Raw genomic sequence first — 55,587 nt, forward strand, 5'->3', positions numbered from 1 at the left:
CCCCAAGCCCCAGGCCTTCCCCCTCGACATGCTGGCCGTCAGCCGCGCGAGCCCCGAGCATCTGTCGCGCCAGCTCTATCACGGCCTCGTCGCCATCATCCGCAGCCGCGCGCTGCCACCGGGCTCGGAGCTGCCCTCCACCCGCGCTTTGGCCGCCGAGCTCGGCCTTGGCCGCAACACCATCGTTGCCGCTTACGACCAGCTTGTCACCGAAGGCTATCTCGCCAACCGCCAGGGCGCGCGCCCGGTGATCGTCGACCTGCCCGGAGGCCCGCGCGAGTCACCGCGCGAGGAGCCGCCCGTGCCGCTGCGTTCGCCCTCGCTGCGCGGCCAGCAACTGCTCAGCCAGCCCTATCACCACGGCAGGCCGGGCCACGTCGCCTTCCACCCCGGCATGCCGGATGCGCAGAGCTTTCCCTTCGGCGTCTGGGGCCGGCTGGTGGCGCGCCGCGCCAGCCATGGCGGCGAGACGCTGTTCGGCACCTACGACGTCACCGGCCACCCGGCGCTGAAGGACGCGATCGCCGGCTATCTCTTCTCCGCGCGCGGCGTGCGCTGCAGGCCCGAGCAGATCGTCGTCACCACCGGCGCGCAGGCCGCCTTCGATCTTCTCGCCCGCCTTTTGCTCGACCCCGACGACACGGTGTGGATGGAGGAGCCCGGCTATTACGGCGCCAAGGCCGCCTTCACCGTGGCCGGCGCAAAAATCCTGCCCATCCCGGTCGACCAGGAGCGCGGCTGGTATCTCGACCCGCCGGACCCGTTGCCCCGCCTCATCTATGTGACGCCGGCCTGCCAGCATCCGCTCGGCATCACCATGCGCATGGAGGAGCGGCTGCGCCTGCTCGACATCGCCGAGACCGCGAATGCCTGGGTGATCGAGGACGATTTCGACGGCGAATACCGCTTTCAAGGCCGCCCCGTGCCGGCGATCCAGAGCATGGACCGCGCCGGCCGCGTCATCTATGTCGGCACCTTCGCCAAGCTCCTGTTCCCCGCGCTGCGCCTCGGCTTCATGGTGCTGCCGCAAGAGCTCGCCGGCCGCATCGTCAACGCGCTCTCCACCACCGGCCAGTTCGCGCCGCTGCTGCTGCAGGCCGCCTTGGCCGACTTCATCACCGAAGGCCACATGAGCCGCCACCTCAAACGCATGCGCCGCATCTACACCCAGCGCCGCCAGCTTTTCCGCGACATCATGGCCGAAAAACTCGGCGACGAGATCACGCTGTCGCCGGCCGAAGCCGGCATCCAGGTGGTGGGCTATCTAAAAGCAGGCATCGACGACATCAAGGTCAGCCAGGCCGCGGCCAAGAGGGCGATCAACGTCTCGCCGCTGTCGAAATATTTCCAGAACACGGCGCCGACCCAAGGGCTGGTGCTGGGCTATGCGGCGTGCGACGCGGCGCAGACGCGGGAGGGGGTGGAGAGGCTGGCGGCGGCGATCAGGGAGACGCTGGGGTGATTGTTTCGCGGCGCTTCGGCATGCCTTTGCGGCCGCCATAGAAATTTTCGATAATCTGGCGAGCTTTGAATCCATTGGACAGCGCAAGGGCCGACTTCGTAGCGTCTTTGAAACCAACTCGAAGTCCGGCTTACCAGATGATCCTCCTCAATGGCCCGAACACACCTTTTGGACGCCTGGCCTGGGCAACGGCGCTGCAACTCGCAACAGAGGTCGAGAACAGGGTCATCGATGTCTATTCCGCCGGATTCCTGGATGCGCTCAATCCGCTACGCCAGATACCGACGCTGGTGCTGGACGGCGACCGTGCCCTTTTCGACAGCCGCGTAATTTGCGCCTACCTCCATTCGTTGCGCCCTGAAGCGGCCTTGATCCCGCCGTCGGACTGGGCGGTCGAGACGCGATGGAGCCTCGCGGTAGGGCTGATGGAGGCAAGTGTCGCCCGCACCATGGAGATGCGGCGGCAACCGCCGGAGCGCAGTATGGCGTCCGTCGCCAAGCACGATCAAAGGATAGCGAGAGCCATCGCCGGATTGGAAGCCCAGGCCGACGAGATATGCAGCAGGAAAGCCAGGATCGACCGCCTCGCGACGGCCGTGGTGCTGGAATATATCGACTTTCGCGCGGTCAGCGATTGGCGCGCAGCAGCGCCCCGCTTGGCACGCTGGCTTGAAATCGAAACGACGCGACCTTCGCTCGTGTCGAGCAGGCCCTACGATCTTCAGCCGACCGGCGGCGATCGCTCGATCCTTCACCCCCAAATAGCAGAAGGCGCGCGTCCATGAGCACGATCTTGGAACTGGAAAACGCAGCGCAAGCGTATTTCGACGTCCTCTACGAATGCAGCCTCGACAAGTTCGACGCGCTTTTTCATCCGTCCTGCAATCTGTTCACGGTGCGGGACGGAAAAGAGACGATGCTGCCGCTCGATCGCTATCGCGAGATCATCGCCGCGCGCCAGTCGCCGGCAAGCGTCGCGCAACCTCGCGAGGAAAGGCTGGAAAACATTCTGACACTTTCCGCCGACGCCGCGCTGATTGCCGTCAGTGTGCGCGTCCATGACAAGCGGTTCAAGGATCATCTGGCGATGCTGCGCGGTCCTGAAGGCTGGCGGATCGTTTCGAAGACTTACGTCCTCGCCTGATCGCCGTGCTGTTCTGTTTTTCAGAAATAACTTCGGTGATAATAGAATTTTCCAAGCCCCTAAGCGCGGGCTAACGTCCAGTCCAGATAGACTAAGGAGGACGGCGCATGGCTATCTCATGTATCGATATAAGCTGCGACATGGGGGAAGGCTTCGGGCAATGGAAACTGAGCGAGACCGATGACGCCCGGCTGATGGCACTGATCAGTTCGGCCAATATCGCGGCGGGCTTCCATGCCGGCGATCCCAACCTCATAGACCAGACCATACAGCTTGCCGTCGCCAACAAGGTCGGTATCGGGGTCCATCCCGGCTATCGCGACCTGCAGGGCTTCGGGCGTCGGCGCATCGCCGGCAGCAATGAGGAACTCATCAACGACATCGTCTACCAAATAGGCGCTGTGCGCGAATTCGCGCGACGGCACGGCGGCGGCCTTCAACATGTCAAGCCACATGGCGCCCTCTACATGGAACTGGCGGACAACGAGCCGCTGTCGCGCGCGTTCGTCGACCTGATGCGCATGATCGCCCCGGACGCCTTTATCTATTGCATGGGTGCATCGGCGACCTATCGGATCGCGAAAGAGATGGGACAGCCGGTGGTGCGGGAGTTCTACGCCGATCGCGACTATCATCGGGACGGCAAGATCGTTTTCGCCAGAAAGGTCGATCGCTTCGACAACAAGGCCGTCGCGCAGAAGGTCGTGCGGGCATGCAAGGAAGGCAAGGTGTTGACGGTCGAGGGTGACGACATCGAGATCGGCTTCGAGTCCATCTGCATTCATTCCGACACGCCCGGCGCGCCTGAACTGCTTCAGGCGGTGAGGCATGCGCTCGAGGAGAACGGCATCCGCATCGCGCCGGTTTCGGAAACGGCGAGGGCCTGAAGGCGCGTCGAAAGACCGCGCCGCCTTCCCGGGCGGGCTTCCGCCTATGCCGGCACATGCTGCCCGATAGAGAAGACGCGCCGGAAGTAATCCCTGAAGGCATCCATTGCCGGGGTGAATTCGACATTGCGACGCCACGCCAGCCCTATGTCCATCGAGGGCACCGGATCCCGCAAGATAATGGTCTCGATACGCTTGCCCTCCAGCGACCAGGGCCGGTGCACCATGTCGGACAGGATCGCCACCCCGTGACCGTTGGCCACCATGGAACGAACCGCTTCTGTCGAGGACGACCTTAGCCTTACCTGCGGACGATAAGGCGTCTGGCTCCAGTATCTGAGGGCCGTGTGCGCGGCTTCGTCTATCGTGAGCATGATGTAAGGCTCTTCGGAGACCTCCTTCAGTCCGACGCTGTCGCGCGACAGCAGCGGATGCCTGGAAGGAAGCCAAAGCCTGCGCCTCGAGCTCAACAGCGTCTCCGTCGACAGGTCGGGATTGACGTTATTGGACGTCAGGATGACCGCCATGTCATAGCGGTTGGACAAAAGGCCTTCCTCGATCGCGTCACGCGTCAGTTCGAAAAGCTGTATCTGCAGCTTGGGATGGCTACGCGACAGCCGATCGATGTGATGGGGCAGGAAATAGCCCAGGACCGTGTAGGTGGCCGCGACATTCAACTGTCCTTCCATATCGAATGACGGCACCTTGACCATCATCGCCTCGGAAAGCTTGTTCAGTATCTCGTACGCGTGGAAGAGGAATTTCCGCCCCGCCGATGTCAATTCCATGCCATGCGCCGTGCGGGTGAACAGGTCCACGCCCGTCGCATTCTCCAGTTCCTTGATCGCCGTGGTGATTGCCGACTGGGAAATCGAAAGATCGATCGCCGCCTGGGAAATCTGGCCATGCTCCGCTGTCGATACGAAGTAGCGGATCTGGCGAATGGTCGGGATCATTTCTGGGTATCCATTTTCCGGATGAAGGTCGCATCCAGAATCTGAAAAGGCAATACGACCAAGTCGCAAGACCATAATGCCGCGGCTTGCCGCTGTACCATATACCGCCAGTTTCCCGGGAATCCGTCGCTTCGGAGACTCGACATCGTATCTAAAAAACAGAATTAGCTTTTCTGCTAATTGAATTATTCAATGTTAGAACGCTGCGTTAGCATGCCTTCAAATGGCTGGCCAACAGCCTGGGAACAAAAGTAGGGGAGCAGCGTGGCGATCTCTATCGTCGATATCAACTGCGATATGGGAGAAGGTTTCGGCCAGTGGCGCCTTGCCGATGCCGACGACCGCCAACTGCTCGAGTTCATCAGCTCGGCCAATATCGCCACCGGCTTCCATGCCGGCGATCCCAACCTCATGGACCTCACGGTGCGCCTCGCCGCCGAGCGCGGTGTCGGCATCGGCGCCCATCCCGGCTATCGCGACCTCCAGGGCTTCGGACGTCGTCGCATCGGGGCCAGTAGCGAGGAGGTCGTCAACGACATCGTCTACCAGGTAGGGGCGCTGCGCGAATTCGCACGGCGCTACGCGGCCCGCATCCAGCACATCAAGCCCCACGGAGCGATGTATATGGACATCGCCGCGAGCGAGCCGCTGTCGCGCTCCCTCGTGCAGGCGATGCGCATGATCGCCCCCGACGCGGTGTTGCTGTGCATGGGCTCTTCCGAAACCTACCGCATCGCCAAGGAGGCCGGCCAGCCTGTGGCGAGAGAGTTCTACGCCGATCGCGATTACGACAACAGCGGCTCCATTGTCTTCACCCGGCGGGCCCAGAAACTCGACCCGCAGGTCGTGGCGGACAAGGTGCTCCGCGCCTGCCTGGAGAACAAGGTGAGCACGGTGGAAGGCGACAGGATCGATATCGAGTTCGAATCGATCTGCTTTCACTCCGACACGCCCGGCGCCGCCGAGATGGTCCACAGGATGCGCGGCGAATTGATTGCGCATGGGATCCGGATCGCGCCACTGTCGGAAATCCAGCTTTAGGCGCGCAGTCAAGGGAGAGGCGAAGAAGATGAGCAAGGCAGAAATCAGGTCACCGCTTCCGGGCACGTTCTACCGCAAGCCCGCGCCCGACAGCCCGGCTTTCAAGCAGGATGGAGACGCGGTGGCCGCTTCCGACGTGATCGGGCTGATCGAGGTGATGAAATCCTTCCACGAGATCCAGGCCGGCGTGGACGGACAGGCCGTCACCTTCCTCGCCGAGGATGGCGATGCCGTGATGGCCGGACAGGTACTGGCGGAGGTCGAACAGTGACCATCCGCTCGCTGCTCATTGCCAATCGCGGCGAGATCGCCGTGCGCATCAATCGCGCCGCGAAGGCTCTGGGGATGCGTACCGTGCAGGTCTACAGCCAGGCGGATGCGAATTCACTCGCGGTCAGGCTGGCCGACGAAGCGATCGACATAGGCCCGCCGGCGGCCCGCAAGTCCTATCTCAATATCGACGCCGTCATGGCGGCGGCAAAAACCGCGAATGTCGACGCCGTCCATCCCGGCTACGGCTTCCTGTCGGAAAACGCCGACTTCGCCGATGCAGTGACAGCGGCAGGCATGGCGTTCGTCGGTCCCTCGGCGGAGGCGATCCGCCTTCTTGGAGACAAGGTCGCGGCGCGTCGGGTGGCCGCCGAGGCCGGCGTTCCAACGGTGCCGGGCAGCGCTGGGCGCGTTGCCGACGTCGAGGAAGCGCGTGGCATCGCCGCCGGCATCGGCTTCCCCTTGATGATCAAGGCTGCGGCGGGCGGCGGCGGCCGCGGGATACGCATCGTCGCCTCGATGGAGGAATTCGAACGCCAGTTCCCGCAGGCATCGGCCGAGGCGGCGGCCGCCTTCGGCGATGGCGGCCTCTATATCGAGAAGGTGATCGAGCGGGCGCGCCATGTCGAAGTACAAATCCTCGGCGACGGCCAGAATGTCGTGCATTGCTTCGAGCGCGAATGTTCGCTTCAGCGGCGCAGGCAGAAGGTCTGGGAAGAGGCGCCTTCGGTCACGCTGAAAGCGCATGTGCGCGAAAAGCTATGCGCCAGCGCCGTCGCCCTGGCCAAGGCCGTGTCATACCGCGGCGCCGGCACGGTCGAATATCTCTACGACGACGCCAGCGAGGAATTCTACTTCATCGAGGTCAACACCCGCATCCAGGTCGAGCATCCGGTCACCGAGATGATCACCGGCATCGATCTCGTCCAGGAGATGCTGCGTATCGCGGGCGGCGAGCCGCTTTCCATCCGGCAGGCGGACGTGCGCGTGTCCGGCCATGCCATCGAATGCCGGATCAACGCGGAGGACCCCTTCCGCGATTTCATGCCTGCGCCAGGTCCCATCCACCAACTGCAGGTGCCGCAAGGCGAGGGTATCCGCTTCGATACGCTGCTTTATGCCGGCTATGAGGTCTCGCCATTCTACGACTCCCTGCTCGGCAAGCTTATCGTCCAAGGCAAGGACAGGGCCGATTGCCTCGAAAGGCTGCGCGGCGCGCTGGCCGGATTGAAGATCGTCGGCATTCCCACGACCGTGCCGCTGCACCAGGCGCTCGCCGCCGATCCTGACGTAGCGGCAAGCCGCTACCACACACGTTTCCTGGAACATTGGCTTCAGACCGCCTTTGCGCCCGCGCAAGGCAGCAAGGAGATGGCGCGATGAACCGCTACACATTCGGTGGCGACGAGCACCTGTTCGTCGAATGCGACGAGAGCATGTCGCTCGAGGCTTTCTTCAAGAGCCTCTCGATGACCACAGCGATCCGCGAAAGCAAGATCGCGGGCGTGACCGAGATCTGCCCGGCCAACGCCTCGTTCCAGGTGAAGTTCGATCCGGACGTCATCTCTCCCGACGACATGCTGCGCGAGGTCAAGGCCATCGAGCGGGATGCGGAGAAGGCCGATCCGGTGATCGGCACACGCGTCGTGGAAATTCCGGTGCTCTACCAGGATCCATGGACGCACGAGACGCTGATGCGCTTCCGCGAGCGGCATCAGGATCCGTCCACCACGGACATCGAATACGCGGCGCGCATCAACGGCCTGGACGGCGTCGATGCCTTCGTCGCCGCGCATAGCGGCTCGCCCTGGTTCGTGTCGATGGTCGGTTTCGTCGCCGGCCTGCCCTTCATGTACCAGATGGTCGATCGTCATCGGCAGATCCAGGTGCCGAAGTACCTGCGCCCCCGCACGGACACGCCCCGCCTCACCGTCGGCCATGGCGGTTGTTTCGGATGCATCTATTCCGTGCGCGGCGCCGGCGGCTACCAGATGTTCGGCATCACCCCGATGCCGATCTACGATCCGACCCAGACGACCAGCTACCTGCGCGATTTCATGGTGTTCTTCCGCCCGGGCGACATCGTCAAGTTCAAGCCCGTGGGGCGCGACGAATACGACGCCACCGTCGCCGATGTCGACGCGGGGCGGTTCGCGCCGCGAATGCGCGACGTGACGTTCGATCTGCGCGAATTTACTAAGGATATGGACGCCTACAACCGCAGCCTGGAGGACAAGCTCAATGACCGCTAGGGTTCTCAATTCGGGGTTGTCCACCACCGTGCAGGATCTCGGCCGGCCGGGCTATTTCCATCTCGGCATCCCGATCGGCGGCGCGATGGACAATCTGGCGCTGCGCGCGGCCAACCTGCTGGTCGGCAACGACGAGGGTGCGGCCGGCCTCGAAGCGGTTTTCATCGGCCCGGAACTGGAGTTCACCGCCGACGCGCTCGTCGCTGTCACCGGCGCCGACATGCCCATCAAGCTCGACGGCCAGGAGCAGCCGTCCTGGACCGCCCTGCGCGTCAAGGCCGGCCAGGTGCTGAGCTTCGGCTTCCTCGAGGCCGGCGCGCGCATCTACATCGCCGTCGCGGGCGGCATCGATGTCCCGCAGGCCTTGGGCAGTCGCTCGACCTATCCAATTGGGGCCCTCGGCGGCTTCAAGGGCCGCCCGATCGCAAAAGGCGATGAACTCCCGGTCGGCAAGACCGCGGCCGCGCGCGAAGGCAAAAGCCTGCCCGATGGCCTGCGCCGTCGCCCCGGCATGCCGGCGGAGCTGCGGGTGTTGCCCGGCCTCTACTGGCACCGCATCGTCGAGGACTCGCACCGCAGCTTCTTTGAAGACATCTGGAAGGTCGCGCCGGAAGCGGACCGCATGGGGTATCGATTCCGCGGCGGCTCGCGGCTTGGCTTCGTCGAACGTGAACAGCCCTTCGGCGCCGGGTCGGACCCGTCCAACATCGTCGATAGTTGTTATCCTTATGGCTCCATCCAGGTTCCAGGCGGCACCGAACCGATCATCCTGCACCGCGACGCTGTTTCCGGCGGCGGCTACTTCATGGTCGGCACGGTGGTGTCTGCGGATATGGACCTGATTGGCCAGTTGCAGCCCAACACACCGACGCGCTTCCTCAAGGTGGATATGGCGGCGGCATTGCAGGCGCGGGCCGACCGCGCCGCATTGCTCAACAGAATTCGTGAGGCGCTCCACTAGCGCCGAAGCGCGGCGCCGGGGTGGCTTTCGATAGCGCATTTCAACTAGAAAATGGGGAATGATCAGATGAAAATAGCAAGATTACTGATTGCAGGGTCCATGGTCGCCTTTGCCGGAACGGCACATGCGAAGGATTGGTTTCCTTATGACGCGGCCAAGATCGAGCCACCTTTCACGGCTGATGGAAAGTCGGTGGACGTGTCTTACGTGCCGCTCGACAAGGCCAGCAAGCCTTGGAAGATCTGTGTCTCCTTTCCGCATATGAAGGACGCCTACTGGCTCGGCGTCGACTACGGCGTGGCAGAAGAAGCCAAGCGCCTCGGCGTGTCGATGAACCTGCTCGACGCCGGCGGCTATACCGAACTCAACACGCAGATATCCCAGATCGAGGACTGCGTGGCCAACGGCGCCCAGGCCGTGGTCATCGGCGCCATCTCCTTCGATGGCCTGAACAATCTGGTGGCCGAAATCCGCAAGAAGAACATTCCGGTGATCGACGTCATCAACGGGATTTCCTCGCCGGAAGTCTCCGCCAAGTCGCTGGTCTCCTTCTACACGATGGGTCATTCGGCGGGCGAATACCTGGCCAAGAAGCATCCCGCGGGCAGCGACGAGGTCAAGGTGGGCTGGTTCCCCGGTCCCGCCGGCGCCGGCTGGGTCGAAGCCGCCAACAAGGGTTTCCTCGACGCGGTAAAGGGCACGGCCCTGAAGGTGCTGGAGCCCAAATATGGAGACACCGGCAAGGAAGTACAGCTCAAGCTGGTCGAGGACGAGCTGCAGGCCAATCCGGACATGCGCTATGTCGTCGGTACCGCCGTGACCGCGGAGGCGGCGCAGGGCCTGATCCGCGAGCGCGACCTGCAGGGCAAGGTCGATCTCTTGGCCTTCTACATGACGCCCGGCGTCTTTGAGGGGATCAAGCGCGGCTTCATCCTCGCCGCGCCGGCCGACTCCATGGTCGTCCAAGGCCGCATCGCCATCGACCAGGCCGTGCGCATCCTGGAAGGCAAGGATTACGTCAAGCACGTAGGCCCGAAGATCTTCGTCGTCGACCCCAGCAACGTGAACTCGGTCGAGCACGACACGATCCTGCCGCCGGATAACTACAAGCCGGTCTTCAAGGTCAACTAGCATCATCGCTGCGCGCCGGCCCCGCAAGGGAACCGGCGCGCCCTTCAAGAGGAGTGGGATCCGGCAAATGGCGCCATTGGTCGAAATGACCGGCATCACCAAGGAATTCGCGGGCGTGAAAGCGCTTTCGGGCGTCGATTTCCGCCTTGAGCCCGGCGAAGTCCATGTGCTGTTCGGCGAGAATGGCGCCGGCAAGTCGACGCTGATCTCGATCCTGTCGGGCGTGTTCAGGCAGACCTCCGGAACCTTGCGCATCGACGGCGCCGAGGTGGAGCTGAACTCCGTCCACGATGCCGCGGCGCGTGGCGTCGGCACTGTTTTCCAGGAATTCTCGCTCGTCTCCACGCTGCGCGTCTTCGAAAACATGTATCTCGGCCGCGAACCGCGCTCGGGCGCGTTCATCGATCGCGGCGCGATGCGCGAAGGGGCGCGCAGGGTTTTCGGCGACCTTGGTTTCGACATCGACATCAACCGGCGCGTATCCGACCTTTCGCGCGCCCAGCAGCAGATGGTCGAGATCGGCAAGGCGTTCCTGGCAAGAGCGCGCGTGCTTATCCTCGACGAGCCGACCGCATCGCTGACGGAAAAAGAGACGCGCAAGCTCTTCGACTTCATCATCAAGGCGAAGGCGGATGGCGTCGGCATCGTCTACATCTCGCATCGCATCCAGGAATTCGCCCAGATCGCCGATCGCATCAGCGTGCTGCGGGACGGCCGGCTGATCGGCACGGTCGCGGCGCGCGGCACCAGCGAGCGTGAATTGGTCGAACTGATGACTGGCCGCTCGATCGACCAAATCTATCCGGACATAGCCCGCAGGCCCGATGGCGCGACCGTAATGTCGCTGCGAAACGTGCAGACCTGGGGTGTACGCGGCGCATCTATCGAGGTCCGGGCGGGAGAGGTGCTGGGTGTCGCCGGCCTGGTCGGCAGCGGCAAGTCGCGCGTATGGCGCGGCGCGCTGGGCCTGCAGCCGCTCATCGCCGGAGAAGTCAGCATCAAGGGGCGCGACGTCACCGGGCTGCCGACCCGCAAGCTGTTGCGCGACGGCATTTTCTACCTTTCTCCGGACCGCAAGAACGAGGGCCTCCAACTGACGGCCTCGGCGCGCGACAACATCGCCCTCTCGCTGCTCGACCGTCCCGATGTATCGCGTCCTTTCGGCTTCGTTTCGCCCGGACGCATCCGGCAGCTCTCCTCCGAGATCGGCCAGCGCATCGACGTTTCCCAGGCTTACATGAAGCGCGCCGTGGTCAACCTGTCCGGCGGCAACCAGCAAAAGGTACTGTTCGGCAAGGGCTTTGGGCAGGAACGCGACGTCTACATACTCGATGAACCGACGGTCGGCGTCGACATGGGGACACGGGCGGCGCTCTACCGGCTCATCAAGGAAATGGCGGAGGCGGGCAAGGCTGTCGTCCTGATATCGTCTGACCTGCCCGAAGTGATGAACCTCGCCCATCGCCTGCTGGTGTTCTCGCAGGGACGCATCTCGGCGGAGCTGGAAGGGCCATCGATAACCGAGGAGAACGTGCTTAAGCACTTCTTCACCGACGCGAGGGATTCGGCATGACCGTTTCAGGGAGCGACCGAGCCATGACGGACCAGTCCGGGAGCAAGACTGTCGGCCTCGCCGGCCTGCTGAAGGCATTGTTCCTCAGGCTGGGGGTGCTGCCGTTCTTCCTGGCCGCGGCGCTGATCGTCTTCGCGCTGGTGTCGACGCAGTTTCTGTCGGTGCAGAACCTCACCAATGTCGCCAGGCAGTCCGTCTATCTCGTCCTGGTGTCGCTTGGGCAGATGCTGGTGCTGATATCCGGCGGCTTCGACCTGGCGGTCGGGACCGCGATCGCCGTGACCTCCGTCGTATCGGCCATGGCCATGGTCGCGCTGGCCGCGTGGATGCCGGACATGGTCTGGGTCGCGATCCTGCTCGGCGCACTCGCCGGTTTCGGGTCGGCGTTGCTGATCGGCGCCTTGAACGGGCTGGGTGTCGCCCAGTTCGGCGTTTCGCCCTTTATCATGACACTCGGCGTCCAGTCCGTCGGCGCGGGCATCGCCCTGTTCCTGACCGGAGGCGTTCCGGTTTCGGGTCTTCCCTTCGAATTCGGCAATTTCTTCGGTTTCGGCAGGATCTTCGGCGTCCCGGTGCCCGTCCTGTTCGCGCTCGCCGCGATCGCCATCATCTGGCTGCTGATGAACCGCACCCGCTTCGGCGCCCATCTCTATGCAGTCGGCGGCAATCTCAAGGCCGCCAACCTGTCCGGCGTCCACACGAGGCGCACGCTGTTCCTCGCCTATGTCGCATGCGCGCTGCTCGCCTCGATCGCGGGCGTCCTGATGACGGCGCGCGTCGAGTCCGGCGAGACCAATCTCGGCGGCACCATCGCGCTGGAATCGATCGCCGCCTGCGTGATCGCCGGCGTGTCCCTGCGCGGCGGCATAGGCCGCGTCGAGAACGTGGTGCTCGGCGCGTTCTTCATCACGCTGCTGCAGAACGGCATGAACATGGCCCAGATCGGATCCTACCTGCAGATGATCCTGCTCGGTTCGCTGCTGATTCTCGCCGTCATCTTCGACCAGGTGCGCTACCGGATGCTCATGGGCAGCCGCTGAACCTGTGAACCCAAACCATAGCGGAGGATCGATCATGAATTCGAACAACCATCCCACCCTTGCCCGGCAGGTCATTCCCGGCCATGCCCTCCTGATTCGCAACATCATGCTGGCGGTGGGCGGATCGTTGCTGCTGTGGGCTTCAGCCAAGCTCCAGGTCCCGTTCTATCCGGTTCCCATGACGATGCAGACCTTCGTCGTCCTGATGATCGGTACTGTCTATGGCTGGCGGCTTGGCGCGGCCACGGTCGCTCTCTACATGCTGGAAGGCGCGGCTGGCCTGCCGGTGTTTGCCGGTACGCCGGAAAAGGGTATCGGCCTTGCCTATGTGATAGGCCCGACCGGCGGTTACCTCGTCGGTTATGTCGTCGCGGCGGCCGTCACGGGCGCGCTGGCCGGCATGGGCTGGGACCGCCGGCCATCGACCACCATCGTTTCCATGCTGGCCGGCACTGCGCTCATCTATGCTTTCGGCCTTGCCTGGCTCGGCACGGTCGTCGGCTGGGACAAGCCGGTCCTGGCTTGGGGGCTGACTCCGTTCCTGCTCGGCGACCTGCTCAAGCTTGCGCTCGCCGCCGCCATCCTGCCGTTGACATGGAAACTGGTCGCCAAAGGTCCTTCGTCCCGATAGGGACGGGGGATTTGACCTCGGTTTCAGTGCCGAAGGAGGAGGGACGCTTGCCGGCCATCAGCGGTGAAAAGCTTTTCATGGCCGGCACGGTCGCCGATGCGCTTGCCGCTCTCGCCGACCATGGCCCAGAGGGCGCGCCGTTTGCCGGCGGAACCTGGATCATGCGCGCGCCGATAAGGCGCGAGAGACGGGCCCCCTTCTATGTCGGCCTGGGCCGCATCGCCGCGTTGAACGTCGTCGACGTGGCGGCGGACAGGATCCGGATCGGCGCCTGCGTCACCCATGGCCGGCTGGTTGCGCAACTGGCGGGGCTCGCGCCGTGCCATGGCCTCGTCACCGCCGCCGGTAGCGCCGCCAACCCGGCCATACGGGGGATGGCGACCGTCGGGGGAAATCTGTCGACGTGGGATTTCCCGGCCGCCGATCTGCCGCCTGCGCTGCTGTGCCTCGACGCCGAGATTGAGCTCGGCACGCCCGGGGGAACAGAGCGCCTGGCGATCGAGCGCTTTCTCGCGATGCGCCGCGACCTCGATCCGGCAACGCTGGTGACCGGCGTGATGATACCGCGTCGGCCCGTTCTGACCGGCCATGCAAGACTGCCGCTGCGCAAGGCCGGCGATTATCCCGTGGCGATCGTGAGCCTTGCGGGGGTGCTGGACCGCAACGGCCTGGTCGAGGACGCAAGGATCGCGGTGGGCTCCGTCGAAGCGTCGGCGCGGCGCTGGTCGGGGCTCGAGAGGAAGCTGGTCGGCCATCCGCTCGACCCCGAGGAGGCGGCAGCGTTGGCCGAGGCGGAGCTTGGCGCCTTCACCGGGCGCGACGGCATCGAAGCGCCCGGATGGTATCGCGTGCAGGTCTTGCCTGCACTGGTGCGCCGCGCGGTCCACGCCGCCCTGCGCGGTCAATCCTGAGGACGAGCGAAGGGCAGGCATGGCGACGACACTGACGATCAACGGCGAACAGCGCGTATCGGCGCGTGGTCCGATGACACCTCTCATCGACGTGTTGCGCGACGAGTTCTTCCTGACCGGCGCCAAGTCGGTATGCCGGGAAGGCGCCTGCGGCGCCTGCACGGTCCATGTCGACGGCCAGCCGATCGTTTCCTGCCTGGCGCCGATCGGCGCGCTGGGGGAATGCGAAATACGCACTGTGGAGTCGCTCGCCGAAACCGGCGAGCCGTCCGCCCTGCAGCACGTCATGGAAGAGTACGACGTGGTCCAGTGCGGCATGTGCTTCCCCGGCATCCTGATGGTTCTGACCGGCTTCCTGCGCGAACGTCCGCATGCCGGCAGGGACGAGATCAAGGCGGCATTGACCGGCAACATCTGCCGCTGCACCGGATATGAGCGGCTGGTCGATGCGGCCGCCGCGCTCGCCAGGCGGAGCTGAACCGATGGCGCGCCCGGACCCCTCGACCGTCACCATGGACCTGCCGCGCCGCGATGCGCGCGACAAGCTGCTCGGCCGCACCCGCTACACGGTCGACCGCGCGCTGCCGGGCATGCTGCATGCCGCGATCTTGCGCGCCGAACTGGCCTCGGCGCGTATCGTACGCATCGACGCCACGCGAGCCAGGCAGATGCCTGGCGTGCGCGCCATTGCGTCGGCCGAGGATGCGCCCGGCATGCACGGCATCGGCATAGCCGACCACCCGTTGTTCGCGTCCGGCGTCATCCGCTTCCATGGCGAACAGATCGCGGCGGTCGCCGCCGACACCTACGAGCAGGCCCAGGCGGCCGTCCGTGCCATCGACGTCGAACTGGAGCCGGTGCCGCCGGTGCTCACCATGGCCGAGGCGCTGGCGCCCGGAGCGCCGCTGATCCATCCCGACTGGAAGAGCTACGAGGTGCTGTTCGAGGGCGGCGCGCGCGGCGGCAACGTCGCCTGGGAGGCCTCGGTGGTGCGCGGCGACACCGACGTCGCGTTTGCCCGCGAGGACGTCGTGGTGGTGGAAAGCTGCTTCCGGGTCGGCCGGCAGAACCACGTCTCCCTGGAGCCCAGGGCGGTGATCGCCAGCTACGAGGACGGACGCTATCACATAGAGACATCCACCCAGGTCCCCTGGACGGTCCGCAACCAGACGTCCAAGCTGCTCGGCGTTCCGCCTTCACAGGTGCGTGTCACCGTGCCTCCGGTCGGCGGCGGGTTCGGCCAGAAGTTCGACTGCACGCTCGAACCCTATGCGGCGATCCTGGCGCGCAAGACCGGCCAGCCGGTGCGGCTGGTCTATTCACGGCAGGAGGAGATGCTGACCTGCCTCTGCCGCGAAAACGCCGAGATCAAGATCCGTTCGGCGGTGACGCGCGCCGGCGAGATCGCCGGCCGCGAGGCGGTGGTCCTGATGGACTGCGGAGCCTATGGCGGCGAGCAGATTTTTCTCACGACGATGACCGCGCACACGCTCGGCGGCAACTATAAGCTCGGCTCCATCAAGCTCGCGAGCCGCGCGGTCTACACCAACACCGCGCCCAACGGCGCCTTCCGCGCCTGCAACGGCGTCTACAACACCTTCGCGCTGGAGCGGCATACGGACGAAATCTGCCAGGCGATAGGCACGGATCCGCTTGAATTCAGGCGCCAGAACGTGTTGGGGGACGGTGACCTCGGGGCGACGGGCCAGGTCTTCCAAGGCGACGTGCTCGGACCGATGCTCGACCGCATGGCGCAAATGCGCGAAGCCTCGCCCTCGAAGAAGCATCTTGCCGTCAATCGCCTCTATGGCCGCGCGACCGTGGTGGGCACCTGGTTCATCTTCGTCGGTCCGTCGACGGCGACGATCAATTTGAATGCCGACGGCAGCGCGACCCTCATCACCGCGGGCGTCGAACTCGGCCAGGGCACGATGGTGCAGGCGCTGCCGCAGATCGTCGCCTACGAACTCGGCATCCATCCGGACAACGTCATCGTGCGCCCCGCCGACACGGACGCGGCCGGCTTCGATCTCGGCGTCGGCGGCGGGCGCACGACCGTCTCGGTCGGCGCGGCCAGCCGCGCCGCCGCAGCGGACGTCCGCGACAAGATACTGAAGGCCGCCGGCACGTTGCTGCAAACCGCGCCGGACAAGCTCATCCTGCACAGCGGCCGGGTCGAAATCGAAGGCAAGGAAGGATCGGGCATGACCATCGCCCAGATCGTCCAGCACCTTCACAGGACTGTGGGGCCTGTCGTCGGCTCCGGCTCCTTCACCAACCCCGGCGTGCCTTCAATCCCGGGCTGCGCCGCCGGTCACTTCATCGACGCCATCGACATCCCTGTCTTCAACGTCCACGACTGCGAAGTCGCCGTGGACCCGGATACCGGTCACGTCGACATACTGAGCTACAAGGTGGTGCAGGATGTCGGGCGGGCGCTCAACCCGCGCGCGATCCACGGGCAGATCCAGGGCGGCGTCACGCAAGGGATCGGCTATGCGCTGCACGAGGAGCACACAATCGGCGACGACGGCTGCATTCGCCAAGACAGCCTCGAAACCTATCGCGTGCCGCTTGCGCAGGACACCTTGCCGGTCGAGATCGAACTCTACGAAGGCGCGCCTTCCATCGGGCCGCTGGGCGTCAAGGGCGCTGGCGAGGTCCCCATCATGAATCCGCCGGCGGCGATTGCCTGTGCCGTCGCCAACGCAACCGGGTGCCGGGTGCAGCAGACGCCGCTCACGCCGCCCCGGGTGCTCGGACTGATGCTGATGCGGGAGCCGGAGTTGGAGCTGCCGCACATTTCCACGAACTGGTGGGAGAACGTTCTCAGGCGGCCGACCTGAATTTGGCGGCTGACCTTCGCCCTGCCGGCCGCCAAGCACGCCGGATGCTGCCGCGGCTTTGAAGCCGCCGCGGCACTTGCCTAGAACGTGTATCCTTCGAGGATATCGCGATGGATGGCGACGACAGCCGCCTCCGGATCGCGGGCGACAATGGCGTTGTAGATGTCCTTGTGGTTCTGCGCGGCGCTCTGAAACAGGGTATCGTTGGGGACGGATTGCCGGACCGACGGTCCAATATGCATCCAGAGCGGCTCCAGAAGATTTCCGATGAACGACAGCCGGCTCATCTCCGCGACCTGCATGTGGAAATGGTGGTTGGCTTCGAGGAAAAGGTCGATGTCATCGGTCTCCGCCGAGCGGCAGATTTCCTGGACGTGAACTTCAAGTATCTCCAATTCACGGTCCGTGCGCATCATGGCCGCCCGTTGCGCCGTCTCGCCTTCCAATATGGTGCGAAGCGTGCAGATATCCTGGAGTTGCTTGGCGCTGAATTGCGGCACCATCATCGTTCGGTTGGGCAGCGACACCACACAGCCGGTGCTTTCCAGCCTTTGAAGCGCATCGCGTACGGGCATCAAACTCGTCCCCAGGCTTTTGGCGAGACCACGCAAGGGAAGTTTCTGGCCCGGCACGAAGCGGCCCGTCATGAGATTGTGTTTCAAGCGCTCGTAAATCTGCTCGTACAGCATGTCTCGCGACACCGGCGAGAGGTCAGGCTGCTGCAGGCCGATTGGCGCATCGTTATCGAGACTCAAGTTCCATCTCCAAAGCTCGGATATTTTTGTTATAACACTAGACGGCGCTATTGACAGCAAAATCATCAAAAGGCAGACTTATCCGTGCGGTGTTATAACGCTAGACGGGATGGACGCTGGGCATGGTTGTTTCCCTGAATTGCGACATGGGCGAAAGCTACGGCCATTGGCGGTTCGGAGACGACGCGGGCATCATGCCCTCGGTCGATTGCGCAAACATCGCTTGCGGCTTCCACGCAGGCGATCCGATGACCATGCTGCGGACGGTCGAACTCGCGCTCCGCGAGGGAAAGAGGATAGGAGCGCATCCGTCCCTGCCGGACCGCGAAGGCTTCGGCCGACGCGAGATGCGCCTTTCGCCGGACGAGTTGCGCTCCGCCTTCATCTACCAGATAGGCGCGCTCGCCGGCTTCGCGCGGGCGGCCGGGACGAGCCTCAACCATGTCAAGCCGCACGGCACCATCTACGGTATGGCCGCCCGCGACATTGCGCTTGCGACGGCGATGGCCGAGGCGGCAAAAACATTCGACCTGCCGCTTTTCGGCATGGCGGGAACCCTGCACGAACAAGCCGCCACGGCCGTCGGCGCCCAGTTCGTCGGCGAATTCTTTGCCGACCTGACTTACAGCGCCGCGGGAGAGCTGATCATTCCGCGCAGCCATTCCGCGGTCGATATAGCGAAGGCGGCCGCGCGTCTGGAGCGCGCCCTGCGTGAACGGAAGGTGGAGGCGGTGGACGGCACCGTCCTCGACATCTCCTTCCAGACTGTCTGCATTCATTCCGACCCGCCCAATGCGCGGGACGTCGCGGCAGCCATGCGCCGCGTACTCGATGCCGTGCAACGGTGAACCGTTCGGGGCGGAACCCCGAAAAAAGAAAAACGAACCCACAGAGGATTGGAACATGAGGAAGATTATTCTGAGCGGTATGTTCGCGCTCATGGCAGGCGTCGCTTTCGTCGGCGTGGCCCATAGCGAAGATGGCCCGTCCAGCTTCCAGGTGCAGCTTGTCGACGGCGACAAGAAGACCGATGCCGATTGGCAGTTGCTGAAGAAGGAGGAGGTCACCAAGCCCTGGAATATCTGCGTGTTGTTTCCTCACCTCAAGGACAGCTACTGGGTGGCCGCGAACTACGGCATCGCCGACGAGATCCACCGCACCGGCACGGCAATGACGCTGTACGAGGCCGGCGGCTATACGAACCTCTCCACCCAGCTCAGCCAGATGGACAACTGCATCGCGCAGAAGTTCGACGGCATCATCCTGGGCGCGATCAGCGCCGATGGCGTCGGGCCGCTTGTCAAGAAGGCGACGGATGCCGGCATTCCGGTCATCGACTTCGTCAACGGCGTCAATGAACCCAGCGTTTCGGGCCACGCGCTCGTCAGCTTCTACGACCTGGCCCATGAAACCGGAAAATACATCGTTGAGCAGTCCGGCGGTAACCCCACTGTCGTCGGCTTCTTCCCCGGTCCCCAAGGCGCGGGCTGGTCGGATGACGCCGTGCGCGGTTTCAACGATGCCATCAAGGGTTCGAAGGTCGACGTTGCGGTAACGCGGCGTGGCGATACCGGGCTGAACATCCAACTCGATATGATCAACAACGCCTTGCAGACCTACGACAACCTGAACTGGTTGGTCGGCGTGGACATCGCCGGGCAGGCAGCGGCGGTCGCGGTCCGCAACGCCAATCTCGGCGGCAAGGTCGACGTCGCCGCGTTCGACATCATTCCTCCGGTCTACGACGACATCGCCGCCGGCGCGTCCAAGGCCTCGCCGACCGATTTCACCGTTCTGCAAGGACGGCTCGCGGTCGACATGGCGCTGCGCCTGCTCGAAGGCCAGAAGCTGCCGGCCAAGCGCGCCGGCCCGAAGCCGGAGATGGTGACGGCCGAAACGATCAAGTCGTTCAACAAGAACGACATGTTCGCGCCTGCAGGCTACAAGGTCGAGTTCTCCATCGCAGCGACGAAGAAATGATCACCGCAGCCGGCATCAAGGACGGCGGGGTGTTCGCCTCGCTGTCCGGCGCGTCGAAATTCTACGGCAGCTTTGCGGCGCTGAAGAACGTCAGCCTCACGCTGCGGGCCGGCGAGGTGCATATGCTGCTCGGCGAGAACGGGGCGGGCAAGTCGACGCTCGTTTCCCTGCTGACCGGAACGAACCGGCTGGACGAGGGAGAACTCGTCCTGGCCGGCCGCGCCAACCCGAGCCTGACGCCGCTCGATGCGCGCGAGAGCGGCGTCAACACCGTTCTCCAGGACTTCGGGCTTGCGCCCTCACTGACGGCGGCCGAAAACTATGCATTGGGCCGTGAGAAGACCCGTGGCGGCCTTCTCGACAAGGCGGCCATGCGCGAGGACATGATGGAGGCAATGCGAAAGCTCGGCGTCTCCATCGATCCCGACGCCCGCGTCGACACGCTGACGCGGGCGGAACAGCAGTTGTTGGAAATCGTTCGCGCGTTGGGGGGCAAGCCGGGCGCCCTGATCCTCGACGAACCGACGGCGACGCTCAGCCATGACGAATCCGAACATCTGTTCGCCACGGTGGAAGTGCTGAAGAGCGAGGGTTGGGCGATCCTCTACATCAGCCACCGCATGGAGGAGATACGTCGGCTCGGCGACGTCGTGACAATCCTGCGCGACGGACGCTTCGTCGGCTTCCATCGCCTGGCGGACGTCACGAACAAGCAGATGATCGCCGAAATGGTCGGCCGCGAAATGGCCAATTTCTATCCGGAGATTCCGCGCGCACCGGGCGAGACCGTTCTGGATGTGAGGGGGCTGTCCTCCGGGCGGAAAGTTAAAGGCATTTCCTTCGCGCTGCGCGCCGGCGAGATCGTCGGCCTCGGCGGCCTGGTCGGCTGCGGCAAGGCGGAAGTGGCGCGCGCGATCTTCGGACTCCAGGAACTCGACGCGGGGGAAATCGTGCTCGCCGGCGAAAGGATCGCCTCGCATTCCCCCGCCGGCCTACTCGACCGCGGGCTCATCTATCTGCCGCAGGACCGGCGCGGTGAGGCGCTCGCGCTCAACCGGTCGATTTCGGAAAACATGACGATCGAGGTGCTGGGCCATGCCGGATCGGCGCGCGCCGGCTTCGTGCGGACCTCGGCGCTGGCGGGCCTGGTCAGGGACCTGCTCGCTCGCCTGAAGGTGCATCCGGCCGAGCCCAACAAGCCGGTCCAGGAACTCTCCGGCGGCAATCAGCAGAAGATCGTGCTTGGCCGGGCACTGAGCTGCGAGCGGAAGGTCTACATCTTCGACGAGCCGACCGCCGGCATCGATGTAGGCGCCCGTCTCGATTTCTACAATCAGCTTCAGGGATTGTGCGCCGACGGCGCGGCGATCCTGCTCATCAGTTCCGACCTGCAGGAACTCGTCCATCTCTCCCATCGCATCTACGTCATGCATGAGGGCGTCTGCACGGCGGAGCTCGAAGGTAACGAGATCAGCGAAGAAATTGTGATCGCGTACGCCTTTGGCGAAACACCGAAAAAGGAGCTTCAATGACCCAGATCCGATCCCAGGCGGGCGCAGCTCCTTCGGTGGGCGCCAGCGCCGTCTCGAAACTGCTGACCTTCGGCGCCCTGCCCGTCATCCTGGTCATCTGCATCGTGGTGTTCCAGATCGGCAATCCGCGCTTCCTGAGCTCGGCTAATATGCTCAACATGCTGCAGCAGGGCGTGTTCCTGATGCTGATCGCCTTCGGCCAGATGCTGGTGCTGCTTGCCGGCGGCTTCGATCTCTCCGTCGGGGCGGTGGTCGCGCTCACCTCGATCATCTCGGCGCAGGTCATGGTCGCCGTCTCGATCGCCTATCCCGACGCGCCCAGCCTCGCCATCGCGGCCGGTTTCCTCGCTACCCTCGTGGTCGGCCTGGTCTGCGGGGCGATAAACGGTTTCGGCGTGGCAATCCTGAAGGTCAACGCCTTCATCGTGACGCTGGCGACGGCCTCGATCTTCCACGGCGTCACCCTTGTCATATCGCAAGGCCTCCAGGTCAGTGGCCTGCCGCGCGAGTTCGTCTACGGCATCGGCTCCGGCTTCTTCCTCGGCCTGCCGGTATCTTTCTACCTCGCCATTCCGGCGGTGGTCGCGATCTACCTTCTGGTGTGCCACATGCGCTTCGGCCGCTACATCTACGCCATCGGCTCGAACATCCGCTCGGCGGTGGTGGCGGGCGTCAACATCAACCGCTACCTCATCGCCTGCTACGCGCTGTGCGCCACCATCACCGCCTTTGCCGGCTGGCTTTTGACGGCGCGCGTGTCTTCTGGCGAGCCGATGCTTGGCGGAGAGTTCCCGCTCAACTCGATCGCCGCGGCCGTCATCGGCGGCTGCTCGCTCCGAGGTGGCGAGGGCACGCCGTCCGGGGTCTTCATGGGCGTGGTCTTCATCACCGTGCTCGCCAACGGCATGGACCTGCTGCGCATCGGCTCGAACTACCAGATGATCGTCCTGGGCATCGTGCTGGTCGGGGCCGTCGTGCTCGACCGCTACCGGCTCGCCAACGCGGCGAAACGGTGAGGTTGCCGAACTCGGCCGGAGACGGACGGCAATAGCCGCGTCGCCTCCACTTTCAAGCGGACGCCAAGGCGGCGTCATGTCAACGGATCGCGCGGGCATCACCCGCGGCGAGGCAAGCCTGTGCGGCTGTGCCTGAAGAGAAGGATTACACTCGTGGCCACACAGCTTTCGAATTCGCTGGCTCATTTGGATGTCACCACCACTCTGCATCCCTACACGGATGCGCGGGCCCATGAGCGACAGGGGCCGGTCATCGTCGACCGCGGCAAGGGCATCTACATCTACGACGATGCAGGCAAGGAATATATCGAAGGGCTGGCCGGCCTGTGGTCGGTGGCGGTCGGTTTCGACGAGCCCCGCCTGGTGAAGGTGGCGGCCGAGCAGATGGCCAAGCTGCCCTATTACCACACCTTCAGCCACAAGGCGCATGAGCCATCTATCCGGCTGGCGGAGAAGATCGTCGAGATGACGCCGGCGCCGCTGACCCGCGTCTTCTTCACCAACTCCGGCTCCGAGGCCAATGACAGCGTGGTCAAGATGGTCTGGTTCATGAACAACGCGCTCGGCCGGCCGAAGAAGAAGAAGTTCCTGGCCCGCAACAAGGCCTATCACGGCATCACCGTCGCCGCGGGCAGCCTGACCGGCCTGCCGAACAATCATACGGACTTCGACCTCCCTGCGATCCCGGTTCGGCACCTGACCTGCCCGCACCACTATCGCTTCGCCGGGCCCGGCGAGACGGAAGCGGACTTTGCCGCGCGCCTGATCGCGGAAGCCGAGTCGGTCATCCTTGAGGAAGGCCCGGACACGATCGCCGCCTTCATCGGCGAGCCGCTGATGGCGGCGGGCGGCGTGATGCCGCCTCCCACCGGCTACTGGCAGGGCATCGAGGCGTTGTGTCGCAAATACGATATCTTGCTCATCGCCGACGAGGTGATCTGCGGCTTCGGCCGTCTCGGTACGACATTCGGCTGTCAGCACTACGGCTTCACGCCGGACATCATGGTCGTCTCCAAGCAGATCACCTCGTCCTACATGCCGCTCGCCGCCGTGGTCTTCACCGAGGCGGTCTATAACGCCATCGCTGACAACACGGCCAGGATCGGCACGTTCGGCCATGGTTTCACCGCCTCCGGCCATCCGGTGGCGACCGCCGTCGGACTGGAGAACCTCAAGATCATCGAGGAGCGCGACCTCGTCGGAAACGCGGCCCGCGTCGGCCGGGTCTTCCAGGCGCGCCTGGCGGAGCTTGCCGGTCATCCGCTGGTGGGAGATGTGCGCGGCGCAGGTCTGATCGCCGGCGTCGAACTGGTGGCGGATAAAAAGACGCGCCGTTCCTTCGCAGCCGCCGGCAAGGCCGGGGCGCGCGCCTTCGCCGCCGCGCAGCAGCATGGGCTGGTCGTGCGCGCCATCGGCGACGTGGTCGCGCTGTGCCCGCCGCTGATCATCACCGAGGAACAGGTTGAGGACCTGGTGACGCGGTTGCGGAGCGCGCTCGACGACACTGCGCGGCAGGCCAACGAAAACTGAGCTGACGTCACCGAGGAGACGAACGTGATCTACGAACGGCCGAAATTCCTGCCAGCCGGCGACAGATACCTGCTGATCGAATTCGGCAACGAGATGAATCTCGACCTCAATTTCATGGCGCAGGGGCTGGCCACGGCGGCGGCCGCGGCGAACGTCGCCGGCGTCATCGAAACGGCGCCTTGCTTCGCCTCGCTGCTCGTCCATTACGAGCCGACGCGGATCGGCTATGACGATGTGGTGCGCGAATTCTCGCGCCTTGCCACCTCGCTTGGCCCCTCGCAGGACATCGAACTCGCAAGCCGTATTTTCTATTTGCCGGCTCTCTATCTCGATCCGTGGACGAAGGCCTGCGTCGACGACTATTGCGCCAAGATCGCCAAGAAGGTGCCGGATCCCGAGTTGCTGGTGCGTGAAAACGGCCTCGAGGACGTGAACCACCTGGTCCGCCTCCATTCCTCCTCGGAATACTGGGTCGCCTCGCTCGGCTTCTGGCCTGGGCTGCCGTTTCTGATGCCTCTCGATCCGCGCGCGCGTCTTACAGCACCGAAATACAATCCGCCGCGCACGCACACGCCGCAGGGCGCGATCGGGCTCGGCGGCGCCGCGAACTCGATCTACCCGGTCGCGACGCCCGGCGGCTACCAGATCTTTGCCCGCACGCCGGTTCCGATCTGGGATCCAACCGGGCGGCGCCCGGCTTTCGAAGGAAGCCTGTGCCTCTTCCGCCCCGGCGACCGCATCAAGTTCGTGCCGGTGACGCGCGAGGAATACGACGCCGCCGAAGCTGCGGTGAAGGAGGAGCGCTACGAGTACGCGGTTGTCGAGTACCAGAAGTTCGTGGTGCGCAGCTACAACGACTGGGTCGCGAAGGTGGAGCGCGTGGCAACGGTGGAGGCATCGGCATGATCAAGGTTCGCAAAGCCGGTCTCGAAACCTCGATCCAGGATTATCCCGGCCGCATAGGCTATTGGAACCAGGGCTTCCCGCCGTCGGGGCCGATGGATAGCTGGTCCTTCCGCATGGCCAATGTCCTGGTCGGCAATCAGCCGGGGTTGGCCGGGCTCGAATGCCAGTTCCTAGGCCCCACGCTTGAGTTCGGCGCCGACACGGTGATTGCCGTGACGGGCGCCGACATGCGCCCGACGCTCGATGGCGAAGCGTTGCCGATGTGGCGCTCGTTCGTCGTGAAGGCCGGCCAGACGCTGGCGCTGGGCGCGGCCCGCATCGGCGCGCGCGCCTATGTCGCGATTGCCGGCGGCTTCGACAATCCGCAGATGCTCGGCTCGCGGTCCACCTTCAATAAGGCCGGCGTCGGCGGCATCGACGGTCATTCGATCCAGCCGGGACAGGAACTGCCGGTCGCGGCCGCAAAAGGCACACCGGGAATGCTCGTGCCGGAGGCGTTGCGTCCGGAAATCCGCACCGACCGCAACTGGACCATCGAGGTTTGCGCCGGCCCCAACGATGACTGGATCGACGCGGCCGGCCAGGAACGTTTCCTGACCTCGGCATGGGTTCTTTCGGCAAAATCGGACCGCACCGGCTTCCGTCTCGAAGGGCCTGAATGGACCTTTGCGAAGAAGGCCTATGACAAGCCGAAGGAGCATGGATCACTGCCGTCGAACATCATCGATCATGGCTATCCCATGGGGGCGATCAACCTTGCCGGGCAAACGCCGATCGTCCTGGTCAATGACGGCCCGTCGATGGGCGGGTTTATCAACCCCTACACGGTGCCGTCAGCAGCCTTCTGGAAGCTCGGCCAGGCCAAGCCCGGCGAGCATCTGCATTTCCAGCTGATCAGCGTAAAGGAAGCGCAACTGATCGCTACGCAGATCGCGGAGCGCTGCGTGTTCGCCAATCTCGTGCAAGCCTGAGAAAAAGAGGGAACGATCCAATGGCAAAGCATATTCCGGCGCCCCTTCCCGGCATCTTCTTCCGGAAGCCCTCGCCCGACGAGGCGCCTTTCAAGCAGGAGGGAGACACCGTCGCGGTCGGCGAGACAGTGGGCCTCGTCGAGGCGATGAAGTCCTTCTTCCCCGTCGAGGCCGACGCGTCCGGCACGCTCCTGCGCTTCCTGGTCGAGGACGGCGAGGCTGTCGACGCGGATCAGGCGATCGTCGAGTTGGAGTAGCGCCGGTGGCCATATCATCGCTTTTCATCGCCAATCGCGGCGAGATCGCCGTCCGCATCATCCGCGCGGCGAAAGCGCTCGGCATTCGCACCATTCAGGCGGCGAGCGAGGCCGACACGGACTCGCTTGCCTGCCGCATGGCCGACGAGGTGGTCGTCATCGGACCGCCGCAGGCGGCGAAGTCCTATCTCGATGTCGAGGCCATCCTGACGGCGATCAAGGCAAGCGGCGCGGATGCGGTGCATCCGGGCTACGGCTTCCTGTCCGAGAATCCGCGCTTCGTCGCCGCCGTCGAGGCCGCCGGCATCATTTTCGTCGGGCCGGATGCAGCGACAATCGCCAAGATGGGCGACAAGGCCATGGCGCGTTCGGAGGCGATAGCGGCCGGCGTTCCGGTCGTCGCGGGCAGCGAGGGGCGCATCGGCGACCTTGACGACGCACGCCGGCAGGCCGCCCGTATCGGCTACCCGGTCATGATCAAGGCCAGCGCCGGCGGCGGCGGCCGCGGCATCCGCGTGGTCGAGGACGAGGCGGCGCTGGAGAAGCTGGTGCCGCAGGCCATGGCTGAAGCGCGCGCGGCCTTCGGCGACGACGGCCTCTACATGGAACGCTACATCCAGCGCGCCCGCCATATCGAGGTGCAGGTGCTCGGCGACGGCAGCGACGTCGTGCATCTGTTCGAGCGCGAGTGCTCGCTACAGCGCAAGCGGCAGAAAGTGTGGGAGGAGGCGCCGGCCGCCATGCTGCCGGAAGCCGTGCGCGAGGCGCTCTGCTCATCCGCCGTGGCGCTCGCCAGGCGCGTCAACTATCGCAATGCCGGCACGCTCGAATATCTCTATGACGGCGACACGCAGGAGTTCTTCTTCATCGAGATGAACACTCGCATCCAGGTGGAGCATCCCGTCACCGAAGCGATCACCGGCATCGATCTCGTCCAGGCGCAGCTCAGGATCGCAGGCGGCGAACGGCTCTGGTTCAGCCAGAAGGATATCGGCCGGCGTGGCCACGCCATCGAGGTGCGTATCAACGCCGAAAATCCGGCCAGGATGTTCATGCCGTCGCCGGGGCTGGTGACGGCCTATGCCGCGCCGCAAGGCGTGAATACGCGTTTCGACACGCTGCTCTTCGAAGGCTATCGGGTGGCGCCTTTTTACGACTCGCTCGTCGGCAAGCTGATCGTGTGGGCGCCGGATCGACATGAAGCTATCAGCGCCCTGCAGGCCGCGCTCGGCGATCTCAAGGTCGAAGGCATTCACACGACGGCGCCGCTGCACCGCGCGCTCGCCGCCGACGCCGAGGTGAGGCTAGGGGATTTCCACACGGCATGGCTGGAAGGATGGATCTCGCCTGCCAAGCTGGAGGCAGCAGGCACGTAGAGCGCGTGATGGATTTCGAACCGCAGGCGGGATCGGAGCCGGATTCTCCCCTCCGATCAGGAGCTGATCCCCGGATCGCCTGCCATCAGGCGGCTTGCTCCGGTCGCATAGCGATCCAGCTCGGTTTCGGTTGTCAGTGTTTCTGGAAGGACGAATGAAATGAAGACCTATTCGATCGCCCTCATTCCCGGCGACGGCATCGGGGCCGGCGTGACCGAGGCTGCCTGGGCGGTTCTGGAAAAGGCGGCGGCCCGCGGTTTTCGCCTCGAAGGCAAGACCTTTCCCTGGTCCTGCGCCTTCTACAAGGAAACCGGCGCGATGATGCCCGCAGATGGCATCGAGACGCTGCGTGGCTTCGACGCCATCCTGCTGGGAGCCGTCGGCTGGCCGGCCGAGGTGCCGGACGCGGTGTCGCTGCACGGGCTGTTGCTGCCGATCCGCAAGGCGTTCGTGCAATATGCCAATGTGCGCCCGCATCGCCTGCTGCTGGGCGTGCAAGGGCCGCTGCGGGCGGAAAATTTCGACATCCTCTGCATCCGCGAAAACACCGAAGGCGAATATTCCGGCGCCGGCGGGCGCGTGCATCAGGGCACCCTCGACGAGGTGGCGGTGGAGACGTCGATCTTCACCCGCGCCGGCGTCGAGCGCGTCCTGCGTTTCAGCTTCGAGCAGGCACGGACGCGCCGCGGCAAGCTCGCCTCCGTCACCAAGTCCAACGCGCAGAAATATTCGATGGTGTTTTGGGACGAGATCACCCGGCTTCTATCAGCCGAATATCCCGATGTTGAGGTGACAAGCTATCATATCGACGCCATGGCGGCGCGCATGGTGATGGCGCCCGAAAGCCTCGACGTCGTGGTCGCTTCAAACCTGTTCGGTGACATCCTCACCGACCTCGGCGCGGCCATCCAGGGCGGGCTGGGTTTCGCCGCTTCAGCCAACATCAATCCCGACGGCACGGCGCCGTCGATGTTCGAGCCGGTGCATGGTTCGGCGCCGGACATCGCCCATCTCGGCATCGCCAACCCCATCGCCGCGATCTGGTCGGGCGCGATGATGCTCGACCATCTGGGCGAGCACGACGGCGCGCGGCGGATCATGGCCGCCATCGAAAGAACGACCGCGCAAGGCGTCGGCGTCGTTCCGGGACGTCACAAGACCGATGCCATCACCGCCGCGGTTCTGGCGGCGCTCGACTGACAAGACGGAGACATGGACGTGACGAGCAACACTTATTGCGGCCTGCTGGTCCAGGCCGGATTGATCGACGGACGGTGGACGGGAGCGGCGTGCGGCCGGACCGTCGGCGTGGTGAACCCGGCCACGCAGGAAACGATCGGCACCGTGCCCGACATGGAGCGGGCCGAAACTCGGGCCGCGATCGAAGCCGCCGGGCGCGCCTTCGGACCGTGGAAAAAGAAGACCCATGCCGAGCGTGCCGCCCTTCTTGAGGCATGGCACAGGCTCATGCTCGACAACCAGGAGAACCTGGCGCAGATCCTCACGCTGGAGCAGGGCAAGCCGCTCGACGAGGCACGCGGCGAGATCCGCTATGGTGCGTCCTTCGTCAAATGGTTCGCGGAAGAGGCGCGCCGCATCGGCGGGCACACGATCCCCTCGCCGACACCCGATCGCCGCATCGTGGTGCTGAAGGAGGCGGTCGGCATCTGCGGCATCATCACGCCGTGGAATTTCCCGAACGCCATGATCACGCGCAAGGTCGCGCCGGCGCTGGCCGCCGGCTGCACAGTGGTGATCAAACCGTCCGAGTTCACCCCCTACTCAGCCATCGCGCTTGGCGTGCTCGCCGAGAAGGCGGGGATACCCGCCGGCGTGATCAACATCGTCACCGGCATGCCCACGGAGATCGGCAACGAGCTGATGCAGAATGAGACCGTGCGCAAGCTGTCCTTCACCGGATCGACGCGCGTGGGCTCGCTGCTGATGCGCGGCGCGGCCGACAGCGTGAAGCGGCTTTCGCTGGAGCTCGGCGGCAACGCGCCCTTCATCGTCTTCGACGACGCCGACCTCGATGCCGCGGTGGAGGGGGCGATCGTGTCGAAATTCCGCAACAGCGGCCAGACCTGCGTGTGCGCCAACCGCATCCTGGTGCAGGCCGGCGTCTATGACGCCTTCGCCGAGAAGCTGAGCGCGCGCGTGAACGCCATGACCGTCGGAAACGGCACGCAGCCCGGCGTTTCCATCGGCCCTATGATCAACGAGGCCGCAGTGGACAAGATCAATCGCCATCTGGAAGACGCGCTCGCCAAGGGAGCAAGGATCGTCACCCGGCGGCACGAGCTACCGGCCGGCTCCCAGTATGTCGCGCCGCTGGTCCTGACCGACGCGACGACCGGGATGCTGCTTGCGAACGAGGAAACCTTCGGTCCGGTGGCGCCGCTCTTCCGTTTCGAAACCGAAGAGGAGGCGATCGCCATCGCCAACGGCACGCCCTTCGGGCTGGCTTCCTATTTCTACACCGAAAGCCTCAAGCGCGCCTGGCGCGTCGGCGAGGCGCTTGAATTCGGCATGGTCGGCCTGAACACCGGCTTGATCTCGATGGAGGTCGCGCCGTTCGGCGGCGTCAAGCAGTCCGGCCTCGGCCGGGAGGGCGCGCAGGCCGGTATCGAGGAATATCTCGAAATCAAGACCTTCCACATGGGCGGCCTCAACTGAGGCCGCACCGCCCGCAACCATCGTGAAATCAGCGCATGCAAGGAGGTGCAGCCATGGCTGCCGCTAAGAGGACCACTGAGGAGCTTATGGCCGCGCGCGCCAACAACATCCCGCGCGGCATGCTCTGATCGATGCCTGTCTGACGCTGGCCGACGGGCATGCCGGGCGGGTGGCCGCACTGCACATGATCGAGCCTTGGGCCGACCGGCCGCGGGCAATCACGCTCGGCGCCTTGCGGTGCCGACATGCGTGAGCCGGTGAAATGCCAACTGATTGGTCGCTGGCGCATTGTTGAGGCCGATCTGTGGGATCGCGGCAATCTCAACCTCAGCGGCCCCGCCGTCGCGCGCGGCAATTCACGGCACCGATTTCCAACGTGGCCGCCAAGCACCGCATAGCGGTACTTCGTCACCCTCACCAAGTGATACTTACAGTCCGAAACCTGATGGCTGCCATTAAGCTTCCATCCAGCCAATCTATCCCGCAAATCGTCGCCGCCCCATCCCTGCCGCCTAAAGGCGTGGGGTTTACAGATCCTCTATCGGGGACGCTAAATCTCCTGCTCGATCGTTGCGGCGTCGAGTGCTGCCCAGAAATCCTTGAGGAACGTGTCCATCAGCAAGGACGCCGCGTGGCCTTTGCGGGTCGCAATATAATAGGCCGCGCTCCAGCCCAGCACTTGCGGCAGGACCGATTTCAATTCGCCGGTAGTCACCCAGGCATCACCGAAATGCTTCGGCAAGAAGCCGATATAAGAGCCCGTCCGAATCAAGAAGGACTTGGCGAGCACGTCATTCACCGTCGCGGAAGCCGTCTCGACCATCAGGCGCGGCAGCTCGGTCTGCATCCACATGCTGCGCGAGACGACGCGGTAATGAGAGAGATCCTGGACGTTGATAGAGCGCGAATCCTTCTCGTAGAGTGGGTGGCGAGGGCCGCAATAAAGCTCCTGTTTTTCCGAATAGACATATTCATAGGAGATGCCGCTAATCTTGCGCGGGAAGCACCCGACGACGACATTGAGCTGGCCGTCGAGCAGCAGTTTCTCCATGACGTGCAGTTCCTCCACCTTCACCGTCACCAGCGCATCGTTGTCGCGCTGATTGAAGCGCCAAATCGCGTCATGGATGGGAGACATCGGATTGGTGATGGCAGAATCCAGTAGACCCAGATTGAGCGAGCCTGTCAGTTGCCCGCGCAGGCCTGCCACCTCACCGGTGAAATCGCCGATGACGGCGAAGATCCGCTTGGCCGCCTCGTAGACGACCGCACCCTTGTCGGTGAGTTGGAAGCCGACACGACCGCGTTGACAAAGCTTGGCGCCGAGGCGCTGCTCCAACTCGGTCATGTGATTGCTGATGGTTGAGGCGCCGATGTTCATCTCAGCCTGGGCGGCCGTGAAGCCGCCATTCTCAACCACGGCCGCGAAGACCTTCAGTAGGCGCAGGTCCTTCTCCGCGAAACTAAACATGTCATATTCTCAATGTATCGTCTTTTCTTTATCGCTCTGTCAATTTATCAGAAAACTAAGTGGATACAATCTGGATTCAACTCCCCACCATAAGTTGCTCTAGAATATGAATTTTTCCGATCAGAGGGCGTGACGGGCCTATTGTCGTCCCTTCGAACTATCAAACTTCCCTACGTTACATCGATATTTTTCATAACGGGTAAATGTGAAAAGGTCCGCCCCAGCGCCGGGACGAAGAATCGACGCGCAACCCAGATGGGAACAGAGGGAGATAAGAATGATCCAGACATACAAAGGTCGTGGACTGGTGACGCGCCGAGACCTCCTCATGGTCGGCGCGGCCCTTGCAGGCACGGCCAGCGGTTTTTCGCTGGCGCGGGCGCAATCGGATGAAAAGGTCGTCAGCCTCCTGAGCTGGCCTGGCCATGGCGCGCAGGACGTAGTGGGTAATTTCGAGAACGCCCATGGCGTTAAGGTGCAGGCCAAGGAGTATATCTTCGGCACCACCTATGTCGACACGCCGGACAAGCAGAAGCTGGCCGGGCAGTGGGAAACGCTGCACCGCTCGATCAACGGCCGGGCCGTCGATCTTCTCCTGGTCGACAGCGCCTCGCCGCTGCCGCTGCTCGCCGTCGAGCGCGGCGCGGAGAAGTACGCCTTCCCCGACAATGTCGGGCATCTGGCCAGAGGCGGCAAGGACGGCTGGGGCCGGGCCTTCTCGAAGGGCCTCGAGATCGCGATCGACGGCCAGTACGATTACGTCGTCCACATCGAGGGCGACAGCCTGTTCAAGCGGCCGGTGCTGCCGATCATCCGCCAAATGATGGCGGAGGGCGTCAAGGCGGCATCGGTGCCGGTCGAAGGCACCAGGCGCAAGGAAACCGGCTGGGCCGAAACCGGCCTGATGTTCTTTTCCGTCGAGTATCTGTGGCAGTCGCGGTTCATCGAAAGATACGACTGGTGGAACCGTGGGCCGAAACCCTACCCGGAGCAGGCGGTGTTCGACCTGCTCGGCGAGGATCTCGTCATGCTGTCGCTGAAAGGTGAGCGCGGCGACCGGGGCCAGATCACGGCGGAAAATGTCGGCGGGCTCGACTGGGTGACGCATGCGGCGCCCGAGGTGTTCGACGCCTTCGTCGCGTCGATGGCGGAACCGCCGACTGCGCCGGTCGAGGATGCCATAAAACTCAACTTCGGCTGCGGCACCAACAGGCTCGACGGCTGGCTGAATTTCGACGCCGAGGTCGACATCACCAGAAAGCTGCCGTTCCCGGACGGCCACGCCGATTTCATCTATGCCGAGCATGTCGTCGAGCATGTCGACCAATACGCCGCACTTGGCTTCTTCGCCGAATGCCGGCGCGTGCTCAAAACCGGCGGGGTGATCCGCATCTGCGTGCCGAGCCTCGAAAACATCTGGCGCCGCGGCGACCAGGACTATTTCGACTTCGCGCGGCGCTGGGCGCCGTCCGCCGACCGCCGCGGCGCCATGTCGGCAATCATCCACGCGCACGGCCACAAGGCGATCTGGACGCAGGCGCTGCTGGAAGCCTGCCTGTTCTATGCCGGCTTCGAGGACATCGCCGGCTGCGAGGTCCACAAGTCGGCGCATGCCGACCTCGCCAACGTCGAAGGCCACCACACGGTCATCGGCGAGCATTTCAACTGGATCGAGGCGGCGGTGGCGGAGGGGCGCAAATGAGCAATGATGCCGCCTTTGCCGGATTCCTTCTCGTCCCGCTGTTCGTCGGTATGGCGATCGGCTGTCTTTTGGTCTGGTGGGGAACGCGAAAATGAGCGCGGCGCCGAAACTGCCAATCTCCCCCCTTGCGGGGGAGATGGCTGGCAAGCCAGAGAGGGGTGCTGTCCCGCCGGCATGTCAGCGCGAGGCGCCCCCCTCTGCCCTACCGGGCATCTCCCCCACGAGGGGGGAGATTGGCCAATCGCGGACCTCGCACCCCCATCAATGGTTCGGCGCCACGACCTATGCCCAGCATGGCGACGACCTGGCCATCCTCAACATCTTCAAGCGGCTCGGCATCGACACGCCGTCCTATCTCGATGTCGGCGCCTATCACCCGTTCGACCTGTCCAACACGGCGCTGCTCTACGAGCGCGGTTCGCGCGGCATCAATGTCGAACCGAACGCAGTGCTTTTCCAGGCGTTTCGCATGGCTCGGCCGGAGGACATCAACATCCGCGCCGGCATAGCGCCTGTCTCGGGAGAACTGCCTTTCTATCACGTCGATGCCGATCCCGGCCGGTTCACCTTCGACAAGGCCACGGCGCTGACATTGGGCATCACCTTCACCGAGCCGGTGATCGTCTACACGCCGAATGAGATTGTCGACGGCATGTTCTGCAACGGCGTCTGGCCCGATCTGTTGTCGCTCGACATCGAAGGCCTCGACGCCGACGTGCTGCGCGCCGCCGACTTCGGCGCCAGCCCGCCGCGTGTCGTCATCGTCGAAGCCGACAACGGCACCGGCTCCAACGCCGCCGAGCTCGCCGCGCTGATGGCGGTGAAAGGCTTCGTCCTGCACTCCTGGTGCGGCTCCAACATGATCTTCGTGCGCGGCGCCGATCAGGCGCTGGTGTGGGGCGTTTGAGATGGCGACGCGCTTCTGGGTCGGCGGCACCGGCACATGGGACGCCTCGACGACGACGCATTGGGCGGCGACCTCGAACGGTGCTGGCGGTGCGTCGGTGCCGGGCTCCGCCGACACTGTCACCTTCGACGGCTCGTCCGGCGGCGGCACCGTCACCGTCAACACCACGGTCAATGTCATCTCGCTCACCACCAGCGCCTTCACCGGCACGCTGGATTTCAGTGTCAACAACAACAATGTCACGCTGTCGGGTTCATGGGCCAATACCGGAAGCGGGGTTAGAACTATCAAGCTCGGCGCCGGCATTTTCGCATTGTCGGGCGGTGGCAATTGGTCATGGAACAGCGCGTCCAATCTCACCTTCGATGCCGGCACATCGGCGATCGTCATGTCGGGGGCCTCGGCCGGGTCGACCCAATCATTCAATGGCGGCGGATTCACTTATGCGACGGTCGAGATCGGCGCGATAACCACCGCCGGCAGCGCGCATTCGATATCTCAGGGGAACACGTTCGGGACGCTCAAGATCGATGGCCCGAACAACGTCACGCTGAACCAGTCCGTCACGCAAACCGTCACCAGCCTGGATATCAACGGCTCGTCCAGCGGCCTTATCGAACTGGCGAGCGCCAATGCCGGCGCCAACGCGACCATCAGCGTCGCTTCCGGCGCGCCGACGCTGAGCTTCGCCGCCCTGTCGAGAATAACCTTCACCGGCGGCGCGACGTTCGCCGCCAACAGTTCCTTCGACATGCTCGGCAACAGCGGCATCACCATCAACGGGCCGTCCGGCGGTAGTGCGGCATTCCCGCCAGTGAGGGCAGCGGCATGAGCCTCGGCGATTTCGATCTCAACACCGTCGTCTATGGGAAATTCGCCACGCAACGCCCATCGACAGGAGCGCCGTTCACGCTGGCCGGCACGCCGGCGCTCAGCGTCTACAAGGACAATTCAACGACGCAAAGCACCGCCGGCGTGACGTTGACGGCCGATTTCGACGGCGTCACCGGCCTCAACCACTATGCCATCGACACCTCGGCGGACGGCACGTTCTATTCGGCCGGCTCGTTCTTCGACATCGTCATCACCACCGGCACGGTCGACAGCGTCAGTGCTATCGGCTTCGTCGTCGAGCGTTTCACGCTGCGCAAGAATTCGGCGCTCAAGCCGGTCACGGCCGGACGCACGCTCGTGGTCGACGCCGCCGGCCTGGCCGACGCCAACGCGGTCAAGGTCGGGCCATCGGGATCGGGCACGGCGCAGACCGCGCGCGACATCGGCGCCAGCGTGCTGCTTTCGTCGGGCACTGGCACAGGCCAACTCGATTTCACATCCGGCGTCGTCAAGGCGAACCTCGTGCAGATCCTCGGCACTGTGCTCACCGAAACCGCCGGCCAGATCGCCGCCGGCTTCAAGAAGCTGTTCGATGTGGCCGCGCCGGTCTTCACGCTCACCAGCGTCAACCAGACCGGCGATTCGTATGGGCGCCTGGGCGCGGCGGGTGCCGGCCTGACGGCGCTCGGCGACACGCGCATCGCGCATCTCGACGCGGACGTCTCGACCCGCTCGATCTATGCCGGCGCCGACACGGCCGGCACCACGACGCTGCTTGCGCGCCTCACCGCGATCCGCGCGGGCCTGCTCGATCATCTCGACGCCGACATCTCCAGCCGCATGGCGACGTTCAGCTACACCGCGCCGCTCGATGCCGCAGGCACGCGCGCCGCGCTCGGGCTGGCCTCGGCCAATCTCGACACCCAGATCGCGGCGCTGGCGACGGCGGCGGGACTTTCCGCCCTGTCCGACGGCATCTCGGCCAGCTTCACCGCTTTGCAGGGCCACGGCGATGGCGCCTGGGCGACCGCGACCGGTTTCTCGACGCTGACCGCGGCGGACGTCAACGCCGAGGCCGATGCCGCGCTGGCCGATGCCGGGGTGACGAGCGCGCGCATGGGCCATCTCGACGCCGACGTCTCGAGCCGGCTTGCCGGCGGCGCCTACATCGCGCCCGACAATGCCGGCATCGCGTCGATCGAGGCCAAGACCGGCAATCTGCCGTCCGACCCGGCCGACCAGTCGCTGATCGTCGCCGCCACCGACGCCATCATGACCCGCCTGGGCGCGCCGGCAGGGGCGTCGGTCAGCGCCGACATCGCCGCCATCCCCGCAGCACCATCGGCTGCCGCAATCGCCGACGAGGTCGAGACCCGCACGCTCGACGCCAACATCGTCAAGGTCAACGGCACCACAGTGACCGGCACCGGCGCCAGCGGCGACGAATGGGGTCCGGCGTGAGGCGATCGGCGCTCTTCTCCCCGTTCACGGGGAGAAGGTGGCGGAAGCCGGATGAGGGGCGGCGCCAACCTCGCGCCTTATCTCCTCACCGCCTGCGCCGCCCCTCATTGTCCTGCCGGACATTTCTCCCCGTAAACGGGGTGAAAGGGCCTTTCGCATGAATGTCTGGCGCGAAAGCTGGGGCACGTCGTGGGGCACGTCGTGGGCGACCGCTGTCCAGCCGCCGATCGCCACGCTGGTGCTCGGCGCCGTCCGCATCCGCCCGGCGCTGGCTGGCGCGGTGACGATGAAGACCGCGATGGTCGCCGACATCGAAACCGGGCCGCTGCTGGCGGCCAGGATCGAGATGGATAGGCAGTAAGAGGCGGTGAGCGCCTTACGGCGCGAACGGGGAAGCAAAAAATGAGCTGCGTCGTCTATGTCGCCAACACGAACCTGATCGACGTGGTCGGCCTGAAAAGCGCGGTCGATGGCGAGTTCATCGCCGACGCCGATGTGACGGTGACGGTGAAGGACGCGGAAGGCGCCGCCGTCGCTGGCCAAGCCTGGCCGCTCACACTGGCCTCGATCGACGGCACCGACCCGGAAGGTAATTATCGCGGCATCCTCAAGGACACGCTGCAGTTGACGGCGGGCCAGACCTATTACGCCCATGTCGACGCCGACGCCGGGCAAGACCGGATCGGCCATTGGGAATTTTCCTTCACGCCGAAGACGAGGCGGGGTGTGTGATGGACTGGCAAGCGCTGCTCTATGGCCCGGTCTATGCGACGCTCGGCGTCGAGGCCGTGCTGACCTTGTGCGGCGGCGAGCCGCCGATCGCGCTGACGGTGCTCGACAAGACGGCGGGGATCGTTGTCGGCGGGCAGCAGCGTGATCGCGGGCGCTTCCAGGCCGAGGTTGAGACCATTCAACCGGCCGCTGCGGTGCGCGCAGCCGAACTGGCCAACGTCGATCGCGACAAGCTGCATGGCGCCGAGATCGCCTTCAACGGCAAGTGCTGGAAGATCGACACCCATGCCTTCCGCCCGTCGCCTCGGGGCGAAGGCGATGGCGAGATCCTGCTTTTGCTGACGGAGCGCTGACCATGGACACTCGCGAAGCAATCCTGGTGCGCCTTGTCGCCATCGCCGAAGGCATCGACGGCATCAGGTATGTCTATCGCAACAACATGCGTCCGTCGGAAGCCAACCTGCCGGCGATCCTGGTGCTCGACGGCGATGAAGCGGGCAACGAGAACGATCCGAACAACCGCGGCTCGCGCGGCCCGCGCCGCATGACCATGACGCCGCAGATGCTGATTGTCCTGCCAGAGACGGCGGAAGATGTCGGTACGGTGCTCAATGCCTACCGCGCCAAGCTGATCAAAGCCGTGGCGACCGATACCGGCCTGGCCGCGCTGACCACCAACCGGATCGGCCCATGGCTGCATTCGACGCAGACGTCGCTCGCCTGGGGCCGCTCGATGCTTGGCGAAATGGGCGTGGCCTTCGCCATTCCGTACTACCTCGACCCCGCCGCGCTCTAACCACAACCGCCCATTTCCAGCGTCATCAAGGGACGGGCACAATCCCGAAAGGACAGACCTATGCCTGCTTCTCCCGATACCGGCAACTATCGCATCCCGGCCGCCATCATCGAAATCAAGAAGGTCAGCGACATGGCGTATGTCAACGCCGGCAATCTGGTCGATTTCGTCTATTCGCCGACCGTTACCAAGAAGGAGCATTTTTCCGCCAGCTCGGGCTTGCGCGGCAAGGACTTCACCGCCGTCACCCAGGTCGCCGCATCGATCAAGGCGACGTTGGACGAGAACACGGCGCGGAACATCGCCATGTTCATGTTGGCGACCGTCGACACCAACACCGACGGCGATGAGATCATCGATCCGCTGACCGATCCGAACCAGACCATCGACATCAAGCTGACGGCGGTCAACACAATCGGCCCGATGATCGACTTCGAGGGCAACGTCACCATCAGTCCGTCCGGCGACTTCAACCTGATGGCCGACAATGACGACTTCGCCCAGATTCCGCTGGCGGCCGACGTCAATAAGAAAGACGGCCGCTTCGGCCGCTTCACCATCCGGCAGCAGGCGTAAGCATGACCGAGTTCATCGACATCGCGCCGCTCACCGTGACGGAAACGGTGCGCGGCCATCAGGTCGAGGTGCACGGCGTCGAGCTGACCGACATCGCCCAGATCATCTTCCGCTTTCCCGAGGTCGCGAAACTTTTCGACATGAAGGGCAAGAAGAAGATCGACCCGCAGGCCTTCGGCGCGCTGTCGAAGGCGCTGCAGGCGGCGCTGATCGCGGCGGCCGTGCCGCGCATCAGCGAAGCGGGCGCGGCGAACCTGACGCCGGGCGAGCGGGCGCTGCTCGTCTCGCGCATCCTGCTGCTCACGGTGCCGAGCCCCGCCGGCCCTTTCCTCGAGGCGCTGGCCAGGCTCACCGGCAAGGACGGCGCCGCGACGATCGGGGAGCCGGGGACAGCCTAGCGCTGGCCGCCGCGCGGCTGAAAAGCCTTGGCCATTCGGCGGCGGAGATCATGCATTACACGCCGCGCCAGATGGCGGCGTGGCTGCATTACGGCGAGATCGACCGGCGCAAGCGCATGGCCGACCAGCTGGTCATCGGCATGAACGCCGCGCGCGGCGATCCGCAGGACGTGTCGAGGCAAGTCGAGGACATGCGCGATGGCTAGCAGCCTCAAGATATTCGTCGAGGCGGCGTCCGGCCAGTTCGAACGGGCGATGCTCGGCGCGACCTACGACGTCAAGGTCGCCTCGATGAAGACCATGCACATGGCCGCCGACATCGCCAAGCCGATGGCCAGGGCCGAGATCGCCGCCGCCGGCTTCAGCCTGAAGTGGCAGAATGCCATGCGCACGGTGGTCTATCCGCAGGGCAACGTCATTTCCGCCCAGCCGACGCTGCAGGTCTATTCGAAGATCGGCTATTCCGGGATTTTCGAGGATGGCGGCGAGATCTTCGGCAACCCCTATCTGTGGCTGCCGCTGCCGGATGCGCCGATGGGCTCAGGCGGCCGCCGCATCGCGCCGGCGGACTATCGTTCGAAGGTCGGCCATCCGCTCTACTCGATCAAGCGCGCCGGCAAGCCGCCGCTGCTCGGCGCCTATGTGCGGGTCACCGATACGCGCGCCAAGGGCATTTCGCTGACCTTGCTGAAGCGCGGCCGCAACCCGACCGGGCGCGGCACCGAGCGCCTGGTGCCGCTCTATTTCGGCATTGCCAAGGTTGCGATCGGCGACAAGTTCAACATACGGGAGGCGATGGAAAGGGTCGCCGCCCAACTGCCGGAGATTTACGCCAGCGTGTGGAATGAGGGCGGCTAAGGAGTAAGGAAACCATGCTCGACCAGCCAAGAGCGGATAATGCGGCGGATTGTTTCCGGGCGCGATGTCTCCGAAAGATTGGCGGCTGCCTTGTCGAGCGGATCGAGAAGTTCGGGCTGAAGGCGGACGCCGATTAGGGTGCCTTGGCCGGTAGCAGGGCGGCCACGGGATTTTTTGTTATCACTAATTGACTTGGGCATGGATTAAGTGATAACAGAAAATAGTCGGGCCGGAAAGAGGTAGCAGCCTCTATCCAGCCCTAACCGAAACGAACCTTTGTGGAGGCTCGGATGGCTGCGGCCACGCATAGCACAGTTCCGCTGACGCGTAAGCGCCTGGAAACCATCATTGAAACGCTCATCAGCGCGCTCGACCGCTTCGACGGCGATCCCGACATCGAGGATTCCGACATAAGCGAGGACGACGATCGCGAGATCGACATCCTCGACGAGCCGCATGACGACGATGAGATGGAACAGGACATCCTCGGCGGCGAGCATTCCTTCATGGCCGGGCTGCAGCCCGACGGCTCTGGTTACGAGATCGGCGAAAAGCTGCTGCACAGCAACATCGCGCGCCGCTACGGCATCTGAAAAATCCGTCTCTGGCAGGATGGCCTAGACGTGAAATTCGAGTTCGCCAACGCGACCCCGTGCGTCTCGGGCCTGTCAGGGCTGGGATGCCGATGGAGGCCAATATGGCAAAAGCGCGGCCTGTCAGGCGAGGCGTTCATCGGCTCAGTTTCTTGAGAACTGGCGCGATGAACGCCACTGCCTGGTGCCAGTGTTCATCCTTTGGGGGTGGCTTATCTTCTCCGCGGTCAAAGTTTCGGTCGCCCCACTCACAGGCCTTCCTTCGAGCTTTCGGATCGCGAACTATGAACGCGATTAGATTGGCCTGTAGTGCAAGGTAAGCACTCCGCCTCGGATGTCGGATGTTTGGGTGGGATAAGACATCATCCATCACGAACTTCGAATACGATCGCGCAGACATGATGGCGCCAGCCTGCGCGTAAGTTAGATCGCCAAGCGGCGGCTCGCATATAAGGCGCCCGATTACTTCGATCTGAGTTTTGGTGCCGGGTGTCCCATCGTCGCCTTCAATCGGAATTGCCAAGTCGGAAATTCTAGGTCTTTCGATACCTATCTCGGCCTTGATGCCGAAGAGCGAGGTTAGGAAGCCCATCAGATTTCTCTAGCGGCGAAGCACACCTGTCCACGGCTCGTCCGGCTCTGGACGCTCGCCTAGCCTGAAAGGCGCTGCCTGGTTGGCTGGGTAAATAGTGTCATCCTCGACAACGCTATGCTGCTCTCGCCCGGTGAGCAGCAGCACAAAACCAAACAAAAATGTCGCTCCGCATAAGATGATGATGATCATGGCGAGGGTTGGATCGCGAACCCAGCGCCATGCGGCAACCTGAACCAGCGGCGATAACACAAACATCCACGCACCTTTGACGCCTTGCGCGTCCAGCAGCGTCTGAGTCTTCACTAGAAATCTAGCCATCGGAAAATCCCCCTGTTTCCAAATGGAAGCAGGGTTTGATGCCGTTGGCAACTGAGGTGCGCAAATGGCGTCAACACGAAACGCAATCAATATTCTGCTCAAACTTTTGGGCGGGGCAGAGATGGAGGCCGAGCTCAAGAAACTCGGCACCACGGGCGAGAAGGCCATCGGCGAGATCCAGGGCGCCGCCAACAAGGTTTCGCTCGCCAATCTCGGCGGCGCGATCAACGGTTTCGGCAACGATCTGCTGACCGTCGGCAAGCGCCTGACACTCGCGTTTGCCGGCATCAGCGCCGCTGTCACCTCGGCGGCGCCTTTCGTGCTGTTCCTGGCCAAATCTGGCGCCGAAGCAGCCGAGCAGGCCTCGAACGCAGCGCAAGCCGCAGGCATCCAGGTAGAGGCTTATCAGGCGCTCGCCTTTGCCGCTGGGCAGGCAAACGTCTCGCAGGAGCAGCTCGGCGTCGGCCTGTCGCAGTTCAACAAGCAGATCACCAAGACCGCCAGCGATGCCGGCAAGTCCGTCGGCCAGATGGGACGCGACATCAAGCAGGGCGTCGGCTTCACCATCGAGGCGTTCAAAGATATCGGCGTCGAAGTCACCCGCTTCGGCGATCAGACGAAGGCGGCCGGCGACAAGGCCAAGAAGGGCGCCAAGGACACGACGACCGGTTTCCAGGATCTCGGCATCAGCGTGAAGGATGCCGGCGGCAAACTGAAGCCGACCGAGCAGCTTCTGCTCGAGGTCGCGAACGCCTTCCAGAAACTGCCGGACGGCGCGAAGAAGTCGACTGTCGCCATCAAGCTGTTCGGCGAATCCGGGGCTCGGCTGATCCCGTTTCTCAACCAGGGCGCCGACGCCATCAAGGAGATCACGGCCGAAGCCGCGAAGATGGGCATCATCTTTTCCGATGACCAGATCCAGGCGGCGCAGGACTTCAACACCGCCATGGGCGATCTGCAGAAATCGGTCAGCAGCCTGCTGCGGCAGGTCGGTTTGCTTTTCGCGCCGGCGTTCACGGCCGGCGCGCGCTCTTTCAGGGACATCATCAACCAGAACCGCGCGGCGATCCTGTCCTTCACCAGGGACGCACTGGCCCAGGCGACGACGCTGATCAAGGACTTCTTCGCTGCCTTGTCCGGTCGCGACGCCGACGTCACCAGCAACAAGTGGCTGATCGATTGGCGCGACGGGATTGTCGGCTTCGGCAGCGACTTCAAGGCCGTGGCAACCGGTGTCGTCATCCCGGCGATGGAATTGCTGCGCAAGACCGCCCAGCTTGTGTCCGATGCCGTCAACGGCATTTTCGGCACCGACCTTTCCGCCGGCAAGATCGCCATCCTAGCGGGCATCACGCAAATACTTGGCGGCTTCACTCTGCTGCGCAGCGCGATTGTCCTGGCCGTCGAGGCCTTGGCGTTCTTCAGCCGTGCGTTGCTCGCAAATCCGTGGCTTCTGGCGATAACCGCGGTTGCGGGCGGCATCGCTCTATGGGCAACGCGCACGGATGAAGCGACGGCATCCCTGCGGGTCCATGAAGACCTCATCGGCAAGGTCGGCGATGCTTACGATCAGGCCGGCCGTAAGGTCGCCAATATGACGCAGTTCATGAAGGACCAGGCCCTTGTTGCTCTGAATAACAATCGACCTGCCATAGCAGACAGCTTAGCAAATGAGGTGGAAAATGCGAAAGCAGCCCTGCAACTGTTTGACCAGCAACTGCCGTTCGCGGGTGATGCGATTGACGCGCTGAACAAGGAAGTTGAGACCGGCAAGATTGGATGGGCGGAATATGCAAAGCAGATCGCTGCTCTGGGTGCCGCTCATCCTGAATTGGGCGCTCTGGCGCAAGAACTCCTCGATACCACCAAGCCGGTGGTCGATCTCTCTAACAAATTGGCGGAAGCCGACGACTGGACGAAGACTTTAACCGGCAGCATGACCGACGCGCAGTTTGCTGCGGCGCAGGCGGCGCGCGGCATTGCCGGCTATGGCACTAGCGCGCAACAGGCTGGCAGCGATGCTGCGGCCGGCCTCAACAGCGCCAATGCGGCGGTCGATCAGACCAAAGCGAAGGTCGGCGAACTTGACCACCAGATCACGGTGTTCCGCGGCGGCAAGGATGGCATTTCGAAGGAAGTTTTCGACGTCATCGACGGCGTCGCGCATCGTGCCGACCAGTCGAAGCAATCGCTCGACGGCGTCGTCGACAGCGCCAAGAAGGCCAAGGAGCAGATCCAGGGCGTCTCGAACGAGGTCACCAATTCCATCGCCGCCGTGCCGGACGCGATCAAGCCGGACGCTGCGGCTGCCGCGGTCGACGGCATCGTCGGCGACGTCGGCAAGATCGCGCCGGCCGCGCAGGAAGCCGCCACCGGCGCCTCCGATGCGCTGAGCAACATCGACACCAGCGGCGCGGCAGCGGCGGCCGAGGCCTTCGCGCTGCCGTTCCAGGGCCTGCCCGGCCAGATCGGCGCGATCCTGTCGGCCATCCAGGGCCTGGTGCGCGGCGGCTTCGGCAATCTTGCGTCGACCGTCTCCAGCCTCGCCGCGCAGATCAGGGGCGAGATCGCCTCGATCATATCGGCGCTGCAGGCAGCGGTCGCCCAGGCGCAGCAATTGCGCGCGCAAGCCGGATCGTCCGATGGTGGCGGCTCGCATGGCGGCTTCGCGGAAGGCGGCCACGTTGTCGGCCCCGGCGGCCCCAAGACCGACAGCATCCTGGCATGGCTGTCGAATGGCGAGTTCGTCCTGCAGGCCGCGGCTGTGAAGCGTCTGGGCGTCGGCTTCCTGCATGCGCTCAACAATGGCTTCATCCCGTCACTGAAGAGCCTCAAGGGCTTCAGCCTCGGCGGTGTCGTCGACAACTTCAGCCGTGCCATGGCGATCCCTGCCTATGCCGGCGGCGGCCTGGCGACATCAAACCTCGCGCCGGCTTCCGGCTTCTCCGGCGATACCGTTGCGGTCAAGCTTCAATACGGCCCGACGGTGGCAGATGTCATCGACCTGATCGGCGAGGCCGATCCGGTGAACCGGTTTCAGCAGTTCGCCTTGCGAGGGTCTATAGCCAGCCTTGGCCGGAGGCCCGGCGGCAAATGATATCGGCTGACAACCCTACGCTCCTGCGCCTCGACCCGATCGCCGTGCCGCCTTACTCGGCGCGCGGCCTCTCGGAGGAATTCACGCTTGATGGCGACGCGCAGCTGGCGCGCACCGTCAACAACACCATGATCGACCTGGGCGATGGCACGCAGGAAAAATACGCGCTGACCATCACATGCACCGACCAGAATATGCCGGCGCTTGACGGGGTCCGACGCGGCATGGTGTTGACGGTGGATTGCGCCACAGAGTTTTCCTATCTCACGACCGGCGGCGCGCCATCGCGCGAGGTCGCATCGAGCACCGATGATCCTGCCATCCGCACCGAAGGCGCTTTCACGCTGTACCGGCCGCGCCTGACCATGATGGTCGTCGGCTATCGCCTCTCTTTCGACGAATGGGGCGCGGCCTGCAATTGGTCCCTGGATCTGGTCGAGCGCTGAAAAATGTGGTTCTTCGCCTGGGTCCATGAGACCGAGACCAGTTTCGGCCTCGAGCATCAGGTCATTGACGAGGATATCGTCTCGATCGGACTGGCCCACCTGGAAGGCCTTGCCGCCACGCTCGACATCACGGTCAGGAATCCGCGCGTCGGCTTGCTCGCACCGGGGCGCAAGCAGTGGGCCTGGCTGTCGTGGCATGACGAGGCGAACCCCACGGCCAGCGTCGTGCCGGTGCTGTTCGGCCGGCTCGTCGGCGTGCCGCAGGCGGTGCAGGGCAACGCCGTGACGCTGACTTTTCTGGCGCGGCCGTCCGATTATGACGCGCTGAAGCGCGCGCTGGCCGAGGCGATGAAGATTGCGCCCAATTGGGACCAGATGTTCATCAACGCCGATTCCCGCGACGACCCCGACACGGTGCTGGAAGGCTATACCAAGGTCTGGCATATCGACCGCGTCGACCATGCCGTCACCGCCTCCGACATCCTCGATGGCGAGGACGGGCTGATCGACTTTGGCGACGACTTCATCCGCGACAGCCTGTCCATCGAACCGGGCGAGCCGCCGCTGACGTCGATCAAGGTGTCGGCGGAAATCAACTGGGCGCAGGCGGCGACCGGCACGGTCGACTTCACCGCGCAGCTCGCCGCCGCCTTTCAATTGGCCGGCGCCGGCAACGGCCATTTCATCCAGTCGCTGACCGGCGACGGGGTGATGCAGGATTATCCCGAAAAGGGCGACCGCATCGGCGGCGGCTGGACGTTTGGCGATTGTTCGATCGTGCGCGCGGACGGCTTCGTCGTGCCGCAGGATTACCACCAGGTCATCATGACCAACGGCACCGGGCAGTTCCCGGTCTGGACCATGGTTCCGGTCTACAAGGCCGACTACGACGTCTCGCGCAACCGGCAGGAAACGGTTTCCTTCACGCTTGTCGCCGACTGCCAGGCGATCCTGACCGAGCCGGACGGCCAGGACGTGCAGGAAATAAAAGTGTCGGGCGATGCCGACGAGCCCTGCGACCCGCCGACCACCGACTTTCCCGATGGCGCCTTGCCGATCGGCGACGTTCGCAAGCGCGCCTACCTGACGACGGAACGCGGTCGCCGCAGCATCGACTTCCTCGTATGCCTGGCCCGCCGCGCCATCCTGGAACGGTCAAGGGCGGTCTCGATTACCTTCACGGTTCCTCTGAGTGCCGTGCCTCGCACCGAAGACGGCCGGCTTAAACTGTCTTGCCGCGTCAATGCCCGCATCGCCGATCCGCGCATTCCGGGCGGCTCTGCGACCGGCAAGGTCATCGGCTACGTCTTTTCGGTCTCGGACGGCGCGGCGACGGCCAGCATCACCATCGGCTGCACGGTCGGCAAGGGCAACACTGTCACCACCGTGCCGGGCGAGCCGGTCTATGTCGAGGAAGATTATGTCGAGGACGGCTACCAGGCCTATGCGGGCCGCACGGTGATGCCGATTGCCGGCGAGATCACGCTGTCGCAGGATTACCTGCTGGTGCCGCCCAACGATGACGGCGTCGACTTCCTCGCCATGGATCCGGCAGCGCTTGTCGTGCAGACCACGATCATCAATCCGCTGCCGACGCAGCGCGCCGTGCTCAACGCCTTCCAGACCGACCTCGCCGGCGCCATGGCCGCGCTCGACCAAGTCTTCACCGAAGTCGACCAGGATCTCAAGGTGCTGAAAGGCGGGCCGTTCGTCACCGACTATCCGCTGAGCGTGAGTGCCTTGATGGTCCCGCGTAGCATAGACTTGGAATCGCCATGAACTATGCTCGCATATATGAAGCGTTTATTGCCGATCGCAGAAAGCGAGAGGCGTTGTTAACGCGTGACAACAAGGTAATGTGGGAACGACACCACATAATTCCTCGATCTCGCGGTGGGACGGACTGCCGGAACAACCTCATTAAGTTGACTCATCAGGATCACCTTTTCTCGCATCTGTTGCTCGCCAAAATTTACGGCGGCAGCCTGTGGTCGGCAATATTCCTGATGACAAGGAAGGCGGTTGGCCGCCACACTCGCTCAGCTTACGCCATCGCCAGAATCAATCACGCGCGCGCTCAGTCTGAAAAATTAAAAGGTCAGCCTGGCTTTATGACCGGCAAGAAGCACTCCGAAGAGACGCGGATCAGGCTTGTTAATTCACATCTAGGTAACCGACACAGCCAAGAAACTCTGGCAAAAATGTCGTCCGCGCAGATGGGCAACAAGTACAGGCTGGGCAGCAGAGATAGCGACGAAGTTCGCGAAAAGAAACGCCAGAGAATGCTCGGCAACCCAAGCCGGGAAGGGATGACAACCAGCCACGATCATCGCGGTCGCATCTCAGAATCCGTCAAGAAATCATGGACACCTAAGCGACATGAGCAGCACCAAGCAATGCTGCGGCGCAGGTATGGAAAAGCCTGATGTTTTTTTGCATGAAACCGGGCGAAGCCCGCAAGACCTACCGGCCGTCGCGGCTTATGCCGCGCTCCGCCGGAGCGCCTGCGGCGCGTGAGGCAGAATAATGGTGGACGGTATAAGCATTGGCGGCATCGCCAATCCGTGGCGCGCGATTCCCCGCAGCGGGCCAAGCCTGTCTTTCGTCACCGCCAACAACGGCGCCGGCGTTCTCAAGCGCGCTCTGGCCAGGGTCAAGCCCGATGCCGGCGGCGACGCGCATATCCGCTTCGGCAAGGCCTCGCGCTTCACCGCGGTGACGCCCGAGCAACGCACCCAGCCGGGCGCGACCATCACCTGGCCGAACGACAACAACCAGGACGACGAGCCGGCCAAGGAAATCCACATCGCCGAATACGACTGGGTGTCGCGCTGCTGGGAGGATTTTCGCGTCGAACAGGAAGGCGAGCCGGAGAACTGGGTCGAGGTCCGGAACATGTACCGCGTCGTCCTCGTCGGCCGTGACAAGGGCGATTACATCGGCCTCAACCTGCCGCGCGTCGCCGACGACAAATAAGGACAATTTCAGATGGCACCTACCTACCGCCGGGTGAAGGGCTCGAACCTCACCCCCGACGAGGTCGACGACAATTTCGAAGGTCTCGACGTCCGCGTCACCGCCATCGAGGATGCGCCGGTGGTTGGCGTTCCGCCGTCGAACTGGACAGTCGCCGGCACGCAATGGACGATCTATTACCCCGACGGCCTGACCTTCGGCCCCTTCACGCTGCCGCAGGCGATGTTCCGGCCTTCGGTCGTCGGCACGCTCGATGTTCCGACCGACGGCGTCTATGTGGTCATCAACAGCGATTTCAATCGCTTCTGGAACTATGATGGCGTCAGCGACGTGACGGTCGACCTGCCGGTGACCGCGACGGCCGACATGGAAGTCACGTTCTGCCAGGTCGGCGCTGGCGCGCTTGTCTTCCCCGATGCAACCGACCTGACCGTGCTTGGCCTCAGCGGCTTCCTCAACCGCACAGGCGGCCAAGGTTCGGTCGTGACGGCGAAGTTCATAGAGGATGGCGTCTGGCGGCTGATCGGCCGCGTCGCCGAGGACGTGACGGCCTGATGGTCGCCTACGGTTCGAAAGAGCATCCGGCCAACCTCGGGCCGTTCCGGCGCATCATCAACGTGCACTGGGGGTCGAAGTATCTGGCGCTCGGCATTGATGTGGTCGTCAATATCCAGATCGGCCAGCCGCTTGAGAACTTCTCGATCATCGGGCCGCCTATCGTCTTTCCGGATGCCTTCCACTACGCCAAGGCGATCGACAGGTCGGCCGCACTGGTCGGCTCGGCCTATGTCGGCGACAGCGCCCATTGGTCCCCGATCTCGCCCGATCAGGTCGTCGCCAGCGGTTTGCCCTCTTCGAATTCGATCGGCCTCAGCGATTGGGCGTGGGTTGGCGAGGATGGCGCCGGCACCAAGATTCCTTTCCATCAATGGCACGCGGGCGGCGCGGCGGTGGGCGTGCCGGCCGTCGAGGCACCGGGCGGTGCCGGCACGTTCAATCAGGACCTCGCCCCCTCGGTCGACTACAGGGGGCAGCTGTTCCTGGAAGGCGCGCCGAACTGGACGCCGTTCTTCACCAATGCCGGCCAATGGGGCACCGGCGCGACCGATGGCGGGCCGTTCACACCTCTGATCAGCGACATCGAAAGCGAGCCGTTTTCGCTCGCCGGTCTTTCGGCGACTTACAAGGACAAGACGTGGCGGCCGCTCGCCTCGCTGGTGTCCGGCGTCTCCGGCTTCGCGCATGGGTCGCTGTTGGTGCTTCTGAAGAAAGAGGATGTCACCGCATGATGCCAGGTGTCGCCGCCCAGCCGCTTCGCCGCCATTCCTCCGGCGGAGGTGGTGGCATCAGCAATGAGTGGAGCCTCGATTTCCTCAATGAGGTCTACACCAAGAACGGTTCCCCGGTCAGCTTGGCCGACATCATCGACAAGCCGGAGCGCGTCGGCGCCAACGGTCTCGAAATCCTCGACAACGACGCCGACGGATCGGTCTCGATCATCGGCGATCTGCTGGCCGACCTCATTACCGCCGCCTGGACGGTCGTCATTGAATTTGAAAAAGTGGCGATCGACACGCTTGCCGAGCTGCTGCTCGTCGCCGACATCGATCTCAACCATTCTATCGCCGTCGATGTCTACACCTCCATGCAGGGGTATGATTCCGGCTTCATCATCCGCACGGTCGACAATGACGGCGAATACCGCAGCGGCGTGCACAAGGTCGCCTTCACCCGCACCGACAATCTCGTCGGCATATCGACCGATGGCGGCGCCGCCGACGCCGACACGACGCCGAATACCACGCTCAACCCGATGGCGGCCGCCGCCTTCGGCGGCTACCCGGCGCCGGATGAGAGCTACGACGCCTGCTACATCAGGACGATGCGGCTGATCCCGCCGGTCTCGGCCGGCGGCCTGCCGGCCTTGAGCGGCTGACAACCACAAACGCTTCCTTTCGAAAGGAAACCACCATGGCATCTTCCCGTCAAAAGGAAGCGCTTGCCCGCGTGCTCGCGCATGAGGGCGGTTATGTGAACCATCCCAGGGATCCCGGCGGCCCGACCAACAAGGGCGTCACGCAACGGGTCTATGATTCCTATCGCCGCTCGAAGGGGCTCGGCGCGCAGTCGGTGCAGGTGATCTCGATGAAGGAGATCGCCGAGATCTACGACCGGCAGTATTGGGACGCGGTTCATGGCGACGAGCTGCCGGCCGGCGTCGACTACGTGCTGTTCGACGGCGCGGTGAATTCCGGGCCGAAGCAATCGATCGTCTGGCTGCAGCGGGCGCTCGGGGCCGCCTACAAGGGTCGCGTCGACGGCACGATGGGTTTTTCCACCATCGCCGCCGTCAACGCCGTCAACGACCGCGACGCGCTGATCGACCGCATCTGCGACCAGAGACTGAGTTTTCTCAGGCAACTCAGAACGTGGCCGACCTTCGGCCGCGGCTGGGCCGCGCGCGTCGCCGAGGTGCGCGCCATCGGCAAGGCCTGGGCGACCAACGCGGCGCCGCTGGTCGCGAACTTCTATGACGGCGCCAGCGCCAAGGCCTATGCCGAGGACGCGCCGGCCGCGCCCATGACGGCGCCGGCCGACGCCGCGACCGGCGCCGGCATCGGCGGCGGCGTCGTCGCCGGCACGCTGCAGAGCCTGCAGGACCAGCTCCTGCCCTTCAGCTACGCCAGCGAATGGATCGGCAAGGTCATCGTCGTGCTCACCATAGTCAGCGCGCTGCTCGCCATCGGCGGCCTCGCCTGGAGCTGGTACGCGCGGCGCAAGGCGAAGCGCTTGGCCGAAGCCATGGGGCCGGCGTGATGGAAGGGCGCGTCGAACTTGTCTTGGCCTTGTGGCAGGCTGCTCGCCCCTATGCGTTGGCTTCCTGCGGTGGCGCGCTCATCGGGCTGCTGTTCTACAGCGTGGTGTGGGCATGACCAGGATCCTGCTCATTGCGCTCGCCCTGGCCGTCGCCGCCTGCATGGGCGTCGGCCTCGTCGCCTATCACTACAAGGTCGCCGCGCGCGACGCCGTTGCCGCTCAAGCTGCGGCCGAGCGCGACCGCGACACGGCGATCACCGTCAACAAGCGCCAGGACGAGGCGCTTGGCCGCCTGAAGGCCGCCAAGGAAAAAGCTGACCAGCTCGCCGCCGACCTCGCCGAGCAGGTGAAGACCTCCAGCCAGGCGCTTGTCGACGCCGCGGCCGAACGCAGGACGCTCGAAAATGAGAATGACGACATCCGCAAGTTTCTGGCTCTGCGCATCCCTGATGCTTTGCGCCTGCGCGACGCCCAAGCCGTCGGTCATCGTTGAAACGAGGATCGAGAAGGACCGCGTGCCGGCCGCCTCGATCGCGCCGGTGTCGCCGCCCTGGCGAAAAGCCGGCGCGCCGGCCAATGCCCGCGCCGGCGGCGCCGAGACCGTCGACGATCTCTACACGCGCGGCGACGTCAACGAATCGCGGCTGCTGGTCTGCACCGCGCAGGTGAACGGCGTGCGAGCGTGGGACAGGCAGTGATCGCATCGCATTCGAGCAGTGCATGAAAGGGCGGCGGGCGGATGGCGGACGATGAGGTCGAGATGACCAAGGGCGCGCAGAAGATTGCCGACAGCGTGCTTTTGCTGGCCATCGCGCGCGTGTCGATGGCGCTGTCGCTGCCGGTGATCGGACTGATCAGCTGGCTGGGCAGCGGCTATCTCGAGGCCAAGTTCGACGCCGTCAACGTGCGCGTCACCGGCGTCGAGCAGAAAGCCGACGCCACCGCCGAGCAGACGACCAAGATCAATGACAGGCTGATCGCCGTCGAGACCAGCCAGACGGCCGCGCAGGACGCGCGCGGCAAGTTCGAATCGGCCACGCTGGCCAGGCTCGACCGCCTGCAGGATTCCATCATCGAGCTCTCCAAGGCCGTCGCCGCGCTCACCGCCACCGTCCAGGCCGACCGCAAGGAACGCGGCCCGCAGCCGCCGTAGGTCGCGCCTTCCCGACAAACCAGGCCATGGCCCGTTCCGCTGCGTCGGGGCGGGCTTTTTCGTTTCAACCCTTGACGCTCGGCGCCGGGGGTTTTGGCGCGGGATCGAAGGACAGCCTCTCGACCGTGGCGATGATCGCCTTCGATATCGCTTCCGCCTCATCGAGCAGCGACGGGCCGTAACACTGGGACGTGAACGAAAGATGATTCCTTGTACGGATTTTGTACGGAAATCGCCCGTAAGTTGCCGCTTTGTACCGAATTTCCCTGCACGCAACTGCGTGCGTGAACAAATCAGGCTCGCCGCAACCATTGATTTTCATTGAGAAAACTGGCGCACCCGACAGGATTCGAACCTGTGACCTCTGCCTTCGGAGGGCAGCGCTCTATCCAGCTGAGCTACGGGTGCTTCCCGGGAACCGGAAAACGAACCGGCCGGTGAGCCGGCCAGCCACGGCTTCTTAGCGGAAGCCGCTTCGGGCTTCAACGGGCAATTGGGGTGGCGGCGGCCTGATGAGCTGATTGTCTCACCGATAGCCCATTGGATAGGGCGCTCCCCCTCTCCGTCTCGGCTTCGCCGAGCCACCTCTCCCCCGCCTCTGACGGGGACGAGGAACTGCGGCCTCACCCCTCCACCGGCGCCTTCGCCGTCTTGCGCCGCACCGCCCTTGTCGCCCGCTTCTGCTTCTTCGCGCCGGCCAGCTCGTGCATGGCATCCAGCTGCATCTGCTGCATTTCGGCCAGCCGCTGCCATTGGCGCGAGATCAGATAGTCGAGCTTTTCATGCAGGTGCCGCACTTCGAGCTCGGCCTTGAGGTTCACCCGGTAGTCGTTGAAGGAGCGCAGCCGGTCTTTGGCTTCCTGGCGCTTCTGGCTCATCATGATCACCGGCGCCTGGATGGCGGCGATGCAGGAGAGCATCAGGTTGAGCAGGATGAACGGGTAGGGGTCGAAGGCGTGCGCCAGTCCGGCGATCAGGTTGATGCCGATCCAGATCAGCAACACGCCGCCGAACGAGATCAGGAACCACCAGCTACCCCCGAACTCGGCCATGGTGTCGGAGACGCGGTCGGCGAAGGAGCGGTGCTCCTCGAACTCCTCTTCCGAGTTTTCCGAGATCGTGTCCTGCCTGGCGATCGATTCCACCACCTGGCGGTCGAGCTCGGAGAATTCGCCGTGCTCCTGCTGCAGCAATTCCTCCATGTACCGCATGCGGTAGCGGCCGAGCTCCTCGCGGCTGATGCGGGCGCCGCGCGGCAGGTCGGGATGGTCGGAGCGGATGCGGTCGGCGAGGCTGGGCCGCAGATCGTCGACGCGCACCAGGTCGCGCTTGCGGAACTTTCTGCCGCTGATCGCCGAGGGTTTTTTCTTCGGCTTGATCCGGCCGGGCACATGCGGCTCGGAATCCGGCACTTCCGGCGCTTCGAGGATCTCGTCGGCGGCGGCTTGCGCATCCTCCGGCACGGTTTCCGCCTCGAGATATTCGCCGGCGATGTCGTTCTCGTTGTCGGCCTGGACTTGCGCGGACGCCTTCGGGTCGCCTGCCATGGTCGGTGCTCCTGTTCGCGGGCTTTGCGGCTACGATACGCCAAGCCGGCGCAGCATATCCATTGCCAGTGTGAATCCCGTGTGACCGAACAAGTTCTTGTGATTAGGTGGGCCCTCGGAGCGCCCGGCGATGCGTGCAATGGCATAGGTCGCCGCTGCCGGCGACAAACTCCGGAGCAGGAAGCCACTGCCAATCCGCGCAGGCTGCGCATGGATAAGCACCCTGGAGCAATCGTCTCCGCCGGCTGGCCTTGATCCAGATCAAGCTGGTCCCTGTGGCTAGCCTGGTAGGCTGACTATATCCAAATCAGGCCTGATCGTTCAGGCTCCCGCCAATTGGGGCGCGCATCGCCCCGCAAATGAGGGGTAGCCACCATGTACAAGAAAATCCTGATCGCCACCGACGGCTCGGAACTGGCCCAGAAGGGCGTCGCACACGGGCTGGAGCTGGCCAAGGGCCTCGGCGCCACCGTGGCTTTCATCACTGTCTCCGAGCAGTTTCCCGCGCTGGCCTGGGGCGGCGCCATGGCCGGCTACGTCGCCGCCGACGAACTGGTCAATTACGAGGAAAGCGCGCGCAAATATGCAAGCGAGCTGCTCGACAAATGCAAGGCCGAGGCCGATGCGAAGGGCGTGGCCTCCAAGGGCATCCATATCGAGAACCGCACGCCCGCCGAAGCGATCCTCGAGGTTGCGGCCAGTGAAGGCAGCGACCTCATCGTCATGGCCTCGCACGGCCGCAGGGGCATCGGCCGCCTGGTTCTGGGCAGCCAGACGGCGGAAGTGGTGTCGCTGACGGAGATCCCGGTGCTGGTGGTTCGGTAGGGCTAATTTAAGGCAGGAGGCGCGCCTGTTGGCCTTGTCTACTGCGTCGGCAGCAGCGGCGCACTGGGCGAGGCCAGATCCGCCGACGGCAGATCGGATGCAAGCGAACCCGGCGTTGAGGCAGGCGTCGCCGAACCCGGCGGCGGCAGCCCTGGCAAAGCCGAGTCCGGCGGCGGCAATTGGGGAAGTGGCGAGGCCGGCTGCTGCCCGGAATACATCAGCCGGGGCTGGGTAGCATCGGCGGTCGTGGGCGCAAGGCTGCGCTGGATCAGCGCCTCGACATGGTCGTTGCGCTGGCGCGCGGTATCGGCGCCCATCACCACCACGATCAGATGCCGCCCGTCGGCATTGTAGGAGGTGACGATGTTGTAGCCGGAAGCTCTTATGTAACCGGTCTTGATGCCGTCGACGCCGCGCACGCGTCCCAGCATGTCGTTATGGCCGCGCACCAGCCGGCCGCGGAACATGAAGTCGCTTTCGGAGAAATAATGGAAATGCTGCGGGAAGCGGTGCTCCAGCGCCATGCCCAGCATCGCCATGTCGCGCGCCGTGGTCACCTGGCCGTCGTCGGGCAGGCCGCAGGCATTGTGGAAACTGGTGCCGTTCATGCCGAGCGAGCGCGCCTTGGCCGTCATCATGGCGGCGAACTGGTCCTCTGAGCCGCCGCCCAGATATTCGCCCACGGCCACCGCCACGTCGTTGGCAGACTTCACCACCATGGCGCGGATGGCGGAATCGACGTCGATCGTCTCGCCGCGCCGGAAACGCAGTTTCGTCGGCGGCTGCGAGGCGGCGTGGTCGGAAACCGGGATCCGCGTTTCCTTGGTGACGCGGCCGGACTCCAACGCCTCGAACAGCATGTAGAGCGTCATCATCTTGGTCAGCGACGCGGGATAGCGCTGCGACCTCGAATTGACCTCGAACAGGGTCTTGCCGGACGAAGCGTCGACCACGATCGCCGCATATTTCTGCGGTTGCGCCGGCACGGCCAGCACGCTTTCCGGCGGCGTCGTGGTGCAGCCGGCAACCAGCGCGAGCAATGCCAATATGGCGATGGGCCTCTGAAGGAAAGGGAAGGGACGGGGCAAGACTTGTTCTAAAGCTGTTGCTGAGACGCGGCGAAGCTAGCGTAACCCATCCGCCGCGTCCAACTGGTTAACGCGCACAGCAAAGCATTTGCCCAGGTTTTGCAGCTGTTCAGATACACCGCCCGTCCCCACTTGCCATCCCCACCCCCTTTGCCGCCCATATCGCGCTCGGCGCTGCGGTCGCGGCTTCGATCATCGCCATCGCCATGGTGCTGCGCCATTTCCCCTTTGTGGGGAAGAAAGGATTTTCACGATCTTGGCGGAGCTAAGTCGTAGAAAATCCGAGAGAGGGA

The 55,587-nt window shown here is 64.2% G+C and carries 59 protein-coding genes, 1 tRNA gene and 2 pseudogenes; 54 read left to right on the forward strand and 8 right to left on the reverse strand.

Going from position 1 to position 55,587, the window contains the following annotated elements; translation table 11 throughout:
• The 4 genes from FJW10_RS25480 to FJW10_RS25495 all read left to right on the forward strand — a co-directional run.
• On the forward strand, nt 1-1,462 hold a 1,462-nt coding region (locus FJW10_RS25480; RefSeq protein ID WP_246674368.1), incomplete at its 5' end, for a PLP-dependent aminotransferase family protein.
• A 137-nt stretch (nt 1,463-1,599) separates the two neighbouring features.
• Nucleotides 1,600-2,247: a glutathione S-transferase N-terminal domain-containing protein gene (locus FJW10_RS25485; protein WP_140902127.1), complete on the forward strand. Its 648-nt coding sequence runs from the start codon at nt 1,600-1,602 to the stop codon at nt 2,245-2,247.
• Nucleotides 2,244-2,606, forward strand: coding sequence for an AtzH-like domain-containing protein (locus FJW10_RS25490; RefSeq protein WP_140902129.1), 363 nt, complete (start codon nt 2,244-2,246; stop codon nt 2,604-2,606). The genes FJW10_RS25485 and FJW10_RS25490 overlap by 4 nt, the downstream gene beginning before the upstream one ends.
• Nucleotides 2,607-2,713: 107 nt before the next feature.
• The gene (locus FJW10_RS25495) at nt 2,714-3,493 is read left to right on the forward strand and encodes a 5-oxoprolinase subunit PxpA (RefSeq protein ID WP_140902131.1); all 780 of its coding nucleotides are present in this window, start codon (nt 2,714-2,716) and stop codon (nt 3,491-3,493) included.
• A gap of 44 nt (nt 3,494-3,537) precedes the next feature.
• Here the strand turns inward: FJW10_RS25495 and FJW10_RS25500 are convergent, their stop codons facing one another.
• Nucleotides 3,538-4,449 (reverse strand): LysR family transcriptional regulator, encoded by a 912-nt coding sequence (locus tag FJW10_RS25500; protein ID WP_140902132.1) that lies wholly within the window; start codon nt 4,447-4,449, stop codon nt 3,538-3,540.
• A gap of 264 nt (nt 4,450-4,713) precedes the next feature.
• Here FJW10_RS25500 and FJW10_RS25505 point away from each other — a divergent pair, with 264 nt between their 5' ends.
• The 12 genes from FJW10_RS25505 (at nt 4,714) to FJW10_RS25560 (ending at nt 17,105) form a co-directional block, all read left to right on the forward strand.
• Nucleotides 4,714-5,490: a 5-oxoprolinase subunit PxpA gene (locus FJW10_RS25505; protein ID WP_140902133.1), complete on the forward strand. Its 777-nt coding sequence runs from the start codon at nt 4,714-4,716 to the stop codon at nt 5,488-5,490.
• Between the two features lie 28 nt (nt 5,491-5,518).
• Nucleotides 5,519-5,761: an acetyl-CoA carboxylase gene (locus FJW10_RS25510; protein WP_140902134.1), complete on the forward strand. Its 243-nt coding sequence runs from the start codon at nt 5,519-5,521 to the stop codon at nt 5,759-5,761.
• A complete protein-coding gene (locus FJW10_RS25515; protein ID WP_140902136.1) occupies nt 5,758-7,143 on the forward strand; it encodes an acetyl-CoA carboxylase biotin carboxylase subunit in 1,386 nt (461 codons plus the stop codon). The genes FJW10_RS25510 and FJW10_RS25515 overlap by 4 nt, the downstream gene beginning before the upstream one ends.
• Entirely contained in the window at nt 7,140-8,012 is an 873-nt protein-coding gene (locus tag FJW10_RS25520) for a carboxyltransferase domain-containing protein (protein ID WP_140902138.1), read from the forward strand. The genes FJW10_RS25515 and FJW10_RS25520 overlap by 4 nt, the downstream gene beginning before the upstream one ends.
• The gene (locus FJW10_RS25525; RefSeq protein ID WP_140902139.1) at nt 8,002-8,973 is read left to right on the forward strand and encodes a biotin-dependent carboxyltransferase family protein; all 972 of its coding nucleotides are present in this window, start codon (nt 8,002-8,004) and stop codon (nt 8,971-8,973) included. Before FJW10_RS25520 ends, FJW10_RS25525 begins: the two co-directional genes overlap by 11 nt.
• A 66-nt stretch (nt 8,974-9,039) precedes the next feature.
• Nucleotides 9,040-10,104: a TMAO reductase system periplasmic protein TorT gene (torT, locus tag FJW10_RS25530; protein ID WP_140902140.1), complete on the forward strand. Its 1,065-nt coding sequence runs from the start codon at nt 9,040-9,042 to the stop codon at nt 10,102-10,104.
• Between the two features lie 67 nt (nt 10,105-10,171).
• Complete coding sequence (locus tag FJW10_RS25535) at nt 10,172-11,677, forward strand: sugar ABC transporter ATP-binding protein (RefSeq protein ID WP_140902141.1); 1,506 nt, start codon at nt 10,172-10,174, stop codon at nt 11,675-11,677.
• 23 nt (nt 11,678-11,700) lie between these two features.
• On the forward strand, nt 11,701-12,717 hold the full coding sequence (locus FJW10_RS25540; RefSeq protein ID WP_140902142.1) for an ABC transporter permease: 1,017 nt from the start codon (nt 11,701-11,703) through the stop codon (nt 12,715-12,717).
• Between the two features lie 34 nt (nt 12,718-12,751).
• Nucleotides 12,752-13,348: a biotin transporter BioY gene (locus FJW10_RS25545; protein WP_140902143.1), complete on the forward strand. Its 597-nt coding sequence runs from the start codon at nt 12,752-12,754 to the stop codon at nt 13,346-13,348.
• Between the two features lie 47 nt (nt 13,349-13,395).
• On the forward strand, nt 13,396-14,259 hold the full coding sequence (locus tag FJW10_RS25550; RefSeq protein ID WP_246674369.1) for an FAD binding domain-containing protein: 864 nt from the start codon (nt 13,396-13,398) through the stop codon (nt 14,257-14,259).
• Nucleotides 14,260-14,278: 19 nt separating this feature from the next.
• On the forward strand, nt 14,279-14,737 hold the full coding sequence (locus FJW10_RS25555) for a (2Fe-2S)-binding protein (protein ID WP_140902144.1): 459 nt from the start codon (nt 14,279-14,281) through the stop codon (nt 14,735-14,737).
• A gap of 4 nt (nt 14,738-14,741) precedes the next feature.
• The gene (locus tag FJW10_RS25560; RefSeq protein WP_140902145.1) at nt 14,742-17,105 is read left to right on the forward strand and encodes a xanthine dehydrogenase family protein molybdopterin-binding subunit; all 2,364 of its coding nucleotides are present in this window, start codon (nt 14,742-14,744) and stop codon (nt 17,103-17,105) included.
• A gap of 80 nt (nt 17,106-17,185) precedes the next feature.
• Here the strand turns inward: FJW10_RS25560 and FJW10_RS25565 are convergent, their stop codons facing one another.
• Nucleotides 17,186-17,926 carry a GntR family transcriptional regulator gene (locus tag FJW10_RS25565; RefSeq protein ID WP_181177664.1) on the reverse strand — a complete coding sequence of 247 codons (741 nt, stop codon included), beginning with the start codon at nt 17,924-17,926 and terminating at the stop codon, nt 17,186-17,188.
• Between the two features lie 56 nt (nt 17,927-17,982).
• Here FJW10_RS25565 and pxpA point away from each other — a divergent pair, with 56 nt between their 5' ends.
• From pxpA to FJW10_RS25625, 12 genes and pseudogenes are all read left to right on the forward strand, one after another.
• Complete coding sequence (gene pxpA / locus FJW10_RS25570; RefSeq protein ID WP_140902147.1) at nt 17,983-18,708, forward strand: 5-oxoprolinase subunit PxpA; 726 nt, start codon at nt 17,983-17,985, stop codon at nt 18,706-18,708.
• Nucleotides 18,709-18,763: 55 nt separating this feature from the next.
• The gene (torT, locus tag FJW10_RS25575; protein WP_181177665.1) at nt 18,764-19,840 is read left to right on the forward strand and encodes a TMAO reductase system periplasmic protein TorT; all 1,077 of its coding nucleotides are present in this window, start codon (nt 18,764-18,766) and stop codon (nt 19,838-19,840) included.
• Nucleotides 19,837-21,372 (forward strand): sugar ABC transporter ATP-binding protein, encoded by a 1,536-nt coding sequence (locus tag FJW10_RS25580; RefSeq protein WP_140902149.1) that lies wholly within the window; start codon nt 19,837-19,839, stop codon nt 21,370-21,372. The genes torT (FJW10_RS25575) and FJW10_RS25580 overlap by 4 nt, the downstream gene beginning before the upstream one ends.
• Nucleotides 21,369-22,388 (forward strand): ABC transporter permease, encoded by a 1,020-nt coding sequence (locus FJW10_RS25585; protein WP_140902150.1) that lies wholly within the window; start codon nt 21,369-21,371, stop codon nt 22,386-22,388. The genes FJW10_RS25580 and FJW10_RS25585 overlap by 4 nt, the downstream gene beginning before the upstream one ends.
• Before the next feature lie 153 nt (nt 22,389-22,541).
• Nucleotides 22,542-23,918: an aspartate aminotransferase family protein gene (locus tag FJW10_RS25590; protein WP_140902151.1), complete on the forward strand. Its 1,377-nt coding sequence runs from the start codon at nt 22,542-22,544 to the stop codon at nt 23,916-23,918.
• Between the two features lie 24 nt (nt 23,919-23,942).
• Nucleotides 23,943-24,824: a carboxyltransferase domain-containing protein gene (locus tag FJW10_RS25595; RefSeq protein WP_140902152.1), complete on the forward strand. Its 882-nt coding sequence runs from the start codon at nt 23,943-23,945 to the stop codon at nt 24,822-24,824.
• Nucleotides 24,821-25,795, forward strand: a complete 975-nt coding sequence (locus FJW10_RS25600; RefSeq protein ID WP_140902153.1) for a biotin-dependent carboxyltransferase family protein — start codon at nt 24,821-24,823, stop codon at nt 25,793-25,795. The genes FJW10_RS25595 and FJW10_RS25600 overlap by 4 nt, the downstream gene beginning before the upstream one ends.
• 20 nt (nt 25,796-25,815) lie before the next feature.
• Nucleotides 25,816-26,052, forward strand: coding sequence for an acetyl-CoA carboxylase (locus tag FJW10_RS25605; RefSeq protein ID WP_140902154.1), 237 nt, complete (start codon nt 25,816-25,818; stop codon nt 26,050-26,052).
• Between the two features lie 5 nt (nt 26,053-26,057).
• Nucleotides 26,058-27,428 (forward strand): acetyl-CoA carboxylase biotin carboxylase subunit, encoded by a 1,371-nt coding sequence (locus tag FJW10_RS25610; RefSeq protein ID WP_140902155.1) that lies wholly within the window; start codon nt 26,058-26,060, stop codon nt 27,426-27,428.
• Between the two features lie 159 nt (nt 27,429-27,587).
• Complete coding sequence (locus FJW10_RS25615; protein ID WP_140902156.1) at nt 27,588-28,628, forward strand: tartrate dehydrogenase; 1,041 nt, start codon at nt 27,588-27,590, stop codon at nt 28,626-28,628.
• A gap of 18 nt (nt 28,629-28,646) precedes the next feature.
• The gene (locus tag FJW10_RS25620) at nt 28,647-30,104 is read left to right on the forward strand and encodes an NAD-dependent succinate-semialdehyde dehydrogenase (protein WP_281405143.1); all 1,458 of its coding nucleotides are present in this window, start codon (nt 28,647-28,649) and stop codon (nt 30,102-30,104) included.
• Between the two features lie 124 nt (nt 30,105-30,228).
• Nucleotides 30,229-30,336 (forward strand): annotated as a pseudogene (locus FJW10_RS25625) (IS5/IS1182 family transposase); the annotation flags it as partial.
• A gap of 318 nt (nt 30,337-30,654) precedes the next feature.
• Here FJW10_RS25625 and FJW10_RS25635 read toward each other — a convergent pair.
• Nucleotides 30,655-31,575 carry a LysR family transcriptional regulator gene (locus tag FJW10_RS25635; RefSeq protein ID WP_140902158.1) on the reverse strand — a complete coding sequence of 307 codons (921 nt, stop codon included), beginning with the start codon at nt 31,573-31,575 and terminating at the stop codon, nt 30,655-30,657.
• A gap of 277 nt (nt 31,576-31,852) precedes the next feature.
• On the opposite strand from FJW10_RS25635, the gene FJW10_RS25640 reads away from it, so the two are divergent.
• From FJW10_RS25640 to FJW10_RS25690, 12 genes are all read left to right on the forward strand, one after another.
• Nucleotides 31,853-33,277, forward strand: a complete 1,425-nt coding sequence (locus tag FJW10_RS25640) for a methyltransferase domain-containing protein (RefSeq protein ID WP_140902159.1) — start codon at nt 31,853-31,855, stop codon at nt 33,275-33,277.
• 136 nt (nt 33,278-33,413) lie between these two features.
• Nucleotides 33,414-34,184 (forward strand): FkbM family methyltransferase, encoded by a 771-nt coding sequence (locus FJW10_RS25645; protein WP_140902160.1) that lies wholly within the window; start codon nt 33,414-33,416, stop codon nt 34,182-34,184.
• 1 nt (nt 34,185) lies between these two features.
• Nucleotides 34,186-35,016 (forward strand): hypothetical protein, encoded by an 831-nt coding sequence (locus FJW10_RS25650; protein ID WP_140902161.1) that lies wholly within the window; start codon nt 34,186-34,188, stop codon nt 35,014-35,016.
• On the forward strand, nt 35,013-36,479 hold the full coding sequence (locus tag FJW10_RS25655; protein ID WP_140902162.1) for a hypothetical protein: 1,467 nt from the start codon (nt 35,013-35,015) through the stop codon (nt 36,477-36,479). The genes FJW10_RS25650 and FJW10_RS25655 overlap by 4 nt, the downstream gene beginning before the upstream one ends.
• Before the next feature lie 157 nt (nt 36,480-36,636).
• Complete coding sequence (locus tag FJW10_RS25660) at nt 36,637-36,840, forward strand: hypothetical protein (RefSeq protein ID WP_140902163.1); 204 nt, start codon at nt 36,637-36,639, stop codon at nt 36,838-36,840.
• 41 nt (nt 36,841-36,881) lie between these two features.
• Nucleotides 36,882-37,211: a hypothetical protein gene (locus FJW10_RS25665; protein WP_140902164.1), complete on the forward strand. Its 330-nt coding sequence runs from the start codon at nt 36,882-36,884 to the stop codon at nt 37,209-37,211.
• Complete coding sequence (locus tag FJW10_RS25670; protein ID WP_140902165.1) at nt 37,211-37,564, forward strand: hypothetical protein; 354 nt, start codon at nt 37,211-37,213, stop codon at nt 37,562-37,564. The genes FJW10_RS25665 and FJW10_RS25670 overlap by 1 nt, the downstream gene beginning before the upstream one ends.
• 2 nt (nt 37,565-37,566) lie before the next feature.
• A complete protein-coding gene (locus FJW10_RS25675) occupies nt 37,567-38,007 on the forward strand; it encodes a hypothetical protein (RefSeq protein ID WP_140902166.1) in 441 nt (146 codons plus the stop codon).
• Between the two features lie 60 nt (nt 38,008-38,067).
• Nucleotides 38,068-38,583, forward strand: a complete 516-nt coding sequence (locus tag FJW10_RS25680; protein WP_140902167.1) for a hypothetical protein — start codon at nt 38,068-38,070, stop codon at nt 38,581-38,583.
• A 2-nt stretch (nt 38,584-38,585) separates the two neighbouring features.
• Entirely contained in the window at nt 38,586-38,981 is a 396-nt protein-coding gene (locus FJW10_RS25685) for a hypothetical protein (protein WP_140902168.1), read from the forward strand.
• Nucleotides 38,982-39,031: 50 nt separating this feature from the next.
• On the forward strand, nt 39,032-39,187 hold the full coding sequence (locus tag FJW10_RS30565; protein ID WP_181177666.1) for a hypothetical protein: 156 nt from the start codon (nt 39,032-39,034) through the stop codon (nt 39,185-39,187).
• Nucleotides 39,180-39,839: a DUF6441 family protein gene (locus tag FJW10_RS25690; protein WP_140902169.1), complete on the forward strand. Its 660-nt coding sequence runs from the start codon at nt 39,180-39,182 to the stop codon at nt 39,837-39,839. The genes FJW10_RS30565 and FJW10_RS25690 overlap by 8 nt, the downstream gene beginning before the upstream one ends.
• On the opposite strand, the gene FJW10_RS25695 is transcribed toward FJW10_RS25690, so the two are convergent.
• Complete coding sequence (locus tag FJW10_RS25695) at nt 39,836-40,039, reverse strand: ribbon-helix-helix domain-containing protein (RefSeq protein WP_140902170.1); 204 nt, start codon at nt 40,037-40,039, stop codon at nt 39,836-39,838. The genes FJW10_RS25690 and FJW10_RS25695 overlap by 4 nt on opposite strands.
• Nucleotides 40,040-40,129: 90 nt before the next feature.
• On the opposite strand from FJW10_RS25695, the gene FJW10_RS25700 reads away from it, so the two are divergent.
• Nucleotides 40,130-40,432 (forward strand): hypothetical protein, encoded by a 303-nt coding sequence (locus FJW10_RS25700; protein WP_140902171.1) that lies wholly within the window; start codon nt 40,130-40,132, stop codon nt 40,430-40,432.
• Nucleotides 40,433-41,033: 601 nt separating this feature from the next.
• Here the strand turns inward: FJW10_RS25700 and FJW10_RS25705 are convergent.
• A complete protein-coding gene (locus FJW10_RS25705; protein WP_140902172.1) occupies nt 41,034-41,345 on the reverse strand; it encodes a hypothetical protein in 312 nt (103 codons plus the stop codon).
• A gap of 121 nt (nt 41,346-41,466) precedes the next feature.
• Between FJW10_RS25705 and FJW10_RS25710 the strand changes: the two genes are divergently transcribed.
• From FJW10_RS25710 to FJW10_RS25765, 12 genes are all read left to right on the forward strand, one after another.
• Entirely contained in the window at nt 41,467-44,442 is a 2,976-nt protein-coding gene (locus tag FJW10_RS25710; RefSeq protein WP_140902173.1) for a phage tail tape measure protein, read from the forward strand.
• Nucleotides 44,439-44,888: a hypothetical protein gene (locus tag FJW10_RS25715; protein WP_140902174.1), complete on the forward strand. Its 450-nt coding sequence runs from the start codon at nt 44,439-44,441 to the stop codon at nt 44,886-44,888. Before FJW10_RS25710 ends, FJW10_RS25715 begins: the two co-directional genes overlap by 4 nt.
• A 3-nt stretch (nt 44,889-44,891) precedes the next feature.
• A complete protein-coding gene (locus tag FJW10_RS25720; protein ID WP_140902175.1) occupies nt 44,892-46,667 on the forward strand; it encodes a hypothetical protein in 1,776 nt (591 codons plus the stop codon).
• Nucleotides 46,664-47,314, forward strand: coding sequence for an NUMOD3 domain-containing DNA-binding protein (locus FJW10_RS25725; protein ID WP_140902176.1), 651 nt, complete (start codon nt 46,664-46,666; stop codon nt 47,312-47,314). Before FJW10_RS25720 ends, FJW10_RS25725 begins: the two co-directional genes overlap by 4 nt.
• A 100-nt stretch (nt 47,315-47,414) precedes the next feature.
• Nucleotides 47,415-47,864, forward strand: a complete 450-nt coding sequence (locus FJW10_RS25730) for a hypothetical protein (RefSeq protein WP_140902177.1) — start codon at nt 47,415-47,417, stop codon at nt 47,862-47,864.
• 12 nt (nt 47,865-47,876) lie between these two features.
• A complete protein-coding gene (locus FJW10_RS25735; RefSeq protein ID WP_140902178.1) occupies nt 47,877-48,419 on the forward strand; it encodes a hypothetical protein in 543 nt (180 codons plus the stop codon).
• Nucleotides 48,419-49,153: a hypothetical protein gene (locus FJW10_RS25740; protein WP_140902179.1), complete on the forward strand. Its 735-nt coding sequence runs from the start codon at nt 48,419-48,421 to the stop codon at nt 49,151-49,153. Before FJW10_RS25735 ends, FJW10_RS25740 begins: the two co-directional genes overlap by 1 nt.
• The gene (locus tag FJW10_RS25745) at nt 49,150-49,800 is read left to right on the forward strand and encodes a hypothetical protein (RefSeq protein WP_140902180.1); all 651 of its coding nucleotides are present in this window, start codon (nt 49,150-49,152) and stop codon (nt 49,798-49,800) included. Before FJW10_RS25740 ends, FJW10_RS25745 begins: the two co-directional genes overlap by 4 nt.
• Nucleotides 49,801-49,835: 35 nt before the next feature.
• A complete protein-coding gene (locus FJW10_RS25750) occupies nt 49,836-50,681 on the forward strand; it encodes a glycoside hydrolase family 108 protein (RefSeq protein WP_140902181.1) in 846 nt (281 codons plus the stop codon).
• A 112-nt stretch (nt 50,682-50,793) separates the two neighbouring features.
• Nucleotides 50,794-51,174: a hypothetical protein gene (locus FJW10_RS25755; protein WP_140902182.1), complete on the forward strand. Its 381-nt coding sequence runs from the start codon at nt 50,794-50,796 to the stop codon at nt 51,172-51,174.
• A 22-nt stretch (nt 51,175-51,196) separates the two neighbouring features.
• Complete coding sequence (locus tag FJW10_RS25760; protein WP_140902183.1) at nt 51,197-51,379, forward strand: hypothetical protein; 183 nt, start codon at nt 51,197-51,199, stop codon at nt 51,377-51,379.
• A gap of 41 nt (nt 51,380-51,420) precedes the next feature.
• Nucleotides 51,421-51,834: a hypothetical protein gene (locus FJW10_RS25765; protein WP_140902184.1), complete on the forward strand. Its 414-nt coding sequence runs from the start codon at nt 51,421-51,423 to the stop codon at nt 51,832-51,834.
• Between the two features lie 331 nt (nt 51,835-52,165).
• Here the strand turns inward: FJW10_RS25765 and FJW10_RS25770 are convergent.
• Nucleotides 52,166-52,242 (reverse strand) — tRNA-Arg (locus FJW10_RS25770).
• Between the two features lie 215 nt (nt 52,243-52,457).
• Complete coding sequence (locus tag FJW10_RS25775) at nt 52,458-53,381, reverse strand: DUF1003 domain-containing protein (RefSeq protein WP_140834258.1); 924 nt, start codon at nt 53,379-53,381, stop codon at nt 52,458-52,460.
• 375 nt (nt 53,382-53,756) lie between these two features.
• On the opposite strand from FJW10_RS25775, the gene FJW10_RS25780 reads away from it, so the two are divergent.
• Nucleotides 53,757-54,206 carry a universal stress protein gene (locus tag FJW10_RS25780; protein WP_140902185.1) on the forward strand — a complete coding sequence of 150 codons (450 nt, stop codon included), beginning with the start codon at nt 53,757-53,759 and terminating at the stop codon, nt 54,204-54,206.
• 254 nt (nt 54,207-54,460) lie between these two features.
• Here FJW10_RS25780 and FJW10_RS25785 read toward each other — a convergent pair.
• Nucleotides 54,461-55,201 (reverse strand): annotated as a pseudogene (locus FJW10_RS25785) (D-alanyl-D-alanine carboxypeptidase family protein); the annotation flags it as partial.
• Nucleotides 55,202-55,587: the final 386 nt, after the last annotated feature.

The sequence above is a fragment of the Mesorhizobium sp. B4-1-1 genome, assembly GCF_006439375.1.
GTDB lineage: Bacteria > Pseudomonadota > Alphaproteobacteria > Rhizobiales > Rhizobiaceae > Mesorhizobium.

Excerpts from the sequence above, each read along its gene's own strand:
- FJW10_RS25765 (WP_140902184.1), top strand. The coding sequence starts at position 51,421 with ATGGCGGACGATGAGGTCGAGATGACCAAGGGCGCGCAGAAGATTGCC.
- FJW10_RS25640 (WP_140902159.1), top strand. The coding sequence starts at position 31,853 with ATGATCCAGACATACAAAGGTCGTGGACTGGTGACGCGCCGAGACCTC.
- FJW10_RS25745 (WP_140902180.1), top strand. The coding sequence starts at position 49,150 with ATGATGCCAGGTGTCGCCGCCCAGCCGCTTCGCCGCCATTCCTCCGGC.
- FJW10_RS25675 (WP_140902166.1), top strand. The coding sequence starts at position 37,567 with ATGGACACTCGCGAAGCAATCCTGGTGCGCCTTGTCGCCATCGCCGAA.
- FJW10_RS25655 (WP_140902162.1), top strand. The coding sequence starts at position 35,013 with ATGAGCCTCGGCGATTTCGATCTCAACACCGTCGTCTATGGGAAATTC.
- FJW10_RS25775 (WP_140834258.1), bottom strand. The coding sequence starts at position 53,381 with ATGGCAGGCGACCCGAAGGCGTCCGCGCAAGTCCAGGCCGACAACGAG.
- FJW10_RS25560 (WP_140902145.1), top strand. The coding sequence starts at position 14,742 with ATGGCGCGCCCGGACCCCTCGACCGTCACCATGGACCTGCCGCGCCGC.
- FJW10_RS25555 (WP_140902144.1), top strand. The coding sequence starts at position 14,279 with ATGGCGACGACACTGACGATCAACGGCGAACAGCGCGTATCGGCGCGT.
- FJW10_RS25525 (WP_140902139.1), top strand. The coding sequence starts at position 8,002 with ATGACCGCTAGGGTTCTCAATTCGGGGTTGTCCACCACCGTGCAGGAT.
- FJW10_RS25695 (WP_140902170.1), bottom strand. The coding sequence starts at position 40,039 with ATGCCCAAGTCAATTAGTGATAACAAAAAATCCCGTGGCCGCCCTGCT.
- FJW10_RS25545 (WP_140902143.1), top strand. The coding sequence starts at position 12,752 with ATGAATTCGAACAACCATCCCACCCTTGCCCGGCAGGTCATTCCCGGC.
- FJW10_RS25665 (WP_140902164.1), top strand. The coding sequence starts at position 36,882 with ATGAGCTGCGTCGTCTATGTCGCCAACACGAACCTGATCGACGTGGTC.
- FJW10_RS25740 (WP_140902179.1), top strand. The coding sequence starts at position 48,419 with ATGGTCGCCTACGGTTCGAAAGAGCATCCGGCCAACCTCGGGCCGTTC.
- FJW10_RS25705 (WP_140902172.1), bottom strand. The coding sequence starts at position 41,345 with ATGGCTAGATTTCTAGTGAAGACTCAGACGCTGCTGGACGCGCAAGGC.
- FJW10_RS25645 (WP_140902160.1), top strand. The coding sequence starts at position 33,414 with ATGGCTGGCAAGCCAGAGAGGGGTGCTGTCCCGCCGGCATGTCAGCGC.
- FJW10_RS25750 (WP_140902181.1), top strand. The coding sequence starts at position 49,836 with ATGGCATCTTCCCGTCAAAAGGAAGCGCTTGCCCGCGTGCTCGCGCAT.
- FJW10_RS25710 (WP_140902173.1), top strand. The coding sequence starts at position 41,467 with ATGGAGGCCGAGCTCAAGAAACTCGGCACCACGGGCGAGAAGGCCATC.
- FJW10_RS25650 (WP_140902161.1), top strand. The coding sequence starts at position 34,186 with ATGGCGACGCGCTTCTGGGTCGGCGGCACCGGCACATGGGACGCCTCG.
- FJW10_RS25690 (WP_140902169.1), top strand. The coding sequence starts at position 39,180 with ATGGCTAGCAGCCTCAAGATATTCGTCGAGGCGGCGTCCGGCCAGTTC.
- FJW10_RS25615 (WP_140902156.1), top strand. The coding sequence starts at position 27,588 with ATGAAGACCTATTCGATCGCCCTCATTCCCGGCGACGGCATCGGGGCC.
- FJW10_RS25670 (WP_140902165.1), top strand. The coding sequence starts at position 37,211 with ATGGACTGGCAAGCGCTGCTCTATGGCCCGGTCTATGCGACGCTCGGC.
- FJW10_RS25605 (WP_140902154.1), top strand. The coding sequence starts at position 25,816 with ATGGCAAAGCATATTCCGGCGCCCCTTCCCGGCATCTTCTTCCGGAAG.
- FJW10_RS25585 (WP_140902150.1), top strand. The coding sequence starts at position 21,369 with ATGACCCAGATCCGATCCCAGGCGGGCGCAGCTCCTTCGGTGGGCGCC.
- pxpA (WP_140902147.1), top strand. The coding sequence starts at position 17,983 with ATGGTTGTTTCCCTGAATTGCGACATGGGCGAAAGCTACGGCCATTGG.
- FJW10_RS25685 (WP_140902168.1), top strand. The coding sequence starts at position 38,586 with ATGACCGAGTTCATCGACATCGCGCCGCTCACCGTGACGGAAACGGTG.
- FJW10_RS30565 (WP_181177666.1), top strand. The coding sequence starts at position 39,032 with ATGCATTACACGCCGCGCCAGATGGCGGCGTGGCTGCATTACGGCGAG.
- FJW10_RS25485 (WP_140902127.1), top strand. The coding sequence starts at position 1,600 with ATGATCCTCCTCAATGGCCCGAACACACCTTTTGGACGCCTGGCCTGG.
- FJW10_RS25700 (WP_140902171.1), top strand. The coding sequence starts at position 40,130 with ATGGCTGCGGCCACGCATAGCACAGTTCCGCTGACGCGTAAGCGCCTG.
- FJW10_RS25755 (WP_140902182.1), top strand. The coding sequence starts at position 50,794 with ATGACCAGGATCCTGCTCATTGCGCTCGCCCTGGCCGTCGCCGCCTGC.
- FJW10_RS25635 (WP_140902158.1), bottom strand. The coding sequence starts at position 31,575 with ATGTTTAGTTTCGCGGAGAAGGACCTGCGCCTACTGAAGGTCTTCGCG.
- FJW10_RS25725 (WP_140902176.1), top strand. The coding sequence starts at position 46,664 with ATGAACTATGCTCGCATATATGAAGCGTTTATTGCCGATCGCAGAAAG.
- FJW10_RS25495 (WP_140902131.1), top strand. The coding sequence starts at position 2,714 with ATGGCTATCTCATGTATCGATATAAGCTGCGACATGGGGGAAGGCTTC.
- FJW10_RS25715 (WP_140902174.1), top strand. The coding sequence starts at position 44,439 with ATGATATCGGCTGACAACCCTACGCTCCTGCGCCTCGACCCGATCGCC.
- FJW10_RS25680 (WP_140902167.1), top strand. The coding sequence starts at position 38,068 with ATGCCTGCTTCTCCCGATACCGGCAACTATCGCATCCCGGCCGCCATC.
- FJW10_RS25730 (WP_140902177.1), top strand. The coding sequence starts at position 47,415 with ATGGTGGACGGTATAAGCATTGGCGGCATCGCCAATCCGTGGCGCGCG.
- FJW10_RS25565 (WP_181177664.1), bottom strand. The coding sequence starts at position 17,926 with ATGATTTTGCTGTCAATAGCGCCGTCTAGTGTTATAACAAAAATATCC.
- FJW10_RS25600 (WP_140902153.1), top strand. The coding sequence starts at position 24,821 with ATGATCAAGGTTCGCAAAGCCGGTCTCGAAACCTCGATCCAGGATTAT.
- FJW10_RS25580 (WP_140902149.1), top strand. The coding sequence starts at position 19,837 with ATGATCACCGCAGCCGGCATCAAGGACGGCGGGGTGTTCGCCTCGCTG.
- torT (WP_140902140.1), top strand. The coding sequence starts at position 9,040 with ATGAAAATAGCAAGATTACTGATTGCAGGGTCCATGGTCGCCTTTGCC.
- FJW10_RS25720 (WP_140902175.1), top strand. The coding sequence starts at position 44,892 with ATGTGGTTCTTCGCCTGGGTCCATGAGACCGAGACCAGTTTCGGCCTC.
- FJW10_RS25500 (WP_140902132.1), bottom strand. The coding sequence starts at position 4,449 with ATGATCCCGACCATTCGCCAGATCCGCTACTTCGTATCGACAGCGGAG.
- FJW10_RS25490 (WP_140902129.1), top strand. The coding sequence starts at position 2,244 with ATGAGCACGATCTTGGAACTGGAAAACGCAGCGCAAGCGTATTTCGAC.
- FJW10_RS25735 (WP_140902178.1), top strand. The coding sequence starts at position 47,877 with ATGGCACCTACCTACCGCCGGGTGAAGGGCTCGAACCTCACCCCCGAC.
- FJW10_RS25535 (WP_140902141.1), top strand. The coding sequence starts at position 10,172 with ATGGCGCCATTGGTCGAAATGACCGGCATCACCAAGGAATTCGCGGGC.
- FJW10_RS25780 (WP_140902185.1), top strand. The coding sequence starts at position 53,757 with ATGTACAAGAAAATCCTGATCGCCACCGACGGCTCGGAACTGGCCCAG.
- FJW10_RS25660 (WP_140902163.1), top strand. The coding sequence starts at position 36,637 with ATGAATGTCTGGCGCGAAAGCTGGGGCACGTCGTGGGGCACGTCGTGG.
- FJW10_RS25510 (WP_140902134.1), top strand. The coding sequence starts at position 5,519 with ATGAGCAAGGCAGAAATCAGGTCACCGCTTCCGGGCACGTTCTACCGC.
- torT (WP_181177665.1), top strand. The coding sequence starts at position 18,764 with ATGAGGAAGATTATTCTGAGCGGTATGTTCGCGCTCATGGCAGGCGTC.
- FJW10_RS25540 (WP_140902142.1), top strand. The coding sequence starts at position 11,701 with ATGACGGACCAGTCCGGGAGCAAGACTGTCGGCCTCGCCGGCCTGCTG.
- FJW10_RS25520 (WP_140902138.1), top strand. The coding sequence starts at position 7,140 with ATGAACCGCTACACATTCGGTGGCGACGAGCACCTGTTCGTCGAATGC.